The 56,231-nt window shown below is 71.7% G+C and carries 46 protein-coding genes and 5 pseudogenes; 23 read left to right on the top strand and 28 right to left on the bottom strand.

Going from position 1 to position 56,231, the window contains the following annotated elements:
• Positions 1 to 5: 5 nt before the first annotated feature.
• Positions 6 to 431 (bottom strand): annotated as a pseudogene (locus AB0N17_RS34680) (lamin tail domain-containing protein); the annotation flags it as partial.
• A gap of 254 nt (positions 432 to 685) precedes the next feature.
• Here AB0N17_RS34680 and AB0N17_RS34675 point away from each other — a divergent pair.
• Together AB0N17_RS34675 and AB0N17_RS34670 are read left to right on the top strand one after the other, a co-directional pair.
• The gene (locus AB0N17_RS34675) at positions 686 to 3,913 is read left to right on the top strand and encodes a BTAD domain-containing putative transcriptional regulator (protein WP_366015595.1); all 3,228 of its coding nucleotides are present in this window, start codon (positions 686 to 688) and stop codon (positions 3,911 to 3,913) included.
• Positions 3,914 to 3,978: 65 nt separating this feature from the next.
• The gene (locus AB0N17_RS34670) at positions 3,979 to 5,391 is read left to right on the top strand and encodes an FAD-binding oxidoreductase (RefSeq protein ID WP_366015594.1); all 1,413 of its coding nucleotides are present in this window, start codon (positions 3,979 to 3,981) and stop codon (positions 5,389 to 5,391) included.
• A gap of 79 nt (positions 5,392 to 5,470) precedes the next feature.
• Here the strand turns inward: AB0N17_RS34670 and AB0N17_RS34665 are convergent, their stop codons facing one another.
• From AB0N17_RS34665 to AB0N17_RS34655, 3 genes are all read right to left on the bottom strand, one after another.
• Positions 5,471 to 7,546: a SpoIIE family protein phosphatase gene (locus tag AB0N17_RS34665; RefSeq protein ID WP_366015593.1), complete on the bottom strand. Its 2,076-nt coding sequence runs from the start codon at positions 7,544 to 7,546 to the stop codon at positions 5,471 to 5,473.
• Positions 7,547 to 7,921: 375 nt separating this feature from the next.
• Positions 7,922 to 8,641 (bottom strand): FAD binding domain-containing protein, encoded by a 720-nt coding sequence (locus AB0N17_RS34660; RefSeq protein WP_366015592.1) that lies wholly within the window; start codon positions 8,639 to 8,641, stop codon positions 7,922 to 7,924.
• Positions 8,642 to 8,814: 173 nt separating this feature from the next.
• Positions 8,815 to 9,627, bottom strand: a complete 813-nt coding sequence (locus tag AB0N17_RS34655; protein ID WP_366015591.1) for a TetR/AcrR family transcriptional regulator — start codon at positions 9,625 to 9,627, stop codon at positions 8,815 to 8,817.
• Positions 9,628 to 9,882: 255 nt separating this feature from the next.
• Here AB0N17_RS34655 and AB0N17_RS34650 point away from each other — a divergent pair, with 255 nt between their 5' ends.
• Complete coding sequence (locus AB0N17_RS34650; protein WP_366015590.1) at positions 9,883 to 11,595, top strand: MFS transporter; 1,713 nt, start codon at positions 9,883 to 9,885, stop codon at positions 11,593 to 11,595.
• A 139-nt stretch (positions 11,596 to 11,734) separates the two neighbouring features.
• Complete coding sequence (locus tag AB0N17_RS34645) at positions 11,735 to 12,532, top strand: IclR family transcriptional regulator (RefSeq protein WP_366015589.1); 798 nt, start codon at positions 11,735 to 11,737, stop codon at positions 12,530 to 12,532.
• Positions 12,533 to 12,600: 68 nt separating this feature from the next.
• Here AB0N17_RS34645 and AB0N17_RS34640 read toward each other — a convergent pair whose 3' ends face one another.
• The 6 genes from AB0N17_RS34640 to betA all read right to left on the bottom strand — a co-directional run bounded on the left by AB0N17_RS34640 (position 12,601) and on the right by betA (position 22,683).
• Positions 12,601 to 15,039, bottom strand: coding sequence for an FAD-dependent oxidoreductase (locus AB0N17_RS34640; protein WP_366015588.1), 2,439 nt, complete (start codon positions 15,037 to 15,039; stop codon positions 12,601 to 12,603).
• A gap of 215 nt (positions 15,040 to 15,254) precedes the next feature.
• Positions 15,255 to 16,220: an ABC transporter substrate-binding protein gene (locus AB0N17_RS34635; RefSeq protein ID WP_366015587.1), complete on the bottom strand. Its 966-nt coding sequence runs from the start codon at positions 16,218 to 16,220 to the stop codon at positions 15,255 to 15,257.
• Between the two features lie 13 nt (positions 16,221 to 16,233).
• Positions 16,234 to 18,210: an ABC transporter permease subunit gene (locus tag AB0N17_RS34630; RefSeq protein WP_366015586.1), complete on the bottom strand. Its 1,977-nt coding sequence runs from the start codon at positions 18,208 to 18,210 to the stop codon at positions 16,234 to 16,236.
• A complete protein-coding gene (locus tag AB0N17_RS34625) occupies positions 18,210 to 19,301 on the bottom strand; it encodes a glycine betaine/L-proline ABC transporter ATP-binding protein (protein WP_366015585.1) in 1,092 nt (363 codons plus the stop codon). Before AB0N17_RS34625 ends, AB0N17_RS34630 begins: the two co-directional genes overlap by 1 nt.
• Before the next feature lie 20 nt (positions 19,302 to 19,321).
• Positions 19,322 to 20,791 (bottom strand): aldehyde dehydrogenase family protein, encoded by a 1,470-nt coding sequence (locus AB0N17_RS34620; protein ID WP_366015609.1) that lies wholly within the window; start codon positions 20,789 to 20,791, stop codon positions 19,322 to 19,324.
• A 221-nt stretch (positions 20,792 to 21,012) separates the two neighbouring features.
• Positions 21,013 to 22,683, bottom strand: coding sequence for a choline dehydrogenase (gene betA / locus AB0N17_RS34615; protein ID WP_366015584.1), 1,671 nt, complete (start codon positions 22,681 to 22,683; stop codon positions 21,013 to 21,015).
• Positions 22,684 to 22,836: 153 nt separating this feature from the next.
• On the opposite strand from betA, the gene AB0N17_RS34610 reads away from it, so the two are divergent.
• Positions 22,837 to 23,634 carry an IclR family transcriptional regulator gene (locus AB0N17_RS34610; RefSeq protein WP_366015583.1) on the top strand — a complete coding sequence of 266 codons (798 nt, stop codon included), beginning with the start codon at positions 22,837 to 22,839 and terminating at the stop codon, positions 23,632 to 23,634.
• Between the two features lie 20 nt (positions 23,635 to 23,654).
• On the opposite strand, the gene AB0N17_RS34605 is transcribed toward AB0N17_RS34610, so the two are convergent.
• The 5 genes from AB0N17_RS34605 to AB0N17_RS34585 form a co-directional block, all read right to left on the bottom strand.
• Positions 23,655 to 24,788, bottom strand: coding sequence for an aromatic ring-hydroxylating dioxygenase subunit alpha (locus AB0N17_RS34605; RefSeq protein WP_366015582.1), 1,134 nt, complete (start codon positions 24,786 to 24,788; stop codon positions 23,655 to 23,657).
• A gap of 166 nt (positions 24,789 to 24,954) precedes the next feature.
• Positions 24,955 to 26,118: an FAD-dependent oxidoreductase gene (locus AB0N17_RS34600; protein ID WP_366015581.1), complete on the bottom strand. Its 1,164-nt coding sequence runs from the start codon at positions 26,116 to 26,118 to the stop codon at positions 24,955 to 24,957.
• Positions 26,115 to 26,477, bottom strand: a complete 363-nt coding sequence (locus AB0N17_RS34595) for a bifunctional 3-phenylpropionate/cinnamic acid dioxygenase ferredoxin subunit (protein WP_366015580.1) — start codon at positions 26,475 to 26,477, stop codon at positions 26,115 to 26,117. Before AB0N17_RS34595 ends, AB0N17_RS34600 begins: the two co-directional genes overlap by 4 nt.
• Positions 26,478 to 26,786: 309 nt before the next feature.
• Positions 26,787 to 27,419, bottom strand: coding sequence for an MBL fold metallo-hydrolase (locus AB0N17_RS34590; RefSeq protein ID WP_366015579.1), 633 nt, complete (start codon positions 27,417 to 27,419; stop codon positions 26,787 to 26,789).
• On the bottom strand, positions 27,419 to 28,504 hold the full coding sequence (locus tag AB0N17_RS34585) for an S-(hydroxymethyl)mycothiol dehydrogenase (protein ID WP_366015578.1): 1,086 nt from the start codon (positions 28,502 to 28,504) through the stop codon (positions 27,419 to 27,421). Before AB0N17_RS34585 ends, AB0N17_RS34590 begins: the two co-directional genes overlap by 1 nt.
• A 186-nt stretch (positions 28,505 to 28,690) precedes the next feature.
• On the opposite strand from AB0N17_RS34585, the pseudogene AB0N17_RS34580 reads away from it, so the two are divergent.
• Positions 28,691 to 29,188 (top strand): annotated as a pseudogene (locus AB0N17_RS34580) (alpha/beta hydrolase); the annotation flags it as partial.
• On the opposite strand, the gene AB0N17_RS34575 reads toward AB0N17_RS34580, so the two are convergent.
• The 5 genes from AB0N17_RS34575 to AB0N17_RS34555 all read right to left on the bottom strand — a co-directional run bounded on the left by AB0N17_RS34575 (position 29,169) and on the right by AB0N17_RS34555 (position 32,737).
• Positions 29,169 to 29,591 carry a hypothetical protein gene (locus tag AB0N17_RS34575; RefSeq protein ID WP_366015577.1) on the bottom strand — a complete coding sequence of 141 codons (423 nt, stop codon included), beginning with the start codon at positions 29,589 to 29,591 and terminating at the stop codon, positions 29,169 to 29,171. The pseudogene AB0N17_RS34580 and the gene AB0N17_RS34575 sit on opposite strands and share 20 nt — an antisense overlap.
• Before the next feature lie 160 nt (positions 29,592 to 29,751).
• On the bottom strand, positions 29,752 to 30,591 hold the full coding sequence (locus AB0N17_RS34570; protein ID WP_366015576.1) for an alpha/beta hydrolase: 840 nt from the start codon (positions 30,589 to 30,591) through the stop codon (positions 29,752 to 29,754).
• Positions 30,588 to 31,268, bottom strand: coding sequence for a TetR/AcrR family transcriptional regulator C-terminal domain-containing protein (locus AB0N17_RS34565; protein WP_366015575.1), 681 nt, complete (start codon positions 31,266 to 31,268; stop codon positions 30,588 to 30,590). The genes AB0N17_RS34570 and AB0N17_RS34565 overlap by 4 nt, the downstream gene beginning before the upstream one ends.
• A 189-nt stretch (positions 31,269 to 31,457) precedes the next feature.
• Positions 31,458 to 32,069, bottom strand: coding sequence for an SRPBCC domain-containing protein (locus AB0N17_RS34560; RefSeq protein ID WP_366015574.1), 612 nt, complete (start codon positions 32,067 to 32,069; stop codon positions 31,458 to 31,460).
• A 56-nt stretch (positions 32,070 to 32,125) separates the two neighbouring features.
• Positions 32,126 to 32,737, bottom strand: a complete 612-nt coding sequence (locus AB0N17_RS34555; protein ID WP_366015573.1) for a TetR/AcrR family transcriptional regulator — start codon at positions 32,735 to 32,737, stop codon at positions 32,126 to 32,128.
• A gap of 126 nt (positions 32,738 to 32,863) precedes the next feature.
• On the opposite strand from AB0N17_RS34555, the gene AB0N17_RS34550 reads away from it, so the two are divergent.
• The 4 genes from AB0N17_RS34550 to AB0N17_RS34535 all read left to right on the top strand — a co-directional run bounded on the left by AB0N17_RS34550 (position 32,864) and on the right by AB0N17_RS34535 (position 36,780).
• On the top strand, positions 32,864 to 33,481 hold the full coding sequence (locus AB0N17_RS34550) for a TOPRIM nucleotidyl transferase/hydrolase domain-containing protein (RefSeq protein WP_366015572.1): 618 nt from the start codon (positions 32,864 to 32,866) through the stop codon (positions 33,479 to 33,481).
• Positions 33,482 to 34,142: 661 nt separating this feature from the next.
• A complete protein-coding gene (locus AB0N17_RS34545) occupies positions 34,143 to 36,017 on the top strand; it encodes a carbohydrate-binding protein (RefSeq protein WP_366015571.1) in 1,875 nt (624 codons plus the stop codon).
• Positions 36,018 to 36,043: 26 nt separating this feature from the next.
• Positions 36,044 to 36,637 (top strand): GDSL-type esterase/lipase family protein, encoded by a 594-nt coding sequence (locus AB0N17_RS34540; RefSeq protein ID WP_366015569.1) that lies wholly within the window; start codon positions 36,044 to 36,046, stop codon positions 36,635 to 36,637.
• Positions 36,634 to 36,780, top strand: a complete 147-nt coding sequence (locus AB0N17_RS34535) for a hypothetical protein (protein ID WP_366015568.1) — start codon at positions 36,634 to 36,636, stop codon at positions 36,778 to 36,780. The genes AB0N17_RS34540 and AB0N17_RS34535 overlap by 4 nt, the downstream gene beginning before the upstream one ends.
• Before the next feature lie 78 nt (positions 36,781 to 36,858).
• Here AB0N17_RS34535 and AB0N17_RS34530 read toward each other — a convergent pair.
• Positions 36,859 to 37,178 (bottom strand): annotated as a pseudogene (locus AB0N17_RS34530) (hypothetical protein); the annotation flags it as partial.
• A 246-nt stretch (positions 37,179 to 37,424) separates the two neighbouring features.
• Between AB0N17_RS34530 and AB0N17_RS34525 the strand changes: the two are divergent.
• The 3 genes from AB0N17_RS34525 (at position 37,425) to lpdA (ending at position 40,965) form a co-directional block, all read left to right on the top strand.
• Positions 37,425 to 38,483, top strand: a complete 1,059-nt coding sequence (locus tag AB0N17_RS34525) for a sphingomyelin phosphodiesterase (RefSeq protein ID WP_366015566.1) — start codon at positions 37,425 to 37,427, stop codon at positions 38,481 to 38,483.
• Positions 38,484 to 38,650: 167 nt separating this feature from the next.
• On the top strand, positions 38,651 to 39,118 hold the full coding sequence (locus tag AB0N17_RS34520; RefSeq protein ID WP_366015565.1) for a F0F1 ATP synthase subunit B: 468 nt from the start codon (positions 38,651 to 38,653) through the stop codon (positions 39,116 to 39,118).
• 401 nt (positions 39,119 to 39,519) lie between these two features.
• Positions 39,520 to 40,965: a dihydrolipoyl dehydrogenase gene (gene lpdA, locus AB0N17_RS34515; protein ID WP_366015564.1), complete on the top strand. Its 1,446-nt coding sequence runs from the start codon at positions 39,520 to 39,522 to the stop codon at positions 40,963 to 40,965.
• On the opposite strand, the gene AB0N17_RS34510 is transcribed toward lpdA, so the two are convergent.
• Positions 40,955 to 41,422 carry a helix-turn-helix domain-containing protein gene (locus AB0N17_RS34510; RefSeq protein ID WP_366015563.1) on the bottom strand — a complete coding sequence of 156 codons (468 nt, stop codon included), beginning with the start codon at positions 41,420 to 41,422 and terminating at the stop codon, positions 40,955 to 40,957. The two genes, lpdA and AB0N17_RS34510, sit on opposite strands and share 11 nt — an antisense overlap.
• A 90-nt stretch (positions 41,423 to 41,512) precedes the next feature.
• Here AB0N17_RS34510 and AB0N17_RS34505 point away from each other — a divergent pair, with 90 nt between their 5' ends.
• Together AB0N17_RS34505 and AB0N17_RS34500 are read left to right on the top strand one after the other, a co-directional pair.
• The gene (locus tag AB0N17_RS34505) at positions 41,513 to 42,010 is read left to right on the top strand and encodes a PaaI family thioesterase (protein ID WP_366015562.1); all 498 of its coding nucleotides are present in this window, start codon (positions 41,513 to 41,515) and stop codon (positions 42,008 to 42,010) included.
• A 124-nt stretch (positions 42,011 to 42,134) separates the two neighbouring features.
• Positions 42,135 to 42,533 carry a TOBE domain-containing protein gene (locus AB0N17_RS34500; RefSeq protein WP_366015561.1) on the top strand — a complete coding sequence of 133 codons (399 nt, stop codon included), beginning with the start codon at positions 42,135 to 42,137 and terminating at the stop codon, positions 42,531 to 42,533.
• Here AB0N17_RS34500 and AB0N17_RS34495 read toward each other — a convergent pair.
• Positions 42,487 to 44,067 (bottom strand): helix-turn-helix domain-containing protein, encoded by a 1,581-nt coding sequence (locus tag AB0N17_RS34495; protein WP_366015559.1) that lies wholly within the window; start codon positions 44,065 to 44,067, stop codon positions 42,487 to 42,489. The two genes, AB0N17_RS34500 and AB0N17_RS34495, sit on opposite strands and share 47 nt — an antisense overlap.
• A 213-nt stretch (positions 44,068 to 44,280) precedes the next feature.
• Here AB0N17_RS34495 and AB0N17_RS34490 point away from each other — a divergent pair, with 213 nt between their 5' ends.
• The 7 genes and pseudogenes from AB0N17_RS34490 (at position 44,281) to AB0N17_RS34460 (ending at position 51,492) form a co-directional block, all read left to right on the top strand.
• Complete coding sequence (locus AB0N17_RS34490) at positions 44,281 to 45,105, top strand: FAD binding domain-containing protein (protein WP_366015558.1); 825 nt, start codon at positions 44,281 to 44,283, stop codon at positions 45,103 to 45,105.
• Positions 45,102 to 47,852, top strand: coding sequence for a molybdopterin cofactor-binding domain-containing protein (locus AB0N17_RS34485; RefSeq protein WP_366015557.1), 2,751 nt, complete (start codon positions 45,102 to 45,104; stop codon positions 47,850 to 47,852). Before AB0N17_RS34490 ends, AB0N17_RS34485 begins: the two co-directional genes overlap by 4 nt.
• A gap of 76 nt (positions 47,853 to 47,928) precedes the next feature.
• Complete coding sequence (locus AB0N17_RS34480; protein WP_366015556.1) at positions 47,929 to 48,891, top strand: alpha/beta hydrolase; 963 nt, start codon at positions 47,929 to 47,931, stop codon at positions 48,889 to 48,891.
• Positions 48,892 to 49,169: 278 nt separating this feature from the next.
• On the top strand, positions 49,170 to 49,946 hold the full coding sequence (locus AB0N17_RS34475; protein ID WP_366015555.1) for a class I SAM-dependent methyltransferase: 777 nt from the start codon (positions 49,170 to 49,172) through the stop codon (positions 49,944 to 49,946).
• A gap of 38 nt (positions 49,947 to 49,984) precedes the next feature.
• Entirely contained in the window at positions 49,985 to 50,689 is a 705-nt protein-coding gene (locus tag AB0N17_RS34470; RefSeq protein ID WP_366015554.1) for a M24 family metallopeptidase, read from the top strand.
• Between the two features lie 30 nt (positions 50,690 to 50,719).
• Positions 50,720 to 50,929, top strand: a pseudogene (locus tag AB0N17_RS34465) (long-chain fatty acid--CoA ligase); the annotation flags it as partial.
• Between the two features lie 71 nt (positions 50,930 to 51,000).
• Positions 51,001 to 51,492, top strand: a complete 492-nt coding sequence (locus AB0N17_RS34460; protein WP_366015553.1) for a YbaK/EbsC family protein — start codon at positions 51,001 to 51,003, stop codon at positions 51,490 to 51,492.
• A 30-nt stretch (positions 51,493 to 51,522) separates the two neighbouring features.
• Here the strand turns inward: AB0N17_RS34460 and AB0N17_RS34455 are convergent, their stop codons facing one another.
• Positions 51,523 to 52,368 carry an ANTAR domain-containing protein gene (locus tag AB0N17_RS34455; RefSeq protein WP_366015552.1) on the bottom strand — a complete coding sequence of 282 codons (846 nt, stop codon included), beginning with the start codon at positions 52,366 to 52,368 and terminating at the stop codon, positions 51,523 to 51,525.
• A 198-nt stretch (positions 52,369 to 52,566) separates the two neighbouring features.
• Here AB0N17_RS34455 and AB0N17_RS34450 point away from each other — a divergent pair, with 198 nt between their 5' ends.
• Positions 52,567 to 52,935, top strand: coding sequence for a DUF1330 domain-containing protein (locus tag AB0N17_RS34450; RefSeq protein WP_366015551.1), 369 nt, complete (start codon positions 52,567 to 52,569; stop codon positions 52,933 to 52,935).
• Positions 52,936 to 53,025: 90 nt separating this feature from the next.
• Here AB0N17_RS34450 and AB0N17_RS34445 read toward each other — a convergent pair whose 3' ends face one another.
• The 4 genes and pseudogenes from AB0N17_RS34445 to AB0N17_RS34430 all read right to left on the bottom strand — a co-directional run.
• Positions 53,026 to 53,202: a hypothetical protein gene (locus tag AB0N17_RS34445; protein WP_366015550.1), complete on the bottom strand. Its 177-nt coding sequence runs from the start codon at positions 53,200 to 53,202 to the stop codon at positions 53,026 to 53,028.
• A gap of 160 nt (positions 53,203 to 53,362) precedes the next feature.
• Positions 53,363 to 54,577, bottom strand: coding sequence for a transposase (locus AB0N17_RS34440; RefSeq protein ID WP_366015549.1), 1,215 nt, complete (start codon positions 54,575 to 54,577; stop codon positions 53,363 to 53,365).
• A 207-nt stretch (positions 54,578 to 54,784) separates the two neighbouring features.
• Positions 54,785 to 55,753: an asparaginase gene (locus tag AB0N17_RS34435; protein WP_366015548.1), complete on the bottom strand. Its 969-nt coding sequence runs from the start codon at positions 55,751 to 55,753 to the stop codon at positions 54,785 to 54,787.
• A gap of 229 nt (positions 55,754 to 55,982) precedes the next feature.
• Positions 55,983 to 56,138, bottom strand: a pseudogene (locus AB0N17_RS34430) (GNAT family N-acetyltransferase); the annotation flags it as partial.
• Positions 56,139 to 56,231: the final 93 nt, after the last annotated feature.

Genomic DNA, 56,231 nt, shown 5'->3' with positions numbered 1-56,231 from the left:
CCGTCGTCGTCGGCGCGGTGACCGCGGCCCCAGGAGAAGTCGTCGACGAAACGGCCCTGGTCGTCGCGGAGGGTGGCCGTGTCGGAGTCGTTGCGCCACACGTACGCGCGCCGGTCCTGGTACAGGTCGGTTCTGGTGTCCCGGCCCACGCCGGTGTGCACGCGGACGGTGGCACCGCCCTCCAGCCGGACGTGACGGAAGGTGTACGTGTGGCCGTCCTCGTCCGACAGGGTCCAGCCGCCCAGGTTCATCCCCCGGCGCGCGTGGTTGGTGATGTCCACCCACTCGCTGTTCAGCGAGCGGTGGGAGCCGATGCCCCGGCCCGGGAAGGCGTGCTGCACGTCGCTGATGAACACGCCGCTGCGGCCCGGGCGGTGGTGGTCGGCGGCCTGGGCCGGCAGCGCCGCCGCCCCCACCACCGCGGCGGCCACGGCGGCGGCAGCGGTGAGGCGACGGACAGAGGCAGAAACGGATACGGACACGAAGGTCCCCCTTCACAGGGAGTGCGGGTGGCGGCCGGAGTGGCCGCACCCCCACACCGTGCCCGACTCATCCCGTATGTGAGGGAAATGCTCGGGCAGTTACAGATTCCGAACGGTTTCGTGACGGTTGCTTGAAATATGCATTCGGCACCGAAGGTCTCGGTCGTACGTCTCGCAGCGGTAGCCTGCTGATGAGGGCAGCCATGACCGATGAGGTGCGCATCCGGCTCCTCGGCGGGTTCGCCGTGGCGGTCGAGGACCGCCCGGTCGCCGCCGGGGCGTGGCGGCTGCGCAAGGCCCGGGTCCTGCTGAAACTGCTGTGCCTGGCCCCGGGCCACCGCCTGCACCGGGACCGGCTCTACGACGTGCTCTGGCCGGATCTGGACCGGTCGGCCGCATCCAACAACCTGCACCAGGTGCTGCACTCCGTGCGGCGTGCCCTGGCCTCCGCGGGCGCGTCGGGTGACGTCGTCGTACTCCGCGACGACCTGGTGCTGCTCGGGCCCGACGGAGGCGTGCACGTCGACCTCGACGCGTTCCACGAGGCGGCCGGGCGCGCCGCGGACGGCGGCGGCATCGCGGACTATCGGGCCGCGCTCGCCCTGGCCGGTCCCGGTCTGCTGCCGGAAGACCGGTACGAGTCCTGGGCGAGCGAGGCGGCCGAGGCGCTGCAGACGCGCCGTACCGCGCTGCTGCTGGGGCTCGCCGCGGCGTTGGAGGACGCTCACCACACGGCCGACGCCGTCGAGACGCTGCGCGCCCTGATCGCCGAGGACCCGCTGCACGAGCCCGCTCACCGCTCGCTGATGCGGATCCTCGCCGACGCCGGGCGGCGCCGGGACGCCCTGGCCGTCTACGAGCGGCTGCGGGACACCCTCCACCGCGACACCGGCGCCGATCCCGACCCGCAGACCCGCCGCCTGTACCGGGCGCTGCTGGCCGACTCGGTCGAGGCACCGGAGCGGCCCCGGGAGGCCGTACGGCTGCGGCTGCCCGTGCCGGCCACGGCGCTCATCGGCCGGGACCGCGAGATCGCCGAGGTGGAGAAGCTGCTCGGGCGCAGCCGACTGCTGACTCTCACGGGGGCGGGTGGCTGCGGCAAGACCCGGCTCGCGCTGGCCGTGGCGGGGCGCCGGGCCGGTGACTTCCGGGACGGGGCCTGCTTCGTGGACCTGGCCGGGCTCGCGGAGCCCGGCCTGCTGCCCGAGGCGGTCGCCGCGGCCCTGGGGCTGCAGCTGCCGCCGTCCGGCGGGAGCCGGGCAGCGCTGATCGCCCAGCTCGGCGGCCGGGAGCTGCTGCTGGTGCTGGACAACTGCGAGCACCTGATCGACGCGTGCGCCGTCCTGGCCTCGGAGGTCGTCGGCCGCTGCCCGGGCGTCCGTGTGCTCGCGACCAGCCGGGAGCCGCTGCGCAGTTACGGGGAGCGGACCTTCAGGGTGCCCTCGCTCGGGCTGCCGGATCCGCGCCGGCTGCCGTCCGTGGCGGACCTGGGCCGTTTCGCGTCGGTACGGCTGTTCGTGGAGCGTGCCGCCGACGCGGACACCGGATTCCGGCTGTCCGAGGAGAACGCGGCCGCCGTCGCGCAGATCTGCTTCCGGCTCGACGGGATGCCCCTGGCACTGGAGCTGGCGGCCGCCCGGGTGCACGTCCTGGCGCCCCGTCAGATCGCCGAACGCCTCGACGACGCCCTGACCCTGCTCGGCCGCGGCAGCCGGCACGGTGTGACCCGGCAGCAGACGCTGCTGGCGACGCTGGAGTGGAGCCACCGGCTGCTCGACGACGAGGAACGGCGCCTGTTCCGCCGGCTGGCCGTCTTCGTCGGCGGACTCTCCCTCACCGCGGCCGAGGAGGTGTGCGCGGACGGCGGGGACGGCAGCCCGGTGCTGGACCTGCTCGACCGGCTGGCCGACAAGTCCCTGGTCCTCGTGGAGACCCGGCGGGAGGAGGTCCGCTACCGGCTGCTGGAGACGATCCGGCAGTACGCCGGGGACCGGCTGCGGGCCGCCGGGGAACGGGCGGCCACCGAGGCCGGGCACCGGCGCTTCTACCTGGCACTCGCCGAGGCCCGGGACCGTGAGCCGCCCACCGGTGTCTCGGGGGCGACCTCGCTGGAACTGGAGGCCGACTACGGCAATCTGCGCGCCGCCCTGCGCTCCCTGCTGAGCCACGAACCGGACGACGCGCTCCGGCTGGCCGTGGCCCTGCGCTCGTTCTGGCCGGAACGCGGGCACCTCGCCGAGGGCCGGCGGTGGCTGGACGACACCCTGGCCGCCGCACCCGAGCCGTCCCCGCAGCGGGCGAAGGCGCTGATGGGACAGGCCGTGCTGGCGATCCGCCTCGGGGACTGCTCCCCGCTGGAGGACATCGCCGAGCAGATCGTCGGCATCCAGCGGCGGCGGCCCGATCCGCGGGCGGCCGCCCACGCACACGCCCAGCAGGCGGTCCTGCTGTGGATGCGGGGTTCGTGGGACCGCGCCCGCGCCGCCCTCGATCTGGCCCGCGCACTCGCCCGGGACGCGAGCGAGCCCTCGGTCCTCGCCGCCGCCGCGCACCTCGCGAGCGTCTGGGCCGTCTGCCGCGGCGAGGGCCCCGCGGCCCGTGCGGCGTGCGAGGAGAGTCTGCGGATGCTCGATGACGCCGAGGCGGCGGGTGAACCGTTCTTCCCGGTCATGACGCCCGGCTACGCGGTCGAGGAGGACGACGCCGGGCAGGTGTCGCTGTTCTTCGAGGAGACGGTGCTCGCCGGCCGTACCGTCGGCCGGCGCCGGGCACACGGCTACGCCCTCGCGCAGTCGGCGTGGGCGAGCCGCCTCGACGGCGATCCGGGCGCGGCCGCCACGGCGGCGGAACGCGCTGTCGACTGCTTCCGCGGGCTCGACGACCCGCACGGCGAGTCCCTGGCCCTGAACACCCTCGGCAACATCCACCGCAGCCACGGCGCGCACGACGCGGCGCGCACGTATCTGGACGCGGCGCTGGCGATCAGGCGCCGGCTCGGTGACCGCCGGGAGGAGGGCATCAGTCTCGGCTGTCTCGGCCTGCTCCACCTGGCCGACGGCGACACCCACAACGCACGGGCGGCCCTCGCCCGTGTCCTCGCGGGCTTCGAGGAGACCGACGACTTCCCGGGCATCACCAACAGCCTGCTGCACCTCGGTCTCGTCGCCCGGGCCGGTGGGGACCCGGCACGCGCCCGTGCGCTGATGACCCGCGCCCAGCGCCTGGAGGACGTCGCCGGATCGCGCTCCGCCGCCGCCTGGGTCGCGCTCGTGCTGGCGCAGCTGCTGTGGCAGGCGGACGAGCGCGAGGCCGCCGCGGCGACGGCGGCCCGGGCCGGTGACCTCTTCGCCCGGCTCGGCGGCGCACGGGGGCCGGCCGCCCTGAGGCGCGCGACGCCATGGGCGGCCACCGGCAAAGCCGCTGCTGAGTGAGTGCTAAGAGGCGCTCCCTACGGTCGTGGGCGTCAGCGAGAAGCACTCACACCAAGGAGCCGACCATGTCGATCGACACGGCACGGGGCATCCTGGGGGACGCCACCATCGCCGAGCTGGAGGCGGGCCTGCGCGGCAGCGTCGTCCGCCCCGACGACGCGGAGTACGACCGGGCCCGCGCGGTCTGGAACGGGGCCCACGACAAGCATCCGGCCATGATCGTGCGGTGTGCCGGGACGGCGGACGTGATCCGCGCCGTCGAGTTCGCGCGCAGCCAGGACCTCGAGGTCGCGGTGCGCGGCGGTGCGCACAGCATCGCGGGGTTCTCGACCTGCGACGACGGGATCGTCATCGACCTGTCGCCCATGAAGGGTGCCGTCGTCGATCCCGTGCGGCGCCGGGTGGTCGCCCAGGCCGGCATGACCTGGGGCGATCTCGACCGCGAGACGCAGGCCTTCGGGCTCGCCGTCACCGGCGGCCTGGTGTCCACCACCGGCATCTCCGGATTCACGCTCGGGGGCGGAGTGGGCTGGCTGCTGCGCCGCCACGGGCTGGCCTCCGACAACCTGACGGCGGCCGAGGTCGTCACGGCGGACGGCCGCGTGGTCCGCGCCGACCCGCACCAGCACCCCGAGCTGTTCTGGGCCCTGCGGGGCGGCGGCGGCAACTTCGGTGTCGTGACGTCCCTCGAGTACCAGCTGCACCCGGTCGGGCCGCAGGTCCTGGCCGGCCTGATCGTCTATCCGCTCGCGGAGGCCCGCAAGGTCGTCACCGGCTGGCGCGAGCTGATCGCGGACGCTCCCGACGAGCTGACGACACTGGTCAACCTGACGACGGCACCTCCCCTGCCGTTCCTGCCCGAGGAGGTCCACGGCACCCGCGTCGTGGTCGTGCTCGGCATGTACGCGGGCGACCCCGCGGCGGGTGAGCCGGCCGTCGGCCCGCTGCGGACGCTGGGCACGCCCCTCGCCGACCTGATGGGCCCGATGCCGTACACCGCGATGCAGTCCATGCTCGACCCGCTGTGGGAGGCCGGTGCCCACAACTACTTCACGTCGGCGTTCATCGAGCCGTCCGACGCCGCGGTCGACGCCCTGCTGCGCCGGCACCTGGCGTCGCCGGCGTCCTCCGGCGAACTGCACCTGCATCAACTGGGCGGTGCCTTCGCCCGGGTGCCCGCCGACGCCACGGCCTTCAGCCAGCGGGACGCGAGCGTGTTGTGCAACGTGATCGCGCGGTCCCCCGACGCGTCGGGTTTCGACACCGCGGTCGCGTGGGCCCGCGGGGCCCGCGAGGAGATCGCGCGGCACGGGCACGGGACGATGTACGTCAACTTCACCGGCGACTCGGCCCGGGACCGGGTGCGTGCCTCGTACCCCGACGCGGTCCACGAGCGGCTGGTGCGGGTCAAGGACGCCTACGATCCGACCAACCTCTTCCACCTCAACCAGAACATCCGGCCGTCGTCCGCCGCGTGAACGGGCCGCCCTGCCGGCCCGCCGGTCCGGCAGGGCCGGCGGCCCGGCAGCCGGCCGTCGTGGATCACAGCCGTGCGGCTCACGACAGGGGCCGCACGAGGGCGATGAGGAGGGCGACGTCGTCGTGGTCTGCGGGGTGCCGGAGCTGCCGGAGGAGCCGCTCGCAGCCTTCCTCCACCGTGCTGTACGGCGGTGTCAGCAGACGCAGAAGGTCTGCCAGGCGCTCGTCGATGGGGTCGTTGCGGGTCTCGACCAGCCCGTCGGTGTAGAGGACCAGTTGGTCACCGGGTTCCAGGTCGAGGGTGGTGGTCTCGAAGGGCACGCCGCCGACGCCGAGCGGTGTGCCCGTGGGCAGGTCGAGCAGTTCCGGTGACTTGCCGGCCCGCACCAGCACCGGGGGCAGGTGACCGGCGGACGCCAGGTGCAGTCGGGCGCGGTGGGGGTCGTAGACCGCGTACACGCACGTCGCGATGTAGGGGTCCAGCCCGCGGGTGATCTTGTCGAGGTGAGTGAGGATCCGGGCCGGGTCGAGGTCGAGGTCGGCGAGGGTCGAGGTGGCGGTGCGCAGCCGGCCCATCGCGGTCGCGGCCGGAATGCCGCTGCCCATGACGTCGCCCACCGTGAGGGCGGTGCGGTCGCCGTCCAGGGGGATCACGTCGTACCAGTCGCCGCCGACCTCGCTGAAGGCCTGCGCGGGCCGGTACCGGGCGGCGACCTCCAGCCCGGGGTGGCGGGGCGGAAGCTTCGGCAGCAGGCTGCGCTGGAGGGTCTCGGCGGCGCTGCGGATGTGGTGGTGCAGGACGGCGTTGTCGATGCTCAGCGCGGCGGACGAGGCCAGCTCGCAGGCGAGGGTGAGGTCGTCCTCGTCGAACGGCGCGGGGTTGCGGGCGCGGGCCAGGCCCATGACGCCGATGATCTGTTCACGGGCGATGAGCGGGACCGCCAGATCGGTGTGGACTCCGGCCCGGGCGAGCAGGCGGGCGGCTTCCGGGTCGGCGGCGATGCGCTCGTGGTCGCCGCTGTCCAGGTGGGTGATCAGGTGGGGCTTGCGGGTGCGGATGCAGTGGGCCGCCGGGTGGTCGGCGTGGTAGGTGGTGAGCCGGCCGGGCGGCACGATCGCCCGGGCGGCGTCCGTGGGGTACGCGGTCTTCACCGCCAGGGCGCGGAACAGCGCGGGGCCCTCGCCGAGCTCCGGGCGGCCCTTCTGCAGGACGGAGTCGAGGAGGTCCACCGCGACCATGTCGGCCAGGTCGGGCACGATGACGTCGGCCAGTTCCTGCGCGGTCCGCTCCACCTCGAGGGTGGTGCCGATCCTGGCCGAGCCGGTGGCCATCAGACGCAGGCGCTGTTGTGCCTGGTCGGCCTTCTTGGCAGCCCGGTAACGGTCGGTGACGTCGACCACCACGTTGGCGATGCCCAGCACGCTCCCGTGGTGGTCCTCCAGACGGTAGATCGACACCGCCCAGGCGTGCTCGTTGTCGGGGTCGGCGCTGGTGCGGCCGACGACCTGCAGATCCACCACGGGGGCGCCCGAGGCCAGGACCTTGCGCATCACGGTCTCCGCGTCCCGGAACGACCCACCGGGCAGGATCTCGCGGAAGCCGCGGCCCACGTGGTCGGCCTCGGGGATGCCGTGCATGCCCGCCAGGGCCGGGTTGATGGCCAGATAGCGCAGGTCGGTGTCCAGGACGGACAGCCCGATCGGCGCCTGGGTGACCAGCCGGGTGGACAGGGCCAGACCGCGCTCCATCTCCTGCAGCGTGGAACGGTCCGCGGCCAGCCCGAGCGCGTAGTGATCACCCAGGTTGTCCGTCAGCCGCATGTTGCGGAACTCGACCAGCCGGCTGCTGCCGTCCTTGTGCCGGATGGGGAACGCCCCGGCCCAGCCCCGGCCGGTCTCCATCACCTCGGCGAACAGCATGATCGCCGCGTCCCGGTGGTCGGGATGCAGCAGCAGCGGTGCCGCGTACTGGCCGACCGCCTCGCCGCGGGCGTAACCGAACAGCTCCTCGGCCTGCGGGCTCCACATGTCGATGCGGCCGTCGGCCTCCAGCAGCACCGCGGCGACGCCCAGCAGATCCATCAGCGCACTGGGGTCCGCCGCGGCGTTCCGCGCACGGCCCGACCGCTCCGGGCGCCGCTCCGCTCGGCTCATCGCGCTCGCTCCTTCCGGCTGCCGCTCGCACCGGCCGGCAGGCACCTCACCCCCAGATCAGGTGGGACGGTCTTCCCGCAGGTCAGCAGTCTCATCCACGATGCTGCACGGTCTCCGGGGCGGCCAGGGGACGCGCCGGGGAGAGTGCCCCGACCGAAGTCGATCCCCGCGTCCCGGGCCATCAGCCACCTGATCCATGGTGTGCTCACCTCGCTCGTCCGGCCATCCCTTCACGACTACCCCTCGACTACCCCTCCCCGGCGCAGACGGTCCTAGGTAACCGCATCACCCGGTCGGGCGCATGCCCCGGCCGGACGGTCGGCGAGGTGGTGAAGCCGGTGGCCACGGCGTCGGCCCGGGTGGGCGGGATCGCCTTCAGTCCGTGGTGCGAGCGTCCAGCAGGCCGGTGACCTGCGAGCGGACGACGTCCCATGCCGGGGCCGGGAGATCGCCGAGGGCCGTGCCGGTCAGTGCGTGCAGGGTCTCCTCGGCGTCGGTGCCCCGGGCGGCGCTGCCGCCGAGCACGTCGTAGCCGTCCCGCACGGCGACCCGCAGGCGGTGGCCGCCGGCGTCTGCGTGCAGCGCCGAGGCGACCACGAGGGGCGGCGGGCCGCCCGCCTCACCGGCCAGTTTCCGGTAGGCGCAGGCCACCGGCTCGCGCCAGCGCAGGCTGAGCAGCAGGGGACGCTTGGCCACGAGCTCGGCCAGGTCCGTCTCATGGACGCCGTCGGACTCCAGCACCGTCGCCCGGGCGTCGAGGACGAGCGCCGCGGGCAGCAGGCAGCGCAGTGTGCTGCCGACGAGGTTGCCCCCGACCGTAGCCGTCCGCCGCACGGCGCCGGTGCCGATCGTGGCGGCGGCCTGCCGGAGCACGTCCGGTGCCCGGCCGTCGATGCGCTGCAGCACCACCGCGGCGCCCACGGTCTCCCGCCCCAGGAGGTTGGCCTCGGGCAACTGGCGCAGGGACATGGCCAGTTCAGGGAATCCGTCCCGCTGCCAGGTGGCCCACACGAGCGTCGCTCCGCCGATCGGCACGGCCCCCTCGGCCAGACACTCCCGCGCTTCGGAGACGGATGTGGGCAGACGCAACAGCACGGCGACCGACCTGCCTTCCTGAGAAGTCGGAGAAGGGCGGCGGGTGATGCTTTGGCCACCGGCCCGTCGGCAGGCAGTCTTCTCGTCGGGGCGGGGGCGCGTACAGGGCTCACACGGGCACGCGCGTCCGAGGAAGCCCGCCGCGTACGGCGCGCTCGCGGAGGGAGCGCGGATCAGGTGACGCCGGGGGCCCCGCCGGCGTCCTGATCGGCGCGGTCCGCCGCGTCCGGCAGGTAACTCGCCAGGCCGCGCAGTATGATCTCCAGCCCGATGTCGAACCTCTGGTCGGAGGAGTCCGACACCATCAGCCCGGCCAGGGCGCGAAGGTGGGGGAAGTCGCCCGCGGGCAGCGACGCGAAGTAGTTCTGCATCTCGTCGGCCATCTCGCGCCAGTCGGGGCGGGCCAGGGATGAGCCGTCACCGCCGTGCTGGGCGGCCCGGTCCTGCCACATGCCCTCCTCCAGGACGAACCCGTCGATGTACGTGGAGATGAGGTCGCCGGCCTCCGCCGCGATGCGGTCGGGCAGTCCCGCGGTACGGAAGACGGCGAGCAACGCCTCGACGTGCGGCAGCAGTTCGGCGGTGAAGGGGACATGGGCCATGGAGATCCTGGCCATGTCCCGGTGGGACAGCAGGCGCCGCCGCCCGGAGCGGGCGTAGTCGCGCACCTGCTCCTGCCACCGCCCGGGGTCCGGCTCGGGCATCTCGAAGCCGTCGAAGAGCCGGGTGTACATCAGCTCCAATAGGTCATCCTTGGAGCTGACGTGCGCGTAGAGGGCGGAGACCGTGACCCCCAGTTCGGCCGCCACCTGGCGCATCGAGAGCCCGTCGAGCCCCTGGCGGTCGAGCACGGTGAAGGCGGCCTCGACGACCCGCTCCCGGGACAGGGGTGTTCGCGCCGGGGCCACACGGGCGCGCCCGGGGCGCTCGCGCTCCCAGGGGGACGGCGGAGGGGATGCCGGGGTGTCGGGGGCCGCGTCGTTCATGGGAACAGTCTAGGTGCTGGGAGAACAGTGTTCTCCCTGGGTGAGCGCCGTTCAGGCTCCCCTTTTCCACAGAACGCGATATATCTTGTCTGCTCTCGCTTGAATGCGCTATATCTTAATGAACGCCGTTCTCTCGGTGAGCACTGTTCTGCTAAGGTGAACAGCGTTCACCCGATCCAGTACGTGTCCTTGAGTCATCCGTCCACCGCGCCCACGGGTCACCCCCGCGGCGCGGCCTCCGTACGAGGAGTTCCGATGTCCACCACCGGTGTCGCGTCCACCGAGACGCCCACCGACTCGCCAGCGCCCTACCGGTGGCGCTGGGCTGCGCTCTTCGTGATCCTCGCGGCCGAGGTGATGGATCTCCTCGACGCCGTCGTCACGAACATCGCCGGCCCCTCCATGCGGGCCGACCTCGGAGGCGGCGCCTCCACCCTGCAGTGGCTCGCCGCCGCGTACACCCTGTCGATGGCCGTCGGCCTCGTCACCGGCGGGCGGCTCGGGGACATCCACGGGCGCCGCCGGATGTTCCTGGTGGGGGCCGCCGGCTTCACCGTGGGTTCGCTGCTGTGCGCGATATCCGTCTCCCCCGAGATGCTGATCACCGCACGTGTCGTCCAGGGGCTCTTCGGCGCGGTGATGCTGCCGCAGGGCCTCGGCATGATCAAGGAGATGTTCCCGCCGCAGGAGTCGCAGAAGGCCTTCGGCATGTTCGGCCCGGTCATGGGTCTGTCCGCGGTCTGCGGACCGATCCTGGCGGGCTGGCTCGTCGACGCCGACTACTTCGGCACCGGCTGGCGGATGATCTTCCTGATCAACCTGCCCCTGGGTGCCGCCGCCATCCTCGGTGCCCTGCGCTATCTGCCGAAGGGTCTGTCCGGCAGCAAACCGCGCCTCGACATCCCCGGAATGATCCTGGTCTCACTGGCCGCGCTGCTCATCATCTTCCCGCTGGTCCAGGGCCGTGAGTACGACTGGCCCGCATGGACGTTCGCGATGATGGCCGCCTCGGTGATCGTCTTCGTCACCTTCGCCCGGTACGAGTCGCGCCGCAGCAGGGCCGGCCAGGACCCGCTGGTCGTCCCCAGCCTCTTCCGCAAGCGGGGATTCAGCGGCGGCATGACCCTCGGGCTGGTCTTCTTCTCGACCATGCAGGGCTTCATGCTGGTCTTCAACCTCTACACCCAGATCGGCCTCGGCTATTCGCCGCTCAAGGCGGGCCTGGTGATGGTGCCCTGGTCGGGCGGCATGATCGTCGGCTTCGGGATCGCTCAGGGTGTCGCCCGGTTCGGACGGGCGGTGCTGCAGGCGGGCACGCTGGTCATGGCGGTCGGCGTCTTCGGTGTGTGGCTGACCCTCGACATGGCGGGAGCCGGCGTCGGCCCCTGGCAGCTCGTGCCGTCCCTGCTCGTCACCGGCATCGGCATGGGCCTGCTCATGGCACCGTTCTTCGACATCGTGCTCGCCAGTGTCGAGCAGCACGAGACGGGCTCGGCGTCGGGCACGATGACCGCGATACAGCAGCTCGGCGGCGCCTTCGGCGTGGCCCTCCTCGGCACCGTGTTCTTCGGCCTGCTGGGCGGCGGGATCGCCACCGCCGTCGACCACCACGCGGGCGGCCTGCGGGAGCAGTTGACCGCCGCGCACGTCCCACCCGCCGCTCAGGACCGCGTCGTGGCGGACCTGCGGAAGTGCACCTCGGACCGCGCCGTCGCCAAGGATCCCGCCGCGACCCCGGCGTCCTGCACGCGCCTGGAGAAGGACACCCGGTCCGTGGTGACCTCGCCCCAGGCCGGTGCCCGGATACCCGGCGCGCTGCAGGCCACCGCGTCGTCGGCCTTCCAGAGCGGTTTCGGCTCCGTCATGAAGATGGTGCTGTGGATCGTCGACGGCATGCTCGGCCTGACCTTCCTGCTGTCCTTCCTCCTGCCGCGCCACGCCCGCCCCGAGGGGTCCGCCGGACACTGAGGACCAGCCGCACGGACACCGCGGGACGGGACGGCCGGGCAGCCCCGAAGAGGGGGTGCCCGGCCGTCCCGTTCCCCACGCGGCCGTGGTATACCGGCCTCTGACCGCCCGTCGGCCGCCGAATCCGTATAGTTGCGCCATGAGCAACTACACCGCAGACGGCGAAACAGCGGCGCCCGCGGTGGGCGGTGTGCAGTCCGTCGACCGTGCCGTGAGCGTCCTCGAGATCCTCGCCCGGCGCGGTGAGGCGGGTGTCAGCGAGGTCGCCGCCGAGATCGACGTCCACAAGTCGACCGCGTTCCGCCTGCTCGGCGCTCTGGAGGCGCGGGGTCTGGTCGAGCAGGCGGGCGACCGGGGCAAGTACCGGCTCGGCTTCGGCATCGTCCGCCTGGCCGGCGCGGTCACGGGCCGGCTCGACGTCACGCAGCAGGGCCGGGCGGTGTGCGAGCGGCTCAGCGAGGAGATCGGCGAGACGGTCAACATCGCCGTCCTGCAGGAGCATTACGCCGTCAACCTCCACCAGGTGCGCGGCCCGGGCGCGGTCGGCACGCACAACTGGGTCGGACAGCTCACCCCGGTGCACGCCACGTCCAGCGGCAAGATCCTGCTGGCCCACCTGCCGGCGAAGGAGCGCGCCGGGGTGCTCGCGGCGTCCGGGCTGCGGAAGCTGACGCCGCACACGCTGACCGCGAGGGCCGGGCTGGAGAAGGACCTCACCGAGGCGCGGGAGCGCGGGTACGCGGTGACGCTGGAGGAACTCGAGATCGGGCTGCACGCGATGGCGGCTCCGATCCGTTCCCGTGACGGCGAGGTCATCGCCGCGATCAGCGCCTCCGGCCCCGCGTACCGCTTCACCGAGGAGCGCATCCACGAACTCGCTCCCCTGCTGCTCAAGGGGGCGGAGGAGATCAGCCACCGGATGGGTTACCTGGGCTGAGCCCCGCCCGGTCGGTCACCGGCGTGCGCACCGGCCGGCGACCGGCATCCCCTCGCGCCCCCGCGACCTCACCCGCGCAGCCGGGACATCGCCGGGTCGAACAGCGGCTCCTCCGCCACGACCGCCTCGACGCGCCGGTCGAAGTAGCCGATGTGCACGGTGGTGCCGGGGACGGCCAGCTCCGCCGGCAGCCAGGCGTAGGCGATGCCCTTGCCGATCGTGTAGCCGTACGCGGCGCTGGTGACGTAGCCGACGGCACGATCGCCGTCGTACACCGGCTCCTTGCCCATGACCACCGACCGGGGGTCGTCGATGGTGAGGCAGGTCAGCCTGCGCCGTACGGCGGCCTTGCGCCGCTCCAGCGCGGCCTTGCCGATGAAGTCGGCCTTGTCGAGCCTGACGGCGAAGCCGACGCCGGCCTCGTAGGGGTCGTGCTCGTAGGTCATGTCGGTGCCGAAGGAGCGGTAGCCCTTCTCCAGGCGGAGGCTGTTGAAGGCGCCGCGGCCGGCGATGATGCCGCCCAGCGGCTCGGCGGCGGCCCAGAGGGTGTCCCAGAGCTTCTGGCCCAGGTCGGCGGTGGTGTACAGCTCCCAGCCGAGTTCGCCGACGTACGACAGGCGCATCGCGGTGACCGGGACGGAGCCGATGTGGGCGCGCCTGGCGCGGAAGTACTTCAGGCCGTCGGCCGAGAAGTCGTCGTCCGTGAGGGGCTGCAGGACCTCGCGGGCGAGCGGGCCCCACAGGCCGATGCAGCAGGTGCCGGGCGTGACGTCACGGACCTGCACACGGCCGTCGGCGGGCAGGTGGCGGATGAACCAGTCGAGGTCCAGGTTGCCGTTGGCGCCGACCTGGAAGTGGTCGCGGGCGAGGCGGGCGACGGTGATGTCGCTGCGGATGCCGCCGTCGTGGTCCAGGAGCAGCGTGTACGTCACCGAGCCGACGGACTTGGCGACCTTGCCGGTGACGAGGCCCTCCAGGAAGTCGGCGGCACCGGGGCCGGTCACCTCCAGGCGCTTGAGGGCCGTCATGTCGTACATCGCGACGGTCTCGCGGGTGACCTGGGCCTCGGCGCCGACGACGGGCGACCAGTACCGTGCGGCCCAGTCGTTCGGGGTGGGGATGGTGCGGCCCTCGACGAGCGGCGCGTTGGCCTCGTACCACTGGGGGCGCTCCCAGCCGTTCGCCTCCAGGAAGAACGCGCCGTGTCGCTGCTGACGGGCGTGGAAGGGGCTGGTGCGGATCGGGCGGGGCTCACCCGAGGGCTGGAGGGGGTGGAGGATGTCGTAGACCTCGGCGAAGTTGCGGCAGTCGCGGGCCAGGACGTACTCCGGGGCGAGTTGGTGCGGCTCGAAGCGGTTGACGTCGCACTCGTGCAGGTCGAACGAGGTGCAGTGGCCGTCGACCAGCCATTCGGCGACGGCCCTGCCGACGCCCGCGGAGTGGGTGACCCACACGGCCTCCGCGACCCAGAAGCCCTTGACGTCCGGGGACTCGCCCAGCAGGGGGTAGCCGTCGGTGGTGAAGGAGAACAGGCCGTTGATGCCCTCCTCGACCTTGGCCTCGCGGGTCGCCGGGAGCAGGGCCTGGGTCTCGGTCCAGGCCTCCTCGAAGTCCTCCTCGGTGAACTTCAGGACCGAGGGCATTCCCTCCGCCTCGTCCACCGCGAGGATGTCGTCGGCGGAGACGGGCATGGGACGGTGGCCGTAGGAGCCGATGCCGAGGCCGTCGTAGCGGTCGCGGTAGTACAGGTCGGCGTCCTGGTGGCGCAGGATCGGGCGGACCGCCTCCTCGGTCTGGCCGGCGAGGGCGGGGACCGGGCCGGTCCAGGCGAGCTGGTGGGCGAGCGGGGTGAGCGGCAGGTTCATGCCGACCATGCGGGCGATCCTCGGGCCCCAGATGCCGGCGCAGCACACGACGATGTCGGCGGGGATCTCGCCCCGGTCGGTCAGGACGCCGGTCACCCGGCCCTCGCTCTGCCGGACGTCGAGGACTTCGTGGCGGGCCAGGAAGCGCACGCCGCGCCCGGTGGCCCGGCGGATCTGCGCCTCGACGGCGAGGACGGCCTTGGCGAGGCCGTCGGTGGGCACGTGGAGCCCGCCGAGGACCTTGTCGCGGTCGACCAGCGGGTGCCGCTGCACGCACTCGTCGGGGGTCAGCAGGCGCGACTCGATGCCCCAGGCGGTGATCCAGCCGTGGCGGCGGTGCAGTTCGTCGAGGCGTTCGGGGGTCGTCGCCACCTCCAGGCCTCCGACCTGGAGGAAGCAGGGCTCGCCGTCGACGTCGAGGGAGCAGAACTTCTCGACGGTGTAGCGGGCCAGCTCGGTCATGGTCTTGGAGTGGTTCGTCTGGAAGACCAGGCCCGGGGCGTGCGAGGAGGATCCCCCGGTGGCCGGGAGGGGGCCCTGGTCGACCACGGTCACTTCGGTCCAGCCGCGTGCGGAGATCTCGTCCGCGAGGGCCGCTCCCACGACGCCCGCTCCGATGATGACCACTCGGGGTCCCGCCATCGCCCAACCTCCGAACTTCGCACGGTCACGTTGCCCGTTGCGCAACTTGATTCGGGTTGCGCAACTCAATGTGCCCCCCGTGGGAGGGGGTGTCAAGGGGGGCCGTGACGTCGGAGAACGCCCCGGAAAACCTGCCTGGGGACGGCAACGCCCGGCGGGCGGCGCGCACCTGGAACGCACCGCCCGCCGGGCGTGTTCGGCCTGCTGGGGCCCGGTTACTTCAGCCAGGCCTCGACCTGGTCGCGGTGGGCGTCGACCCACTTCTTCGCGGCCGCGTCGTCGGACATCTTGTCCACCGCGATGTACCTGGCCACGGTGTTCTGGTCGTCGTTGGTCCAGTGGAAGTTCTTCACCAGCCGGTACGCCGGGCTGCCCGACTTGGCGAACCGCGCGCTGACGATCTTGTCCAGGTCGTAGACGGGATAGTCACAGGCGATCTTGGCCGCGTCGGCGTCGCAGCCCGTCCTGTACGCCGGCAGGCCGACCTTGACCAGCGGCACCTCCGACATGAACCACTGCGGCTCGTAGAAGTAGCCGATCACCCACTGCTTGTTCTTCTCGGCGGTCCGGTACGCCTGGATGAGCGCGGTCTCGCTGCCCGCGTACACCACCTTGAAGTCCAGCTTCAGATTCTTCACCAGGGCCGCGTCGTTGGTGACGTAGGACGGGTCGCCGTCGAGCAGTTGGCCCTTGCCGCCCGACTCGGACGTCTTGAACTTGTCCGCGTACTTGTTGAGGTTCTTCCAGTCGGTGATGTCGGGATGGGCCTTGGCCAGCCACGGCGGCACGAACCATCCGATGACGCCCTTGTTGCCGGTGGAGCCCGCCTCCACGGCGGTCTTCTGTCCGGTGATGTACTTCTTCTTCAGATCGTCGTGGCCCCAGTTCTCCAGGACGGCGTCGACCTCACCGGTGCCGAAGCCCTGCCAGGCGATCTCCTCCTTCAGGTCCTTCTTGCTCACCGTGCAGCCGAGGTCGTGCTGGGCGACGTACGCGACCACCGCCGCGTCCGCCTGGTAGCCCACCCACGGGTTGACGGCCAGATTGAAGGTTCCGCACTTGCCGCTCGAGCCCTTGGAGCCCGCCGACGAGGTGTCGCCGACCTTCGCCCCCGCGCACGCCGTGAGGGTGAGGCCGAGAGCGGCCAGGCCGGCCGCGCCGGCTCGCCAGTGTCTTGCCATGGTGTCGTGCTCCTTATGCCCTGGTGCGTCGGGCCGCAGCCTGAGTGATCCGGTCGAACATGACTCCGAGCAGTACGATGGCGAGTCCCGCCGCCAGCCCCTTGCCGTACAACTCTCCCTGCGAGAACCCGGCCACGACGTCGTAGCCGAGGGCGCCGGCCCCTACCAGGCCGCCCACCACAACCATCGACAGCACGTAGATCAGACCCTGGTTGGTCGCGAGCGTCAGGGCGCCGCGTGCCATCGGCAGCTGGACCTTGGTGATGATCTGCCAGGTGTTGCACCCGGCCGAGGTGGCCGCCTCCACGGTGGTCTCGGGCACGGTCCGCACCCCGTCCGCGATGATCTTGATCGCGACGGGGGCGGCGTAGACGACGGCCGCGACGATCGCGGTGAAGCGCGTGGCGCCGAAGAGGGCCAGGAACGGCACGAGATAGACGAACGGCGGCATGACCTGGGCCGCGTCCAGGGTGGGGCGCACCAGCCGGTCGACGAGCGCGCTGCGTCCCATCCACACGCCGAAGACCACGCCGAGCAGCATCACCAGCACCGTCGCCACGGCGGTGGAGGCGAGGGTCGTCATGCTGTCCGACCACAGGCCCGTGCCGACGAGCAGGCCGACGCACACCGCTGCCGTCACCGCGGCCCACCGGCCGCCGAGCACCGCGCCGAGCGCGACCAGGGTGACGCCGACGAGCCACCACGGGGATTCGGTGAGCAGCGTCTGGAACGGGTTGAGCAGACCGTTGGTGAGGGCGTCCCGCAGGGCGTTGGTCAGGCCCGAGAGGTGGTCCTGCAGCCAGGTGGTCGTGGTGTCGGCGGCGCTCGCGATGTGGCTGCCGGTGCTGCCGTTGCCGGGGAACTCGGCCGCCCAGACGTAGGTGTGGGACAGGTAGACCAGGACGGCGGCGCCGATCCCGCCCGCCACCACCAGCGGGCGGCGCCATGTGCGGAGCCGGCCGCCCGTGCGGCGGGCGCTCTCGGTGCGTACGGCCGCGGCCGTGGTGACCCGGTCGAGCACGATGGCCATGACGACGATGGCGAGGCCCGCGTTGAAGGCGGTACCGACGTCGAGCGACTGCAGGGCCTGTACGACGGTCTTGCCGAGGCCGGGCGCGTCGATCAGGGCGGCGATGGTCACCATGGCCAGGGCGGCCATGATGGTCTGGTTGACGCCCATGACCACCGTCCGCCTGGACATCGGCAGCAGCACCTTCAGCAGTTGCTGCGACCGTGTCGCGCCGAGCGAGTCCGCCGCCTCGACGGTGGTCCCGGGGACGGAGCGGATGGCGTGCGCGGTGATGCGGATGGCGGGCGGTGCCGCGTAGATGACCGTGGTGATCACGGCGGAGGCGCCGCCGATGAGGAAGATCAGGGTCAGCGGGGCGAGGTAGACGAAGGTCGGCATCGTCTGCATGAAGTCCAGCAAGGGCGTCATGAACCGGTTGAACCGGTCGGAGAGACCGGCCCACACGCCGAGCGGGATGCCGATGAGCAGTGCCACGGCGACGGCCGACAGGGTCAGCGCCAGCGTGTCCATGCTCTCCTGCCACAGGCCCTGCAGCCCGAAGAAGGTGAAGCCGGCCACGGCCAGCAGGGCGACGCGCCAGTTGCCCACGGCCCAGGAGACGTACCCGGTGAGTCCGACGACGCCGAGCCAGCCGATCTGTGGGACCGGACGGCTGCCGGCGGGCTGGGAGATCAGGGACTGGACGAACGCGACCAGGTTGTCGATCGCCAGGCGGATCTCGTTGAAGAAGTACAGGAAGAGCGGGTTGGAGTTGCGGCCCGCTCCGATGCTGTCGTTGAGGTCGTTCAGCCGGTGGTGCAGTCCGGTGAGGTCGGCCGCCGCGAGGGTCAGCGTCTGCCGGCCGCGCAGCACGGCGAAGAGCACCAGCCAGGCGAGCAGGACGCCCGCCACCGCCATGGGGCGGCTGATCCGCTCGCGCAGGGGTGCGACCGGTGCGGTCGCGTCGGCGGCGACGGCCATCACGCACCGCCTTCCCGCCCGGCGACCACGGAGAGGATCTCCTCGTCGCCGACGATGCCCAGCAGCTTGCCGTTCTCGACGACCTTGACCGGCTTCTCTGCGGCCAGCACGGCGCGCGTGGCCTCCCGCACCACGACGTCCGGGCCGAGTTCGGGGCCGTCGAGCGCGTCACCGGGCGCGGCGGGGCGCATGATCCAGCGCAGGGTGAGGACGTCTCCGCGCGGCACGTCCTTCACGAAGTCCCGTACGTAGTCGTCGGCGGGGGCGCCGACCAGTTCGTCGCCGGTGCCGCACTGGACCGTCCTGCCGTCCCGCATGATCAGGATGCGGTCGCCCAGCTTCAGCGCCTCGGAGAGGTCGTGGGTGATGAACACCATGGTCTTGCCGACCTCGTGGTGCAGGCGGACGACCTCGCTCTGCATGTCACGGCGGATCAGCGGGTCGAGCGCGGAGAACGGCTCGTCGAAGAAGAGAACGTCGGGGTCGCCGGCCAGGGCGCGGGCGAGGCCGACGCGCTGCTGCATGCCGCCGGAGAGCTGGTCGGGGTAGGAGTTCTCGTACCCGGCGAGTCCCACCAGTTCGACGATCTCCAGGGCCTTCCTGGTCCGTTCGGCCTTGCCCAGGCCCCGTATCTCCAGGCCGAAGGCGACATTGTCGACGACCTTTCGGTGCGGCAGCAGGCCGAAGTGCTGGAAGACCATGGAGAACTTGCTGCGCCGCAGCTCGCGCAGCCGCCTGGGGTCGGCGCCGCGGATGTCCTCGCCCTCGAACACGACTTCTCCGGCGGTGGGTTCGATCAGCCGGGTCAGACATCGCACCAGGGTGGACTTGCCGGAGCCGGACAGACCCATGACGACGAAGACCTCGCCGGGCGACACGTCGAAGCTCACGTCGCGGACGGCGGCGGTGCAGCCGGTGCGGTCCATGAGCTCGCGGCGGGTCAGCCCGCACAGTTCCTCGGATTCCGGCACCTGGTCCGCCTTCGGCCCGAACACCTTCCACAGCCGGCGCACGGAGATGACCGGGGTGCGTCGCTCGGGGTCCTTGGACGTGTCGCGCCGCTGCGACACCTCGGTCTGTGCTGGGGTCACCGTCGACCTCTTTTCGGCGTTCAGCCGCGGAACCAGCGCTGCGGCCGGGGTTGGATGTTCTGCCAGACATGCTTGGGCTCGCGGTACTCGTCGAGGCCGGCCGGCCCCAGCTCGCGGCCCACGCCCGAGTGTCCGAAGCCACCCCATTCCGCCTGCGGCACATAGGGGTGGTAGTCGTTGATCCAGACGGTGCCGTGGCGCAGCCCGCGCGCGACCCGCTGGGCCTTGCCGGCGTCCTGGGTCCAGACGGCTCCGGCGAGTCCGTACTCCGTGTCGTTGGCGATGCGGATCGCGTCGGCCTCGTCGCGAAAGCGCTCGACGGTGAGCACGGGCCCGAAGGACTCCTCGTGCACCACGCGCATGTCCTGCCGGCACTCGTCGAGGACGGTGGGCGGGTAGTAGAAGCCGCCGGCCAGCGCGGGGTCGTCGGGACGGGCGCCGCCGCAGCGCAGTACGGCGCCCTCGGCGAGGCCCGCCGCGACGTACGCCTCGACCTTCTCCCGGTGCTGAGCGGAGATCAGCGCCCCGGTCTCGGCCTCGGGGTCGAAGGGGCCGCCGAGCCGGATGAGCCGGGCGCGGCGTACGACCTCGTCCACGAAGGCGTCGTGCAGCCGGTCCTCCACGATCAGCCGGGCGCCGGCCGAGCAGACCTGCCCCGAGTGCAGGAAGACCGCGGTGAGCGCGAAGTCCACGGCGGTCTCGAAGTCGGCGTCGGCGAAGACGACGTTGGGGTTCTTGCCGCCGAGTTCCAGGGCGACCTTCTTCACCGTCGCGGCGGCGGACGCCATGATGCGCCGGCCGGTGTCCAGGCCTCCGGTGAACGACACCATGTCGACGGCCGGGTCCTGTGCCAGCGGGGCGCCCGCCTCGGCCCCGGCGCCCAGGACGAGGTTGGCGGCGCCTGCCGGGAGTCCCGCCTCCTCCAGGGCCTTCATCAGCAGGATCGAGGTGGAGGGCGTCAGCTCGCTGGGCTTGAGGACCACGGTGTTCCCCGCGAGCAGAGCCGGGGCGACCTTCCAGGAGGCTTGCAGGAGCGGGTAGTTCCAGGGGGTGATCAGACCGCAGACGCCGACGGGTTCGTAGGTGACCCGGCTGAGGGCGTCGTCACGGCCGGTGTCGATCACGCGCCCGGCGCTGGTGCCGGCGATGCCGCCGTAGTAGCGGAAGCAGGAGACGACGTCGGCGATGTCGTACTCGCTCTCGACCAGCCGCTTGCCGGTGTCCAGCGACTCGGCGCGGGCGAACTCCTTGGCGTCGCGCTCGATGAGGCCGGCGGTGCGCAGCAGCAGGGCACCGCGCTCGCGCTCGGGGGTGTGCGGCCAGGGGCCCTCGTCGAAGGCGCGCCGGGCGGCGGCGATCGCCGCCTCGGTGTCGGCCCGGGTCCCTTCGGACACGGTCGCCACCGTGGTGCCGTCGGCGGGGCAGCGGATCTCGCGGTGGCCTCCGGCCACCGCCTCGCGCCATTCACCGTCGATGTACAGGTCTGCCACGGCGGAGCCCTTCGCCTCTTCGTTGCGCATTGCGCATCGAATTGCTTGTGGGGGAACCCTGGCCGAAGGGCCGACGTCCGTCAAGGGGTCCCGCGCTTTTCACACGGGGCGAGCGTTCCGCTCTTGACCGTCGGCCACCACGGGCCCATCGGGTTGCACATTGCTCATACGGTTGCGTCACACACATCGGCGGCCGCCCTCACCACGGCCGCTCCGCGGGCCTACCCGGCCTGCTTCTGGGCGTCGCGGTGCCGGTAGTACGCGGCCTTGGAGGGCGCGAGCGGTTCCCTGCCGAGGATGAGGTCGGCCGCCTTCTCGGCGATCATCATCACGGGCGCGTAGATGTTGCCGTTGGTGACGTACGGCATCACCGACGCGTCCACCACGCGCAGCCCGTCCAGCCCGTGCACCCGCAGGGTCAGCGGATCCACGACGGCCGTCTCGTCCGTGCCCATCTTGCAGGTGCACGACGGGTGCAGGGCGGTCTCGCCCTCCTTGGCCACCCAGGCGAGGATCTCCTCGTCGGTCTCGACGGAGGGGCCGGGCGAGGTCTCGCCGCCGTTGTAGGCGCCGAGCGCGGGCTGAGCGAGGATCCGCCGGGCCACCCGGATCGCCTCGACCCACTCGCGGCGGTCCTGCTGCGTGGAGAGGTAGTTGAAGCGCAGGGCGGGGTGCACCCGCGGATCCCTGCTCTTGATCTTCACCGAGCCGAGGGCGTCCGAGTACATGGGCCCCACGTGCACCTGGTAGCCGTGGCCGCCGGCCGGCGAGGAGCCGTCGTAGCGGACCGCGACCGGCAGGAAGTGGAACATCAGGTTGGGGTACTCCACGTCGTCGTTGCTGCGCGCGAAGCCGCCCGCCTCGAAGTGGTTGGTGGCCGCGGGCCCCTTCCTGAACAGCCACTGCAGCCCGATGAAGGGAGCACGCCACTTCGCCATGTACGGCTGCATGGAGACGGGCTGCTTGCAGGCGTACTGGACGTAGACCTCCAGATGGTCCTGCATGTTCTCACCGACGCCCGGCAGGTCGTGGACGACGTCCACGCCCAGGGCGGACAGCTCGGCGGCGTTGCCGACGCCGGAGAGCTGGAGCAGCTGCGGGGAGTTGATCGCGCCGCCGCACAGGATGACCTCACCGGCGCGGACCTGCTGGGGTGCGCCGTTGCCGCGCCGGTACTCGACGCCGACGGCCCGCTTGCCCTCGAAGAGCACCCGCGTGACGAGGGCACGCGTCCTCACCGTGAGGTTCGGCCGCTTCATCGCGGGCTTGAGGTAGGCCTTGGCGGCCGACAGCCGGCGCCCGCGGTGGACGTTGCGGTCGAACTTGGCGAAGCCTTCCTGCCGGTAGCCGTTGACGTCGTCCGTGGGGGCGTAGCCCGCCTCCTGCGTGGCCTTGAGGAAGGCGTCGAAGAGCGGGTTGGTGGCCGGGCCGCGTTCCAGGACGAGCGGTCCGTCGTGGCCGCGGAACTCGTCGTCGGGGTCGGCCGCGAGACAGTTCTCCATGCGCCGGAAGTACGGCAGGCAGTGGGCGTAGTCCCAGGTCTCCATGCCGGGGTCGGCGGCCCAGCGCTCGTAGTCCATGGGGTTGCCGCGCTGGAAGATCATGCCGTTGATGCTGCTGGAGCCGCCGAGCACCTTGCCGCGGGCGTGGTAGACGCGCCGGCCGCCCATGTGGGGCTCGGGCTCGGACTCGTACTTCCAGTCGTAGAAGCGGTTCCCGATGGGATAGGTCAGCGCCGCGGGCATGTGGATGAACACGTCCCAGGGGTAGTCGGAGCGGCCCGCCTCCAGCACGAGCACCCGGTTGCCGGGGTCGGCCGAGAGCCGGTTCGCCAGTGCGCTGCCGGCTGATCCACCGCCGACGATGACGAAGTCGTACTGCTGGGAAGCCATGGTGCCTCGTCTCAGCTCGCGCCGTCGAAGTGCGACGCATGCTAGTACGGGTATCGCTATGCGCACCAGGTTGCGAGCAACGCAACTTGGAGGCTCTTTGGTCTCCGTCACACTACTTGCAGCCGTGTTGTTTACCGCGCGTATAGTTTCGTTATGAGCAACTACAGTCCGGATACCGAAACGACCGGCTCCCACTCCGGCGGGGTGCAGTCCGTCGACCGGGCCATCAGCGTCCTCGAGATCCTGGCCCAGCGCGGCGAGGCGGGCGTGAGCGAGGTGGCCGCCGAGATCGACGTGCACAAGTCGACCGCGTTCCGACTGCTCGGCGCCCTGGAGGCGCGTGGCCTGGTGGAGCAGTCGGGCGAGCGGGGGAAGTACCGGCTCGGATTCGGCATCGTGCGCCTGGCGGGCGCCGTCACGGGCCGCATCGACATCACCCAGCAGGGGCGCCCGGTGTGCGAGCGGCTGGCCGAGGAGATCGGCGAGACGGTCAACATCGCCGTGATGCAGGAGCACTACGCGATCAACCTCTACCAGGTGCGCGGCCCCGGCGCGATCACCGCGCACAACTGGGTCGGCCAGCTGACCCCGCTGCACGCCACCTCCAGCGGCAAGATCCTGCTGGCCCACCTGCCCACCAAGGAGCGCTCCGCGCTGCTGACGGAGACGGGCCTGAAGAAGGTGACCCCCCGCACGATCGCCTCGAAGGCGAAGCTGGAGAAGAACCTCGCCGAGGCCCGGGAGCGCGGCTACTCCTGGACCCTGGAGGAGCTGGAGATCGGGCTGCACGCCATGGCCGCACCGATCCGGGACCGGGACGGCCGGGTCGTCGCGTCGATCAGCGCCTCCGGGCCCTCGTACCGGTTCACCGAGGAGCGCATGCACGAGCTGGCTCCGGTGCTCGTCAAGGGCGCGGAGGAGATCAGCCACCGCATGGGACACCTGGGCTGATCCGACGAAGCGCCCGGGTGTTACCGCGGCTGCCGCGCCCCGAGGCGCTCGTGCACCCAGTCGTGGAAGGCTCCGATGTGGTGCTCGCTGGGGACGAGGACCCCGCCCTTGGCGTACAGCCGGGAACCCATGCCGGGCTGCGTGCGCTCGCAGGCGTCGAAGTCCTGGCGGTTGACCCGGTCGAACAGCTCAACGGACCGGCTGACGTCCTTGCCGCCGGCCACGACGTGCGGCAGATAGAGCCAGTCGCACTCGACGACCGTGCGGTCGGCGGCGACCGGGTACATCCGGTGGAAGATCACGTGGTCGGGCACCAGGTTGATGAAGACCTGCGGCTTGACGGTGATCGCGTAGTAGCGGCGGTCCTGGCCCTCGGAGACTCCCGGGATCCGGTCCAGGCCCTCGGAGCCGTCCACGGTGAAGCCCTGGACCTGCGCACCGAACTCGGCGCCGTGGCCGACGTAGTACTGGGCCGCGTAGCCGTCGGCGAACTCCGGCAGCACTTCGGTGAGTTCGGGGTGGATCGTAGCGCAGTGGTAGCACTCCATGAAGTTCTCGATGATGAGCTTCCAGTTCGCCCTGACGTCGTAGACGATGCGCCGGCCCACCGAGAGGTTGTCGATGCCGTAGCGCTCGATCGACTCCACGTCGCCGAGGCGCTCCACCACCGCGCCGATGACGTCCTCCTCGAAGGAGGGCGGGTGCTCCGCCAGGCACACCCAGACATAACCGAGCCACTCACGGACGGCCACGCTCACCAGGCCGTACTCGGTGCGGCCGACGTCGGGCATCCTGGTGAGGTTGGGGGCCGCGACCAGCTTGCCGTCGAGGTCGTAGGTCCAGGCGTGGTACGGGCACTGGAAGGCGCGCCTGACCTCGCCGCTCCCGGCGGTGCAGAGCCTGGCACCGCGGTGCCGGCAGACGTTGAAGTACGCGCGGATCGAGTGGTCGCGGGCGCGGGTGACGAGGATGCTCTCGCGGCCCACGTCCACGGTGCGGAAGGCGCCTGGCTTGGGCAGGTCCGCGGCGCGCGCGACACAGAACCACATCGCCTCGAAGATGCGCTCCTGCTCCTGGGCGAACAGGCCGGGGTCCGTGTAGGCGGAGCCGGGGAGGGTGGCGATCAGGCTGTCCGGCAGGCTGGTCGAGGTCACGGGTGCACTCCTCGGGAAACGTCGTGGATCAACAGGTCACGCGCCGGGAAGAGCGACTTCGGACGGCGTTGTTCGATGCTCGGGTGTGCGGATGTCCGGGTGCCCGGGTGTCCGGATGCTCGGGTGTCCGGATGCTCGGGTGTCCGGATGCTCGGATGCGCGGCTCTCAGGACGCGGCGGCGGCGAACTCCTTGCGCCGGCGTGTGAACAGCCGCGGCTGGTTCATCCCGAGCACCGCGACCGGACGGCCGGCCCGCCGGTAGACGGCCAGGAAGCTGCGGTCGTCGGTGGAGCCTTCCTCGACCGTCACGCTGTCGGCGCCGGCCGCGTGGCCGACGAACTGGATCTTCACTCCGTACTGGTCGGACCAGAAGTAGGGAGGCCGGGGCGCGGCCGGTTCCGTCGCGCCGTACGCGAGCAGCGTGGCCACGGCGAGGTCGGGCCGTTCCAGCGCGCCGGTCCAGTGCTCCACCCGGCGGTGGCGTCCGATGCGGGGGTCGTACCAGTTGGCGCAGTCGCCGACGGCGACCACCCCGGTCACCCCGGTACGGCCGTCGGAGCCGCACTTCACGCCGTCGTCGAGCGCGACGCCGGACCCCTCCAGCCACTCGACACAGGGGCGCGCCCCGACGCCGACCACGACGATGTCGGCGGGAAGGCTGCGGCCGTCCTCCAGCAGGACGGCGTCCACCCGGCGCTCCCCGCTCAGCCCCTTCACCCCCACTCCGCACCGCAGCCGTACCCCGTGGTCGGCGTGGAGGGCGGAGACGATCCCGCCCATGGTCTCGCCGAGCGGTCCGGCCAGCGGGGTCGGTGCCGCCTCGACCACGGTGACGTCGAGACCGAGGGCGTACGCCGTGGAGGCGACCTCGGCGCCGATGAACCCACCGCCGATCACCACCAGCCGTCCGCCCCGGGCGAGTTCGTCGCGCAGGGCTCGCGCGTCGTCCAGGGTGCGCAGCACGTGGAGTCCCGCCAGGCCCTCGGTGCCGGGCAGCGTGCGGGGCGTGGCTCCGGTCGCGACGACCACGCCGTCGGCGCGGACCTCCCGCCCGTCGGAGAGCCGGATCGCCCGCCGGCCGCGGTCGAGTCCGGTGGCGCGGACGCCGAGCACCCACTCCGCCCGCAGCTCCTCGTCGTCCCGCTCCAGCGCAAGGTCCGCTTCGCCGATGGCACCGGCCAGGAACTCCTTGGACAACGGCGGCCGGTCGTAAGGGCGGTGGTGCTCGTCGCCGATGACGACCAGCCGGCCGTCGTACCCCCGCTGCCGCAGCGAGCGCGCGGCCGACAGACCGGCCAGCGACGCGCCCACCACGGCGACGGTCCTCACGCGGGGCCTCCGGCCAGGCGGGCGGCGACGCACGGCGGCAGGTTGGGCGCCTCGGTGGACGGGCGCACGTAGATCATGCCGTCCTCCACGACGACCTCGTGGGTGCGGACCGGGAGCCTGGCCGGCGGTGCGTCCACGGCTCCGGTCCTCAGGGAGAACTTCGAGGCGTGGAGCGGGCATTCGACCTCGCAGCCCTCCAGCCAGCCGTCCGCGAGCGAGGCGTCCTGGTGGGTGCAGGTGTCGTCGATCGCGAAGAGCTCGCCGTCATCGGTGTGGAAGACCGAGACCGGCGGGTCGATGTCGAGCCGATGGGCCTCGCCTCGCGGCAGATCCGCGAGACGGCACGCGGGAATCATCATGACACCTCGGTGCGTATAGCGAAACGGATTGCGATGAACGCAACGCCAGTCTGCGGGCCGCTCTGAACCGCTGTCAAGGCGTGCGGAGGGCGGGTTGCGCGGGGTGCGACCGCGGATTTCCGGGCACGCCGAGGCGGCTGTGAAAACGCAGGTCAGCTGGTGGAACGGGAGGGGCTCGGGGGGCGACGACGGCCCTGCCGCCGATGCCGTCCAGGGGTACGTCGACGGGGCAGGGCCGCTTCGCGCGCGAGGTGCCTTCATGGGGCCGCTTCACACGGGCTGCTGTGCGCGGGGCCGTCCGCCGTGCGGTCAGAAGCCGCGGTCGATCCACTCCTGGAGGTGCGGCGCCTCCGCGCCGATGGTGGTGGTCTCGCCGTGGCCGGTGTGTACGACGGTGCCGGCCGGCAGGGCGAGGAGGCGGTCCCGGATGGAGGCGATGAGGGTGGGGAAGTCGCTGTACGACCGTCCCGTCGCCCCCGGTCCGCCGGAGAACAGGGTGTCGCCGCTGAAGAGGGCGCCGAGGCCGGGGGCGTGCAGACAGACCGCTCCGGGCGCGTGCCCCGGGGTGTGCAGCACGGTCAGCTCGGTGCCCGCGACCGGGATGCGCTGTCCGTCGGTCAGTTCGCCGTCGGGCGCCCTGCCGGGATGGGTCTGTTTCCACAGCGGCAGATCGCCGGGGTGCAGCAGGACCGGGGCGCCGGTCCGGGCGGCGAGCTCGGGCGCGGCGTCGATGTGGTCGTTGTGCGCGTGGGTGCACACGATCGCGCGCAGGGTGCGTCCGCCGAGGGCCCGGTGGATCGCGTCGGCGTCGTGGGCGGCGTCGACGACGACCGCCTCGTCGTCGTCCCCCACGATCCACACGTTGTTGTCGACGGCCCAGGTGCCGCCGTCGAGGGTGAACTCACCGGAGGTGACGAGGTGGTCGATGCGCGCGCCGGCCATCAGAAGACCACCACCGAGCGCAGCACATCACCGTGGTGCATGCGCTCGAAGGCCTTCTCCACCTCGGCGGGCGCTATGGTCTCGGTGACGAAGGCGTCCAGGTCGAGGCGGCCCTGCAGATAGAGGTCGACGAGCATCGGGAAGTCGCGGGAGGGCAGGCAGTCCCCGTACCAGGACGACTTCAGCGCGCCGCCCCGGCCGAAGACGTCCAGCAGCGGCAGCTCCAGCTTCATCTCCGGGGTCGGTACGCCGACCAGCACCACGGTCCCGGCGAGATCGCGGGCGTAGAAGGCCTGCCGGTAGGTCTCCGGACGGCCGACCGCCTCGATGACCACGTCGGCGCCGAAACCGCCGGTCAGCTCGCGCACGGCGTCGACCGCGTCCGTCTCCCGGGAGTTGACCGTGTGCGTCGCGCCCAGCCGCGCCGCGGTGGCCAGTTTGCGGTCGTCGATGTCGACGGCGATGACCTTCGCCGCGCCCGCCAGCTTCGCACCGACGATCGCCGCGTCCCCCACACCGCCGCAGCCGATCACGGCCACACTGTCCCCGCGCCCGACGTCGCCGGTGTTGATCGCCGCGCCGATCCCCGCCATCACGCCGCACCCCAGCAGTCCGGCGGCGGCCGGCGACGCGGCCCGGTCCACCTTGGTGCACTGCCCGGCCGCCACCAGCGTCTTCTCGGCGAAGGCACCGATGCCCAGGGCCGGCGAGAGCTCCGTGCCGTCGGTCAGGGTCATCCGCTGCGTGGCGTTGTGCGTGGCGAAGCAGTACCAGGGCCGTCCCCGCAGACAGGCCCGGCACTGCCCGCACACCGCGCGCCAGTTCAGGATCACGAAGTCACCGGGTGCCACGTCGGTGACCCCGTCGCCCACCGCCTCGACCACACCGGCCGCCTCGTGCCCCAGCAGGAAGGGGAAGTCGTCGCTGATGCCGCCCTCGCGGTAGTGCAGATCGGTGTGGCAGACGCCGCAGGCCTCGATCTTGACCAGCGCCTCGCCCGGACCGGGGTCGGGCACGACGATGGTCTCCAGACTGACGGGGGCGCCCTTGCTCCGCGCGACGACAGCACTGACCTGCTGGGACATGGCCACTCCTCGGCTGACAGCGGGACGAGATGTTGCCTAATGCGGCACGCATCTCATGTTTCGCAACACAGCATCGCGGAGCGCGCAGCGGCGGTCAAGGATCCGTCAGGCCATCCGATTTCCGTATGTCGACGGGGGTGACTCCCCTGTCGGCGCTGGTGCTGCCCCCACCAACGCACCGCCTGCCCGGGCCGCGTCGACCGGGTGGTCCTGGACGAAGTGGTGGATCCCGGCCGTTACGGGCCGAGGCTGTTGCGGAGCGCCGAGGAGGCCAACCGGCACGCTCTGCGCGACTGGGCCGCCGCCCACCACGCGGCCTACGGTCTCGGCCGCACCCGTGGCGCGGTACTGGCGACCGTGAACGCACTCCAGGCGGCCGCGGCACACGCACCTCTGTGGACCCGCCGCGCGAGCGGCCGACAAGGATCTGCGGCGACCTGCCGGCCCTGCTCGTGAACGCCACCGGTGATCCGCGCACCGTCTACGGCGGCGCCGCAGCGGTCCGCCGCCACTGGCCCAGTTCCCGCCTGGTCACCCTGCGCGGCGCGGACCAGCATGCGGTGGACGGCGTCTTCGGCAACTCCTGCGTGGATTGCCGCCGTCAACGCCTGCCTCGCCGGCGGGCGCCCACCGGCGAGGGACGTCACCTGCTCGGCGGGGCGGTTCAGTGAACCGTCACGTTGAACACCGGGGAGGCCGTCGCGCTGCTGACGACGCGCAGGTCGTTCTTGCCCTTCAGCCCGAGCTTGACGCCGAGCGAGTACGAGCCGTCGCGCTTGACGGGCGTGGACGCGGGCAGGGTGACCCACTTGCCGTGCTGCTTCTGCTGCAGGGTCACGGTGCTGCCCGCCTTGAGGCCGGTGGTCCTGCCCGTGACCCGGAACAGCTGCCAGGCGCGGACCGAGGTCACCGACGGCGTGGCGGTGATGCCGGCCTTGGCGGGCTGGGCCCGGTGCGCGGCCCCGACGTGGGACGCGGTGTGCGCGGCCGGGGTGGCGGCCATCGCGGTGCCCGCGAGGGCGAGGGAGGTGGCGCCGAGGACACCGACGACGGCGGTGCGCAGGGAACGCCGCTTCAAGACCATCATTGATATGCCCCTTTCCATGGTGAGAGCTGCCGTTCGAGCCGTAAGAGAGCTACATGCCGATTGGTGTGGTCACTAGAGGTGACGGCACCGCGGTGGCGGGCGTTCATCGGCGCTGTGTCGCTGTCTTGTAACAGCCGCGGCGGCCCCGTTCGGGGCCGGGCTAGCCCGCCAGGAAGGCGGCCAGCGCCGCCGCTGTCTCCTCGGGCGCTTCGACCTGCGGGTAGTGCCCCACGCCGGCCAGCACGGTGAAGGTGGCCCCGGGGCGCCGCTGCCGGAGGCGCGTGAGGACGTGGGCCCCGCTGACGGGGTCTTCGGGGCCCCAGACGAACAGGAGCGGGCCCTCGTACCGTTCGAGGGCGCCGGTCCAGCGCTGGAAGTGGGTACGGCGATCGTCGATGTAGCGGAGCAGGCGGGGCGCCAGATGGTGGCCCTTCTCGCGGGCCATGGACGTCCACATGTCGTGCAGCAGCTCGTCGGGGACGGGTCGGGCCAGGACGCTGCGCAGGTTCGCGGTGAACCTCTTCTCGTCGGTGAGACGGGCCAGGAGCGGACCGAGCCGGCTGTGCAGGAGCCGCTGCGCCGGGATCGGGCGGTGCAGGTCGGCGTAGAGGCCGCCGTTCAGCCAGGCGGCGCGGGTGATCCGGCCCGGTTCCCGGGCGAGCAGTTCCTGGGCGACCGAGACGCCGTAGTCGTGGGCGACCAGCGCGGTGGGGCCGGTGCCCTGATGTTTCCAGAGGGCCTCGACCAGGTCGGCCTGCTCGTGGATGGAGTAGCGGTGGTGGCGCGGCTTGTCGCTCTGTCCGAACCCGAGCAGGTCGAGGGTGGTCACCTGGCATCCGGCGTCGACCAGGCGCGGGACGGTCGTCGCCCAGTCGTGGGAGGAGGTGGGGAAGCCGTGCAGCAGTGTCACGGGACTGCCCGCACCGTCCCGGCGGACGAACAGGCGATGCCCGTTCAACTCCACCGTGGCACCGCCGGCGATCCAGTCGGCACGTTTCATCGGGGGTCTCCTATACCGTTGAGCAGGGCGGTCAGGCCGAAGTGGAACTCCTGGTCGCCGTCGGGGAGGTTGAGCGGCTCGGCCAGTTCCCGTACCAGCGGGAACTGCGGCAGCCCGGCGAACAGCTCTCGCATCGCGGTCCGCTCCTCGGTGCCGCGCGCGGCGCCCCCGGTGTCCAGCAGGGCGGTGCCGATGACGAAATGCGCGACCGTCAGGTAGATCTGGACGGCCTGCGACGGTGTCCAGCCGGCCCGGATCAGCAGGCCGAGCCCGATCTCCCGTCCCCGCAGGGCGTGGGGCCCGAGCAGCTGCCCCATCGTCAGCAGCGGGACGATCGCCGGATGCGCGAGCAGCACCCGCCGGAACTCCCAGGCGACCTGCTCCAGATCGGCCCGCCACCCGTGGCCGGTCTCCGGTGGTCGCACCGCGCCCAGCACATGGTCGAGGAGTTCCACCAGCAGTTCGTCCCTGCTGGCCACGTGCCGGTACAGCGAGGTGTGCCGCACCCCCATCTCCTGGGCGACTCTGCGCATGGTGAGTGCCGGGAGCCCTTCGGCGTCCACGATCTCCAGCGCCACCTGGGTGATCCGCGTCAGCTCGAGTCCACCGGCCCGCGGCCGCTGCCGTTCCCGTGCCGCGTACCGCTCCCGCCACCACGCCGCCGATCCCGCTTTCATGCGGCCACTATGCGTCCACTGGACGCATTAAGCAAGGACGCAGTCCTGCGGTCGGCGGCCTGGCCGGCGGTCCTGCCGCTCGGTTCAGGGCAGGTGGCGACGTACCGAGGTCCACCTCCCATGAACCGTCACCGTGGAATTCCTGTTCGCCGCGAGGGACGGCCAGCGGGCCAGCGCCGCCCCGGCCGGTCAGCCGCTCAGTGCCTCCGCCCGGCGGGCGAGTGCCGCGTTCATCGCGCCGAACTGCGGGAGCGTGTCGGACTTCAGCATGCCCTGGACGAAGGGGACGGCGACTCCGGTGAAGCGCTCGCTCTGCGTCAGACGGACGCGGCCGGGGCCGATCCGCTCGATGACGAAACGATGCTGTCCGTCGGCTATCCAGCCGGGTCCCATCTTCCCGAGCCAGCGCAGTTCCCTGCCCGGGACGGCCGCCTGCACCCGGGGGGTGAAGGTGGTGTCGCCGTGCGCGTCGTGCATGACGATGCGCAGGTGCGCGCCGTCGGTGAGGCGGCCACCGGACGACGTCACCCGCGCCGACGTCATGAACGGGTTCCACCGCGGATAGTCGGCGAAGTCCGTCAGGACCTGCCAGACCTCCTCGGGCGTCGCATCGATCTCGGCCGAGGCGGTCAGCCGGACCTGGTGCACATTGGCCCACACCGTGTATCCGGCGAGGAGTGCGGCCAGCGCGGACAGAGCCGTGAGCACCCGGCGGCGGCGCCGTCGGCCGGAGGACGGCCGCGGTGTCGTGGGCGCCGCGGGGGCGTCGGACGGGACGGTCGAGGTCGGCGTGCGTGTCATCGTGGGCCCTCTTTCGCTTCGGTGGTGCGAACAGGTGGCTGAGCGCGTGCGGCCGGTCAGGCGGTGACGCCGTCCAGGGCGCCGGCGACGAGGCGGTCGACGTAGGCGGCGTCGAGGGGACGGCCGGTGACGAGCAGCCGGTAGTACAGCGCGCCGGCGAGCTGGTCGAACAGCACCTCCGGGTCGGCGTCGGCACGCAACTCGCCCCGCTCCCTGGCCTGTTCGAGAAGCGTCAGCACCAGGGCGTTGCGGCGGTCGAACATGGCCTGGACGGCGGCGCCGACGTCGGCGTGCCGGGCGGCCGCGGCGGCGACTTCCGCGACCAGACCCGCGGACCTGTCCCCCGACGCGACCGGGCGGCCGACCTGGCGCATCCGGTTGAGTCCGTCGGTGATCGCGTTGAGGTAGTCCGTGAGATCCGCGCGTACGTCACCGCTGTACTCCACCGGCACGCTGTCCTGGATCCGCGCGACCACGGCGACGATCAGATGGCCCTTGGTGGGCCATCGCCGGTACAGCGTGGTCTTGGCCACCCCCGCGCGGGCCGCCACCTCGTCGACGGCGAACTGGTCGTATCCGCGGTCGAGCAGCAGTTCCAGGGCCGCGTCGATGATGCGCGTGTCCGCCTGCTCGTCGCGAGGACGGCCCCGCCGGGCTGCCGGTTCCATGACTCCCCTTTTCGCTACGACTGTTTCGTAAAGAGAGTAGGGCGGAGTCCCCTATTAACGCAACAGCAGTAGCGTTAATCGGTAAATCCCCTGGCGCGGCGGGCGGGAGGGGCGGAGACTCTTCCCATGGCGGACATGGGGGCGTTCCGGGACGCGGTCATCTCGTGGGCCACGGGCGGCCCCGGTGACCCCGCGCGCGAACTGGCCGCGCGGCTGCCCGTCCGGGCAGCGGTCCTGCTCGAAGGGCCGAGCGACGTCGCGGCGGTCGAAGCGCTGGCCGCGAGCCGCGGCCGGAACCTGGCGGCCGAGGGGGTGTGCGTCCTGCCGATCGGCGGAGCGATGAACATCGGGCGCTTCGCCCGTCTCCTCGGCCCGACCGGCCTGGACCTGCGCCTGACGGGACTGTGTGACGAGCGGGAGCGTCGGTACTACGCCCGCGGCCTGGACCGGGCAGGCGCGACTCAGCAGGGGTTCTTCGTCTGCGCGGCCGATTTGGAGGACGAGCTCATCCGCGCGCTGGGCGTCGCACGGGTGGAGGAACTGGTCCGGGCCGAGGGCGACCTGCGTGCCCTGCGGACCTTCCTGCGCCAGCCCGCACAACAGGGCCGCCCGTCCCCACAGCAGCTGCGGCGCTTCCTCGGCACGAAGAAGGGGCGCAAGATCCATTACGGCCGTGTCCTCGTCGAGGGACTCGACCCCGACCGCGTGCCCGCCCCGCTCGACGGCCTGCTGACAGGTCTCTGAACAGCTCTGACACGCCGCACTGGGCCGTACGGCCGAGTACCGGACGCCGCCCTGTCCGCCGTCGGACGGAAACGGCTGCACCGTCCGAGGGGACATCCCTGGCCACCCCGTAACCGCCGCGCCGACGGGGGCAACCTCTACACCGCTCCCCGCGCCACGGCGCCGCTGCCTTGGGCGCCGGGAGCATCCTGCGGACCCGGGACCTTCGAAGGAGCCATCACTTCATGTTCAGCCGCAAGTCGTCGGCACTCGTTGCGCAGGCACTGTGTGCCGGAGCCCTCGCGACGGTCGTCGCCACCGCCACTCCCGCATCGGCGCAGACCATCGTCCCGTGCAGCGCGAGCGCCCTGTCCACCGCCATCACCAACGCCAACATCGCCGGGGGTGGAACCCTGGTGCTGTCGCCGGGCTGCACCTACGGGCTCTCCGCCCCGTTGCCGGCCATCATCCGCCCGATCATCATCGACGCCCGGCACAGCACCATCCCCCACCGCCCCAACAGGCCTGTCCCACAGTATCGTTCCGCCCGGCACTCCCCGATCGTCCCCTGCCGCGGCACAACGCCCGCAACCCTCTCGCCCGGTGTCACCGCACGACCCCCACCCCCCCACTCCCCCCACTCCCCCCGCTCCCCCGCTCCCCTCATCCCAGGAGGCGACCCATGCGGCCATCCCCGTACAGAGCCCTGCGCGCAGCCCTTCCCGGCTTCCCGCGTCGAACCATCAGAGCGACGCTGGTCCTGGCCGTCACGGCCGGGCTCGCCACGGCGGTCCCAGCCGCCGCCTCCCAGGCCGCCGCCGCCAAGTCCACGAGCACGTACGTCACTTCGGCCGCGGCCGGTGCGGATCCCACGCCGGCCGGTACGGCGGCCAAGCCATACATGGGCTGGTCCAGCTGGAGCATGCAGTCGTCCCAGTATCCGGGCCTCAACCCGGACGGCAACTACAGCTACCTCACCGAGGCGAACGTCCTGAAGCAGACGGACGCCCTCGCCGCCAAGCTGAAGAACTACGGCTACGACCACGTCAACATCGACGCCGGATGGTGGATGGACAAGGACTGGACGTCCGAGTTCGACCAGTACGGCCGGCAGACGCCCGATCCCGTCCGCTTCCCCCACGGCATGAAGTCGGTCGCCGACCACATCCACGCCAAGGGCCTGAAGGCCGGCATCTATCTGCCCGTCGGGCTGGAGAAGGGGGCGTACGGCGGAGGCGGGACACCGATATCGGACGCACCCGGCTGCACCACCGCGGACATCGTCTACCCGGACCTGCGCACCACCAACGGCTGGGACAGCGCCTACAAGATCGACTTCGGCAACCCGTGCGCCCAGAAGTACATCGACTCACAGGCGCAGTTGCTCGCGGACTGGGGCTACGACTTCCTGAAGCTGGACGGCGTGGGTCCGGGCTCGTTCAAGTCCGGTGACAACTACGACAACGTCCCGGACGTGGCCGCATGGCACCGGGCCATCGCCGCCACGGGGCGTCCGATCCACCTCGAACTGTCCTGGTCGCTCGACATCGGGCACGCCGCCGACTGGAAGAAGTACTCCAACGGATGGCGCATCGACACGGACGTCGAGTGCTACTGCAACACGCTGGTCACCTGGGAGAACTCGGTCAACGACCGCTGGAACGACGCCCCCGCGTGGAGCCACGAGGCGGGCCCGGGCGGCTGGAACGACCTCGACGCCATCGATGTCGGCAACGGCGCGATGGACGGCCTCACCCCCGCCGAGCGGCAGAGCTACATGACCCTGTGGGCCATCAGCAAGTCGCCCCTGTTCACCGGTGACGACCTCACCCGACTGGACGGCTACGGCGTCTCCCTGCTGACCAACCGGGACGTCATCGCCGTCGACCAGAGCACTTCGCCCGTCGCACGCCCGGTCACCCCGCTGGGCGATCAGCAGGTCTGGGGAACCGGGAACTCCGACGGCACCTACACGGTCGCCCTGTTCAACCTCGGCGACGCGTCGGCCTCCGTCACCGCCGAGTGGGCTTCCTTCGGGTTCACCGGGGCCGCCTCGGTGCGCGACCTGTGGAACCACGAGGACCTCGGAACGCACAAGAACAGGATCACCGCGACGCTGCCCGCCCACGGCTCCCGGCTGTTCACCGTCAAGCCCGGTGGGACCCGGCTCGCGACCGCCCGCTACGAGGCCGAGTCCGCGGACAACACCCTGACCGGCAACGCCTCGGTCGCCGCCTGTGACTCCTGCTCCGGGGGCAAGAAGGTCGGCAACCTCTACCTCGACGGCAAGCTGCAGTTCAACGACGTCACGGTGAAGAAGGACGGCATCTACACGGTCGACGTCGCCTACGTCAGCGGCGATCCCCGCCAGGTCACCGTCTACTCCGGCAGCGGCCACGGCACCAGCCTCAAGTTCCCCTCCACGGGCGACTGGAACACGGTCGACACCGTCAGCGTCCAGCTGGCCCTGAAGTCGGGCTCCAACACCATCACGTTCGACAGCGGCTGGGACTACGCACCGGACATCGACGCGATCGACGTACCGAAGTCCGCCTGACCCGCCGTCGTATCCGTCGTCCCCGCATGCGCCGCGACCACACCGGGGACGACGACGCCGCGTTCGGCACCACCACGACCTCCTGGTACTACCTGGCGGGGCTGGACGTCGTGTCGCCGACCGCACGGGGCACCGTCGTCGCCTTCGGCGACTCCATCACGGACGGCTACCACTCCTCGACCGGCGCCTACACCCGGTGGCCCGACTTCCTCGGGCGCCGGCTGGGCGCCGGGCCCGGCCCGCAGAAGCTGAGCGTCGTCGACGCCGGTATCGGCGGCAACCGGGTCCTCACCGACGTACCGAACCTCTGGCAGGGGGTCAGCGCCCTGAAGCGCTTCGGGCACGACGCCCTCGGCCTCGCGGGCGTGAAGGACGTGATCCTCTTCGAGGGGATCAACGACATAGGCAACGACGCCGGGCCCGAGGGCCGGACCCTGACCGCGCAGGACCTCGCCGACGGCTACCGCACCCTGATCGCCGAGGCCCACGCGGCTCACGTCGACGTCATCGGCGCGCCCCTGATGCCCGTCCAGGGCAACGGCTACTACTCGCCCGCCGCCGAAGCCATCCGCCGGGACGTCACCGGTGGATCCGCACCAGCGGCGCCTTCGACGGCGTGATCGACTTCGACCGCACCATGCACGACCCCGCCCACCCGGCCGCCCTCGACCCGGCGTACGACTCGGGCGACCACATCCACCCCAACGACGCCGGGATGAAGGCGATGGCCGACGCGATCGACCTGCGGCTGCTGCGTACGTGAGGTTCCGGGGCGGGCCGGCCGGCTCGGGGCGACCGCGTTCCGGCCGGTCCGCGCCGGCCTCCGTCGGCTTTCCGCACGTCAGTTGGGGTTGTCCGCGTCGGTCAAGGTCTCCCCAGGCGACGAAGAGGTTGTCGGTGCCGGCCGGGCGGTTCCGCTCGGTCAGTGTCCGGGCGCCCCTGGATCCGGCTCGTCTCGGCGACGTGGGAGATGGCGGAGATGCCGTATCCCGTGTGCACGAAGTCGCGGCAGGTCTCCTGGGTGAGGCCGGTCACGAAGGTGGACTGGCCCTGCCAGTAGGAGAAGATCTTGTCCCGGGTGTTCAGGCTCTGGCTCGGTACGGTCCTCGGCAGGTCGCCGTCGGAGGAGAGGTAGACGTAGACGGCGGTGCGGGTGCGGAAATGCGGACTGTGCGCACCGAGATGCTCAACACGCGGCGCCGAACGGTCCACCCGGCTCGCGAAGTGCCGAACTTGTCCAGACACCTTTTCTCCACGAGCGGATCGATCGATGTTCGCCCGGACGGCACCGACGACCCCCTAAGGTCTGGCTGTCATGTACGCGTCCCGGCCGTCGCTCGCCCTCGCTCACCGCCACTCACCACCACTCTGCGGTCGGGAACCACCCCACTTCCACCAGGAGCGCACATGCTCTCGCGCCGTACGGCTACCGCCCTCACCTCCGCAGCGGCAACCCTGCTGCTCGGCCTCAACGGCTACGCGGCCCCCGCCGCGAGCGCGGGCACCGGCACCGGCACCGGCACCGGCACCGGCACCGATCTCACCGTCTTCGCCTGGAACGTCGATCTCGGCACCCCGATCGTCGACAGCACCCAGAACGAGAAGGCGGCCCAGCGCACCCCCACCATCGAGTCCGTCATCCGCAAGCACAGCGCGGACGTCGTGGTCCTGGACGAGGACTTCAACAACACCTCGACCGCCGACATCACCAGCAAGCTCGCCGACCTCTACCCGTACCGCACCCCGGTCGTCGGCCAGACCTGCTCCGGGGGCGCCTGGACCGGCATCAGCGGCGACTGTTCCAACTCGTGGTTCGTCATCAACGGCGGCACCATGATCCTCTCCAAGTATCCGATCACGGCCCAGTACGCCCACGTCTTCAGCAACTCCACCTACGGCACCTGGGACTACCACGCCAACAAGGGCGCGGCGCTGGTGCAGATCGACAAGGACGGCGTGCACAGCTGGGTCGTCGGCACCCATCTGCAGGCCGACGAGTCCGACACGTCCACGGACACCACGCAGTCCACCCGGCTCGCCCAGCTCGGGGAGATCCGCACCTGGGTGGACGGCATCGTCGGCTCGAACGGTCCGGTGCTGATCGGCGGAGACCTCAACGTCGAGTACTACGGCGGCCGGTCACGCGGCGACCTCGCCCACGCCCAGAGCGCGGTGAACGGCGTGCTCGGCAGCCCGGCCGACGACCCCGGCCAGACCCTGCGGACCATGGACTGCCCGGTGTCCGCGTGGTGCCAGTACATGTCCGGCGTCGAGACCTTCCCGAAGGACTACCGCGACGACCTCGACTACCTCGGCCACCTGAACGCGCCGGGCCGTCCCGTGCCGGCCGCGATGTCGGCCGTCAAGGTCGACTTCGACCCCCAGTCCGGGTGGACCACCGGCCAGATCGACACCAACGCTCCCAGCGACCACTACCCGGTCGAGGCGACGTTCCAGCTCAACTGATCGGGCCGTCGGCCTGACAGAACGTCAACTAACGTGCTGCGGGCGGAAGTCGAGCGCCTCCGCCCGTGAGCCGACTCTTACCCGAATCCCATAGTAATGTTCACGTAAAGCGATACGATCTTGGCATGGGCATTCTGATACCAGGATTCGCAGAGACAGTTGTCGGCGTGGTGACCTTCGCCGTGGTCTTCGCCTGCATGGCCAGGGTTCTCCTCCCGCGTATCAACAACGTCCTCGACGAACGGAGGGACGCCACCGAGGGCCAGGTGGAACGTGCCGAACAGTTGAGCAGGGAAGCCGGTGAAGTCCTGGCCAGGTATCGCGAGGAGATCGCCGCGGCCCGGCACGAGGCGGCCCGCCTGCGGCAGGAGGCTTTGGAGCAGGGCACGGAACTGATCGCCGGGATTCGCGCCGAGGGTCTCCGGGAGCGCGAGGCGATGGTGGTGGAGGCACAGGCACGGCTCGCGGCCGATCGGGCGATCGCGGAGACGGAACTGCGGGGAGACATCGTCTCGTTGGCCACGGAACTCGCCGGCCGGCTGGTCGGCGAACCCCTCGAAGGCGTCGCCGACAGCGAGGTCGTGGACCGCTTCTTCGCAGACCTCGATGCCCGGAGTGCGGCAGGCTCGCACTAGGGCCCGCGCGGGGCGAGTACGTACGCGGCACCGCCGTCGGCCGCACCGGAATCCATGCCCGCTGCCGGGCCGCCTGTCCGAACCCGGCCCGTCGGTCCGGTTGAGCCCCCGCGGCGTGCGTCGTCATGGCTTTCCCCCTGCCGGCAGGACAACGCAAGGTGAGGGCGGCCCGCCCAGGCGTCGCCTCCCGGCTTCGGCGCTCCTAAGGTGGAAGTCGCGGAGGTGACCGCGAGAACCAGGGACGCGGAGCGCCACGACGGGCCCGAGGCGCTTGCCGACGAGAACGCACGGCGGGTGCGCACCGCGTCACCGGGGCCTGTAGGCCCTCGGCCCGCCCTCCGACGAGGCGCGCGGCATGGCGGCGACCGGCCGCATCCGAGATGCGATCGTGAGGTGGAGCGATGAGCACGCACACGGACACGCACACGGACACGCAGACGGACACGCGCACGGAGACGGACTTCGACGTCGTGGTGCTGGGAGCGGGCCCCGGCGGCTACGTGGCGGCCATCCGCTGCGCACAGCTGGGACTGCGCACGGCCATCGTCGAGGCCCGGTTCTGGGGCGGTGTCTGCCTGAACATCGGGTGCATCCCGGCGAAGTCCCTGCTGCGCAACGCCGAGGTCGCCCAGTTGTTCCTGCACGACGCGGAGAAGTTCGGGGTGAAGATCAGCGGGGACGTCACCCTGGACTACCGGGCCGCCTACGAGCGGAGCCGGGCGGTGGCCGACGGACGCTCGAAGGGCGTCTCGTACCTCATGCGCAAGAACGAGATCACCCAGTTCGACGGCCAGGGCACCTTCCTCGATCCGCACACGCTGCACGTACGGAGGAGCCACGGGGAGGTCACGCTCTCCTTCCGCTCCTGCGTCATCGCGACCGGTGCGACCGTGAAACTGCTGCCCGGGACGACACTGGGCCGGCGCGTGGTCACCTACGAGGAGCAGATCCTCGCCGACAGCCTTCCGGGCAGCCTGATCATCGCCGGGGCCGGGGCCATCGGCGTCGAGTTCGCCTACCTGCTGCGGTCCTACGGCGTGGAGGTCACGCTGGTCGAGTTCCTCGACCGGATCGCGCCCCTGGAGGACGAGGAGGTCTCGGCCGAGCTCACCAAGCGCTTCAAGCGGCAGGGCATCCGCGTGCTGACCTCGGCGCGCGTGCGCTCCGTCGAGGAGACCGGGGACAGCGTCCGCGTTGTCGTCGAGCAGGGGGGCGGACAGCAGGTCCTGGAGGCGGAGAAGGTGCTGCAGGCGACGGGCTTCCAGCCACGGACCGGCGGCTACGGGCTGGCCAGTACCGGCGTCCGGCTCACCGAACGGGGCGCCATCGACGTGGACGGGCACTGCCGCACCAGCCGGCCGCACATCTACGCGATCGGCGACGTCACGGCCAAGCTGATGCTGGCCCACGCCGCCGAGGCGATGGGCGTCGTCGCGGCCGAGAGCATCGCCGGGGTGGAGACGATGGAGCTGGACTACCGCATGATCGCGCGCGCCACGTTCTGCCGGCCTCAGATCGCGAGCTTCGGCTGGACCGAGGCCGAGGCCCGCGCCCAGGGCTTCGACGTCCGCGTGGCGAAGTTCCCCTTCACGGCCAACGCCAAGGCCCACGGCCTCGGTGACACCGTCGGGTTCGTGAAGCTCGTCGGCGACGGCCGCCACGGCGAACTGCTGGGCGCCCACCTGATCGGTCCGGACGTCACCGAGCTGCTGCCGGAGCTGACGCTGGCGCAGCAGTGGGACCTGACGGTGAACGAGCTGAGCAGGAACGTGCACGCGCATCCGACGCTCAGCGAGGCGGTGCAGGACGCGCTGCACGGCCTCGCCGGCCACATGATCAATCTCTGACGCGCGCCGAGGCACCGGGGCGGGTGTAGGCCTGTCCCGGCACGAGCGACCCGTGCTCGCCCGTGCAGACGACGACGGCCTCCACCGGTGCGCCGCAGTCGCGGTGACGCACCTCCAGGGGCGGTCCCTCGGGGTCCGCGGTGTACCGGTCGCCCCACTGTTTGAGCGCGATCATCACGGGCCACAGGTCCCAGCCCTTGCGGGTGAGCCGGTACTCGTGGCGCGTGCGGTGGCCCGGCTCGCGGTACGGGACGGTCTCCAGGACCTCGGCGGCGACGAGTTTGCGCAGCCGGTCCGCCAGCACCGCCTCGGACAGGCCCACGTGCCCGCGGAAGTCGTCGAAGCGGCGCACGCCGTTCATGGCGTCCCGCAACACCAGCAGCGACCACTTCTCGCCGATGAGCTCGAGGGTGCGCTGCACCGTGCAGTTCTCGGTGCTGGTCTCCAGCCACGTCATGCGGCCATCGTAGGCTGGCTTCGGCATTGACAGCCAGAGGCGCGCCGGGCTAGCTTCAATTTCAGAAGCCAGTGAAGGGAAGAGAAGCCGATGACGAGGTCACGCACGGTCGAGTGGCAGGATCCGGGCATCTCCGCGGCCGCCGTCGGCCAGGAGAGCGGTCTGGACTTCCTGCGGAGCGTGCTGAGCGGGCGCCTGCCCGCCGCGCCGATCGCCGCGACCCTCGGCTTCACCCTGGAGCAGGTCGAGTTCGGCCGCGCGGTCTTCGTCCTGGAGCCGGGAGAGCAGCACTACAACCCCATCGGCAGCGTCCACGGCGGCGTCTACGCCACCCTCCTCGACTCGGCCGCGGGCTGCGCCGTGCAGTCCGTGCTGCCGGCGGGGACGGGGTACACCTCGCTCGACCTGAGCGTGAAGTTCCTGCGCCCGGTCACCGTCGACACCGGCAAGGTCCGTGCCGTCGGCAGCGTCCTCAGCCAGGGCCGCCGCACCGCCCTGGCCGAGGCGCACCTGCTCGACTCCGAGGAGCGCCTGCTCGCCCACGCCACCAGCAGCTGCATGCTCTTCCCGGTTCCGGCGAGCCAGTAGTGCTTCGTTAGGTTCTGTTTCTGCTGGTCGGCAGGGGGCGGCCACGAAACCGCGGTGCGCGGCCCGGTCCGGCGCGGTGCTCGGTGCGGGCTTCGCGAGGAGTCGGGACGGCTAGGGTTCTACGGTGCCGACGTACAGCATTGGCCAGGCCGCGCGCCTGTTGCGAGTGAGTCCGGAGACCGCGCGCCGGTGGGCGGACGCGGGCCGGCTGCCGATGGGGCGGGACGGCTCGGGGAACCGGGTGATCGACGGTGCGGGACTGGCGCGGTTCGTGCGCGAGCGGGCCGTCGAGGGTGAGCGGGGCGGGGCGGCCGGGCCGCCGACCTCCGTGCGCAACGCCCTCACCGGAATCGTCACGGACCTGACGATGGACGAGGTCGTGGCCCGGGTGGAGGTCCAGGCCGGTCCGCACCGGGTCGTGTCCCTGGTGACCCGGGAGGCGGTGGACGCACTCGCCCTGGCGGTCGGGGTCACGGTCATCGCGCGGGTGAAGTCGACGAGCGTGGACGTCGAGCGGCCGTGACCGCCTGGGGGCCGTCGGCGCCGCTCGGGCCGCTCGGATCGGTCCGGCACAGCACGGCCGCCCACAGGTCGAGGCGGTCCCGCAGGCGGGACAGGTCGCGGCCGGTGAAGTGCTCGATCCGCTGGATCCGGTAGTGCACCGTGTTGACGTGCAGATGCAGTGCCTCGGCCGTGCGGGCCCAGGAGCCGTCGTGGGCGAGGAAGACCTCCAGGGTGTTCAGCAGCGCGGCGTGGGAGGCGTTCGCCGTGTCGAACAGCGGCCCGAGGACGGTGCGGCTGAAGACGGTGCGGACCTCGGCCGGGATGCCGGTGAGCAGCGTGTCCAGAGTGGTCAGGTGCGCGGCGTCCGTCAGGGACGAGGTGTCCGGCCAGGTGTCCCGTGCGGAGGTCAGGGCGTAGCGGGCCTCGGCCAGGGCTCCGGGGAGCCCGTTCGTCCCGGTGGCCGGTGAGGCGAGTCCGGCGTGCAGCAGGACGTCCGGCCGGCAGGCGGCCACCAGGGGCCAGGTCTGCGCCAGCGCGGCGGCGGCGCCCTCGGGGACCACCGCGAACGCGGTTCCGTCGGGCAGGCGCCCCACGGCGGAGAACGCCGGGGTGGTGTGCGCGACCGCTTCCGTCAGCGCTCCCACGGCCAGGCCGTCATGCCGTGCGCCGGTGTCCGCCACGGCCACGCGGTACGGCCCCTCGGCCGGCAGACCGCAGGCCCGCACCGCGGTGGCCAGGTCACCGGCATCGGGGGCGGTGAGCAGTCTGCCGAGTTCGCCCGCCGTCCGGTGGGCGGCCGCCCGGCGGCGGGTCAGTGCCTCCTGGCAGCGGCCGAGGACCGTGGTGATCTCGTGCAGCAGGCGCGGCGGGGCGGCAGCGGCGTCCGGCAGGTGCAGCCACCAGCGTTCGTAGGGGGTGACCGCGTCGGCCTCCACGGCCACGGTCGCGCCGCTGTCACCCCCGGTCAGGGCCGCGGCCTCGCGTGCCGTGAGCGGGTCGGCGCCCGGCGTGGCCGCGACGGTCCGGCCGGCGGGGGTCAGGACGTAGGCGCGGGCCGCGTCGAGGTGCGCGAACGCCGCGGCGAGGACCGGGGCCGGGTCGGCGTCCTGCGCGACGAGCCGGTTCAGCCGGCCGCGCACGTGCTCGGGCAGCGCGTGGTGGCGGCTGAGGTCGCCCCACTGCCGCAGGTACACGGTGTCCGTGATGGCGCGGAACATCACGTGGGCGGGCACGCCGGCGACCGGGACCGCGTGCCGTACGCACGCCTCGACCAGGTCCTCGGGCACCGATCCGTGGGTCTCCTCACCGGCGAGCAGTGCGGCGGCGCCCGCGTGCCTCAGCCCGGCGACGAAGCGTTCGGCCTTGTCCCGGCCCCCGTCCGCGCTCCACCAGACGAGTCCGCTGAGCACGACCTCGCCGGGCCGGACGAAGCGGGCGGGGTCCTCCAAGTCGGTGACGGTCACACCACTGATCTCGCGCCTGAGCAGCGCGTCCTCGGCCCAGAGCAGACGCAGGCCGAGGGACTCGTCCTGAAGAAGATGTTCGACGTGCATGGGTTCAGGCTCCTCTTACGGCTGCCGGGTCACGGTGCCTGACACCCGGCATCTCACATTCACCAGGTGCCTGCGAGTGATCGCATCGTAAGTGCCAGAGCAGAGGAGCGGTATGCCTCTTGGTTGATTCACCAAGTACCGGCGTCGGCCGGCCGTTGTTTCCGTGCTGTGAACCAGTCGTCCTGGCCGGTTCTCGTTGCTTCACTGACGGTCATGGACCTGAAAACGGTGGTGGAGATCCGGGACGCACGGGACCCGGCGCCCTGGCGGCCGGGCGACGGCTGGCTCGGCGGCGGCACGTATCTGTTCTCGGAGCCACAGCCGCATCTGCGCCGCCTGGTGGACCTGAGCCGTACGGGCTGGACCCCTGTGCAGCGGCACCCGGACGGCTCGCTGGAGATCGCGGCCACCTGCACCATCGCCGAGCTGTCCGCGTTCGCGAAGGAGCTGGCGGCCGAGGCGGCGCCGCTGTTCGAGCAGTGCTGCCGGGCGTTCCTCGCCTCGTTCAAGATCTGGAACATGGCCACGGTCGGCGGGAATCTGGGCAACGGTCTGCCGGCCGGCCCCATGATCTCCCTCACGGCCGGTCTCGACGGGGAGTGCCTGCTGATCGCCCAGAACGGCGCCCGGCGCCGGGTCCGGGTCGTCGACTTCATCACCGGGGCGGGCCGCAAGGTCCTGGCCGACGGCGAGTTGATCCGGTCGGTGTACCTTCCGGCCCGCGCTCTGAACTGCCGTACGGCGTTCCGGCAGGCCTCGCTGTACGGCCTCGGCCGGTCCGGTGTGCTGGTCATCGGGACCCTGGACCCGTTGGACGGCTCCCTCGCCCTCACCATCACCGCCTCGACGGTCCGGCCGTTCCGGCTCTGGTTCCCCCTGCCGCCCACCGCCGAGGCGCTGCGGTCGGCGATCGGGGCGGCCGTCGCCGACGACGAGTGGTTCGACGACATCCACGGGCTGCCCGAATGGCGGCGGCACATGACGTTCCGTTACGCGGAGGAGATCCGCCGGGAGCTGGCTCAGCAGGAGGCACGATGAGGGTCGAGGTCAACGGACGGTCCCACGAGGAGGAGCCCCGCTCCGGCCAGTGTCTGCGCACCTACCTGCGCGAACGCGGCTGGTTCGGCGTGAAGAAGGGCTGTGACCAGGGCGACTGCGGCGCCTGCACCGTCCACGTCGACGGCAGGCCGGTCCACAGCTGCATCTACCCGGCCTTCCGCGCCGACGGCCACCGCGTCACCACGGTCGAGGGCCTGGCCTCGCCGGAGGGCGACCTCCATCCCGTCCAGCAGAAGTTCCTCGACGCACAGGGCTTCCAGTGCGGCTTCTGCACGGCCGGGTTCCTGATGACCACGGCCGCCCTGGACGAGGACAAGCTGGGCGACCTGCCCCGCGCGTTCAAGGGCAACCTGTGCCGGTGCACCGGCTACCGGGCCATCGAGGACGCCGTACGCGGGGTGAAGAACACCGAGGAGCCGGCGCCCGGCGAGTCCGTGGGCCGCAGCCTGCCCGCCCCGGCCGGACCGCAGGTGGTCACCGGCACCGCCCGCTACACCTTCGACGTCGAGGTGGAGGGCATGCTGCACATGAAGCTGCTGCGCTCCCCGCACCCCCATGCCCGGATCGTCGCGATCGACACCTCCGCCGCCCTGCGCGTGCCCGGCGTCCACGCCGTGTTCACCCACCACGACGCTCCGGAGCGGCACTTCTCCACGGCCCGCCACGAGCATCCCGAGGAGGACCCGGACGACACCCGCGTCCTGGACGACACGGTCCGCCACATCGGCCAGCGCGTCGCTGCCGTCGTCGCCGACAGTGAGGGCGCCGCCGAGGAGGGCTGCCGGCGGATCGAGGTGACGTACGAGGTGCTGCCCGCCGTCCTCGACCCCGAGGAGGCCATGCGGCCGGGCGCGCCCGTCGTCCACGACAAGGACGCGAAGACCCACCGGATCTCCCGCCCCGAGAACAACGTGGTCGGTGAGGCGCACGGCGAGATCGGCGACATCGAGGCCGGCTTCGCCGAGGCCGACGCCGTCTACGAGGACACGTACCGCACCCAGCGGGGGCAGCACGCCAGCCTGGAGACGCACGGAGCCGTCGCCTGGTTCGACGAGGACGGCCGGCTCACCGTGCGCACCAGCTCCCAGACGCCGTTCCTCACCCGTCGCGCCCTGTGCGCGCTGTACGACCTGCCGCTGGAGCAGGTGCGGGTGGTGGCGGGCCGGGTCGGCGGCGGGTTCGGCGGCAAGCAGGAGATGCTCGTCGAGGACATCGTCGCCCTCGCCGTGCTGAAGCTGCGCCGCCCGGTGAAGCTGGAGTACACGCGCGCCGAGCAGTTCTACGGCGCCACCACCCGGCACCCGTTCACCATCCATGTGAAGGCGGGCGCCCGCCGCGACGGCGTCCTCACCGCGCTCCAGCTGCGGGTCGTCGCCAACACGGGCGCGTACGGCAATCACGGACCGGCTGTGATGTTCCACAGCGTCGGCGAGTCCATGGCGATCTACCGCGCCCCGAACAAGAAGGTCGACGCCTACTCGGTGTACACGCACACCGTCCCGGCGGGCGCCTTCCGCGGCTACGGCCTGGGCCAGGTGATGTTCGCCGTCGAGTCCGCCTTCGACGAACTGGCCCGGCAACTGGACCTGGACCCGCTGGAGTTCAAGGCCCGCAACGTCATCGGCGCCGACGAGCCGATGGTCACCCCGGGCGGTCACGAGGAGGACCTGCACATCGCGAGCTACGGCCTCGACCAGTGCATCGGCATCGTCCGCCGGGCCCAGGCGGAGACCGGTGCCGGCCTGCCCGCCCCGGATGGCTGGCTGGTCGGGGAGGGAGCCGCCCTCGCGATGATCGCCACCGGCCCGCCGGGTGGCCACATCGCCGACGCCAAGGCCACCCTGCTGCCCGACGGCACCTACGATCTGGCCGTCGGCACCGCGGAGTTCGGCAACGGCACCACCACCGTGCACCGCCAGATCGCCGCCGGTGAACTCGCCACCACCGTCGACCGGATCACCATCCGCCAGTCCGACACCGACGTCGTGCGCCACGACACCGGCGCCTTCGCCTCCACCGGCACCGTCGTCGCGGGCAAGGCCACCCTGCGCGCCTCCCGCGCCCTCGCCGACCTGCTCCTCGACTTCGCCGCCGCCCACTTGCGCGTCCCGCGCGCGGACTGCCGGCTCGCCGAGGAGGCCGTGCTGCATCCCGGTGGGCGCCTGACGCTCAAGGACCTGTACGCGGCCGCCCGTGCGGTCGGAGTGGAGGCCACCGCGGACGGCACCTTCGGCGGCACCCCGCGCTCGGTCGCCTTCAACGCCCAGTGGTTCAAGGTGGCGGTCGATCCGGGCACAGGCGAGATCCGCATCCTGCGCAGCGTGCACGCCGCCGACGCGGGCAAGGTGATGAACCCGATGCAGTGCCGTGGCCAGGTCGAGGGCGGGGTCGCCCAGGCCCTCGGCTCCACGCTCTTCGAGAACGTCCGCATCGACGCGCGCGGTGAGGTCGAGACGGCCGCCTTCCGCCGCTACCGGCTCCCGCAGTACGCCGACGTCCCCCGCACCGAGGTCCACTTCATGGAGACCGCGGACGCCATCGGCCCCCTGGGCGCCAAGTCGATGAGCGAGAGCCCCTTCAACCCGGTCGCCCCCGCCTTCGCCAACGCCCTGCGCGACGCGACCGGCATCCGCTTCACCGAACTGCCCTTCACGCGCGACCGGGTCTGGCTGGCGCTGCACGAAGCGGGCGTCACCGATCGCAGTGCCGGCGGCTCCGCGTGCTGAGGCGAACGGGGGACGCTCGCGGCAGGCCCAGGACGTGCGCCGCCGGCCGGTGATCACGGCGCGTACGCTCCTGCGCATGGTCGAGCATCGGATGGTGGACACGGGCGGCGTTCGGCTGCACATCGCCGAGCAGGGCACGGGCCCGCTCGTCGTCCTCCTGCACGGTTTCCCCGAGTCATGGCACTCCTGGCAGCGCCAGTTCGGCCCGCTGGCCGAGGCGGGCTTCCGGGTGGTCGCCCCCGACCAGCGGGGGTACGGACGCAGCGACCATCCCGAAGCCGTCGACGCGTACACCATCTTCCACCTGGTCGGCGATGTCGTCGGACTGATCCGGGCCCTGGGCGAGGAGAGGGCGTACGTCGTCGGGCACGACTGGGGCGCGCCGGTCGCCTGGCACACCGCCCTGCTGCGTCCGGACCTGGTGCTCGGGGTGGCCGGTCTGAGCGTGCCGCCCCCGTTCCGGGGTGCACAGCCGCCGCTGATCGCCATGCAGGAGCGGTTCGGCGGCCGCTTCTACTGGAACTACTTCAACCGCCCCGGTGTCGCCGACGCCGAGTTCGCGCGGGACACCCGCACCGCACTGCGCAAGTTCTTCTACTGGGCTTCCGGTGACGCTCCCGACGCCGGCGAGGACAGGCAGCCCCTGGTCGACCCCGAGCGCGGCTGGGTCTCGGCGATGCCGGATCCCGGGGTGCTGCCGGAGTGGTTCGGCGAGGACGACCTGGACGCGCTCACCGAGAGCTTCTCCCAGGGTTTCACCGGGGCTCTCAACTGGTACCGCAACCTCGACCGCAACTGGGAACTGACCGCGCCGTGGCACGGCGCCGTCGTCACCTCGCCCGCGCTCTACATCTACGGCGACCGCGACCTGGTCCCGGCCTTCCCCGGCACACCCGAACTCATCGAGAAGCTGCCCGCCCTGATGCCGGGCCTGCGGCGCGCACCTCTCAAGCTGCCGGGCTGCGGGCACTGGACCCAGCAGGAGCGCCCGGACGAGGTGAACGCGGCGCTCATCGAGTTCTTCCGGACCTGTCCCTGAAGCGGCCCCGGTCCGTGAGGCGGCCCCGGTCCGTGAGGCGGCCCCGGTCCGTGAGGCGGCCCCGGTCCGTGAGGCGGCCCCGGTTCCTGAGGCAGCGCCGAAAGCCCATTGTCGCCACCTCCAACATCACATGCCGCACTCACCAAGCGATTTGTGGTTTCTGCTGAGCATCTGCCAGGAGATTGTCGAAGAACCGCCGCAGATGCAGGATGGTCATGACGGTGAGGGGCCGACGGGCGTCCCTCGCCCTGTTCCTGCTCACGAGGCGAGGCGAGCCCATGACCACACGCACCCGGGACGGCAGCGCCGGCGACGTCGACTACGGTGCCGTCGGCTCCGGCTACTCCTCCTACCGCCGGCCGGACGAACGGATCGCCCGGTTCGTCGCCGAGGCGCTGGGCGACGCCCCGAGCGTGCTCAACGTCGGCGCGGGCTCCGGGTCGTACGAGAGCGCGGCGGGTGCGGTGACGGCGGTCGAGCCCTCGGAGTCGATGCGCGCCCGGCGGCCGGCGCGGCTCGCCCGCGCGATCGACGCCGTGGCCGAGGATCTGCCCTTCGACGACGGCGAGTTCGACGCCGCGATGACGCTGTTCAGCGTGCACCAGTGGTCCGACGTCCGGGCCGGGCTGCGCGAGATGCGGCGCGTGACCCGGGGGCCCGTGGTCATCCTGACCTGCGATCCCGCCCTCGTACGGGACTTCTGGCTGTACCGGTACGCGCCCGAGGCACTGGACATCGAGTCCCGCCGCTACCCGCCCGTCGAGGCGCTGGCCGCGGCCCTGGGCGGCAGCTGCACCGTCCGGACCGTGCCCATCCCCCAGGACTGCACGGACGGGTTCAACGAGGCGTACTACGGCCGCCCCGAGATGCTGCTCGACCCGGCCGCCCGCCAGGCGTGTTCGGCCTGGAGCTTCGTCGACGACCAGGTCCGCGAGCGCTTCGACCGGACCCTGCGTCACGACCTGCGGACCGGGTCCTGGGACGCGGAGTTCGGCCACCTGCGCGCACAGCCGACGTACGAGGGCTCGCTGGTGATCGTGCGCGCCACCCCATGAGTGAGCCCGCAGAAGCAGCAGAAGAAGGGGAACGCACGATGGCGGCACCCGACCGCATGGACGAGCGGCTGAGGTCCTTGGGGCTGGCGGAGGCACAGCGGACGGCCCAGGCCCTGTTCGCCGAAGCCGTCGCGCACGGCCTGCTCGCACCGGGCGGCACCGACCGCGAGGCCGGCGACCGGATCGGGGACCTGGCACGGCGGGTGTTCGCCGCGGCTCCGCGGCGCCCCGGGCGGATCGTCCGCTCCGGGCCCCACACGCTGCTCCCGTGCGGACAGGAGCCACCGGACCGCGTGATCGGCGGAAACGACCTCGTGGTCGCCGACTTCGGCCCGCTGCTCGCCGGGTACGAGACGGACTTCGCCCGCACCCTCGCGCTCGGCGACGACCCGGACAAGCACCGTCTCGTCGCGGACCTGCCGAAGCTGTGCGCCGCCGCCCGCGAGGCGTTCCACGCCGACCCCGGCCTCACGGGCGGCCGACTGCACGCCGAGACCCAGGCCCTCGCCGCGAAGGCGGGCTGGACGCTGGGCGGCCGGCACGTCGGCCGGCTGGCCGGTGCGGCACCGGCCGCCGACCCGTCCGGCGCCCGGGCGGATTCGTTCCTCTGCCCGGACAACGACCAGCCGCTGCGGCGCACCGTGCGAGGAGGGTGGCGGGCCCACTGGATCCTGGAGGTCCACCTGGTCGACGAGCACCGGGGCTTCGCCGGTTCGCACAAGGAGCTGCTGAACCCGGCGTGAGGCCCGGTGGCATCCGCACCCCGGTGCCGTGAGATCCAGGCGCGCGGCCCGATGACACCCCTGTGCTACGTAGCGGCCCCCGACCTCGACGCGCGCTACCGCACCCCGGACGGCTGGGTCCGCACCGGCGACCGCTGCCGCCTGGACGCACAGGGTCGGCTCCATGTGCTCGGGCGCCTCAGGCAGATCGTCGTGCGCGGCGGCTACAACATCAGCCCCGCCGAGGTGGAACAGGCGCTCACCGCCCGGCGTCGCGGGCCGTTAGGGTCAACTCAGGCACCGCAGGTACCAGTTGCAACGGGAGGACTCTCATGGCTGCCGCCGACGACACCCATGGAAAGCTGATCGCCCTGCTCGACGAGCACGGGGCCGCCTACCGGGTGATCGAGCACGCCCCCGAGGGCGGCACCGAGGCCGTCAGTGCGCTTCGCGGCCACGAACCGGCGCAGGCGGCCAAGTGCATCGTCGTGATGGTGAAGATCGGCAAGAAGGAGAAGCGCTTCGCGCTGGTGGTCGTACCCGGGGACAAGCGGGTCGACCTCGCGGCCGTGAAGGCGCTGTACGGCGGCACCTACGCCTCGTTCGCCTCCCCCGACACCGCCGAGGAGCTGGCGGGCTCCGCGAGCGGCACCATTTTGCCCTTCTCCTTCGACGAGCGCCTGGAGCTGTTCGTGGACCCGGGCCTCCTCGTCCATCCCGAGTTCTACTTCAACGCGGCCCGGCTCGACCGCTCGATCGCCCTGGCCGTCGAGGACTACCGGAGCATCGCCGAGCCGCGTGTCGAGCGAGTGGCGTCCGGCTGACGGCGTCGGGGGCACGACGGTGCCGGCGGCTCAGCGGACGCCCGTCCTCGCGACGGTGTGCAGTTGCTCCAGGGCGTCCATCACCAGGGTGCGGCGATGCCAGCCCAGCCAGCTGCCCGCCGCCCGGCCCGTCTCCTCCGCGGCCTTCCGCTGGGCCTGGGTGAGGCCCTTCAGCGGGCGAGAGTGGTGGGTGGAGATCATGCCGGCCAGTCCGCCGCTCGCGGTCAGCAGCGGCACGCTGTGACAGGCGCGGCTGCCCGCCTCGAGGATCGCTCGCCGCGACTCCTCGTCGAAGACCGGCGCGGACTCCACGTCCGCGACGGTTACCTGGCTGCGGTGCACGGCGGCCTGGGCGCAGGCAGTGGTCGACTGGTCGACGAAGGCGAAGAAGTCCGTGAAACCGCGGTTCAGCCCCACGTGTCCGTCCATGCGCAGCAGCCCGCCCTCCGCGAGCTGGACGTCGCCCATGTCCGTGCCGGTGATGGTCAGCATCCGGTGGAGTGCGGCCTTGATCACAGCCCCCTGCTGACCGCGGCCGTGCGCGGTCAGGTCGAGGCCGTCGAGGCGGGGCGGTGCGTGCCGGGCTCGGCCGGGGAACCAGGAGGCGGCGCCGGGAGCGGGGGGCGCGCTGCGGACCACCGCGTCGGCCAGCGTGTGCAACTTGATGTTGCGGGACTGCGACACCTGCCGCAGCAGCGTGAACGCTTCCTCCGCCGACGCGAGGGAGTACCGCTTGCGCAGTACCGTCTGCGCCGCGGTGACCGTCCCCCGCGCGATGCGGCGGTTGCGCGCCCCGACCGTTTCCGGCTCGCCCGCGCCCCCGTCGGACGTGGCGCGGCCGTCGCTTACGGACGTCTGGACATCGTGGGCTTCCATGTGCACCTGCTCCTCACCCGGACACCCTCCACAGATCTTGCGGGCAGTCGTCCTCGCTCTCATGGCGCCCCTACCCAGGGCCCCTGTGCCCACACCGAACGTGATCCGCCCGACACGCTTACCTCTTATGTAGTCGCGCCCTGGGCGCCCCGGCGGCAGAATCATGGTCATCTAGAGCCGACCCGCCGGAAGGATGCCATGTCCGCCTACGTCATAGGCCACTTGAAGGAAGCCGCTCCGCACCCGGAGATCGCCGAGTACATCGCACGCGTCACCTCGACCTTCGAGCCGTACGGCGGGCGGTTCCTCGTGCACGCCGCGCAGCACGAGGTGAAGGAGGGCAGCTGGCCGGGGCACGTCGTCGTCATCGGCTTCCCCTCGGTCGCCCAGGCGCGGGCCTGGTGGGACTCGGACGTCTACCAGGAGCTCGCGCCCCTGCGTTCGCGTCACATCGAGGGCGACATCATCCTGGTGCCGGGAGTGAGCGAGGACTACGACGCGACGGCGACCGCGAAGGCGATGCAGGAGGCCCTCCAGGCGGACGCCGGGCACGACCGGACGCCGTAGCGCCGGGCGCGGTCACGGGCCGCCTTCCCTGGCATGGTCGCGCCCCGCTCCCGATGATCCCGGGGCGGGGCGCTGTCGTGCGGGGCGGGTTCACCGGACGGCGATGACGTTGGTGGCCTTCGCTCCGACGACCTCGAAGACGACCCGCTCACCCTCGCGGACGGTCTGCGTCTCCATGCCGGAGAACGGGCGCCTCTCGCCGTCCTCGTCGGCGATGATGCCCACGCCGTCCACCCTGTTGTAGAAGGCGATCCTTCCGAGAGGCATCGTCATTCCCTCCGTGGGTTGGTCATGCAGCCGCTGATCTCCCCCGGTGAGCAGAGCATCACGCAAAGTGTTCGGCGGACGGAAGGGCGTGTCAGCGCGTCGGCCAGGGTTTGACCGGATTTGACTTCCTCCCCGCCCTGAAGGACGGGGATTCCCCTCGTTAGGGGTTTCGGCCGGTTGCCCGGCTTACGGGTTCCTGCTTCACGGACTGGCTGGCGCCGAGGTCTCCACAGGCTGAGGCGGTCTGCCCGGCCGCCTTGATGTTCTTCGCCGCGTTCAGGTCCGCGTGATCGGTGTTGCCGCATCCGGGGTTCTTGCACACGAAGACCGATTGGCTCTCTCGGTTTCCTTCGGCGACGAACCCGCAGGCGTGGCAGCGCTGCGACGTGTACGCGGGGTTGACCTTCACCACACGCGTGCCCGTGTACCGGGCCGTACTGGTGAGGGCGAGTTCTAGCCGGTGCCATCCCTTGTCGAGGATCGACCGGTTCAGGCCCCGTTTCTGCGCGACGTTCCGGCCGGGCTCGGTAAGAGTGCCGGCGGAAGACGCGGACATGTTCTTGGTCTTGAGGTCTTCGAGGACGACCAGGGCGTTCTTACTCACCAGGTGCGCGGCGGTCTGGGCACAGAAGTCTGCACGCCGGTCCGTGGCCCGGCGCGTGATCCGGGTCATGGCATCACGGGTCTTGCGCTGGTTGGCGCTCCCCTTCTGCTGCCGTGACAGCTTCTGCTGCAAGCGCCGGTAGCGGGCGGCCTCGCCGGGGCGGATGAACTCGCGGTCGAAGAACTCGCCGTCGGAGGTGACGGCCGCGGCCTTCACGCCCCGGTCGATACCGACCGCTGTGGACGGCGTGGCGTGCTGCTCGGGCGTGGCGGCCTGGTCGTCCACCAGGAACGACACCAACCACCGGCCCTTCTTGCGGGACACGGTGGCCGATCGGATCTCACCACCGAGCGGGCGGGACCAGCGGAAGCGGACCCAGCCCAGCTTCGGGAGTTTCACCCGCCCCCACTTGCGGCCCAGACGCTCCACCTCGATTTGCTTGGCGTCGGGGAACCGGAACGACGGAGACCAACGCGCCTTGGACCGCCACCGCACCTTGGATGTGCCATGCTCCCGGCACGCCCGGTCCAGGTCCTTGAGCGTCTGCTGAAGGATGTGTGACGGGGCGGCCTTCAACCACTCGTGCTCGCGCTTGGCGTCGGCCAGCTCGGCGCACTGCGGGGCATAGTTTATCCACCCACCACGCCGCCGGTACTGCCTGCGCTGATCGAGGCCGGTGTTCCACACGGACCGGCAGATGTTCCCGAACTCCTGGCATTGTTCGGCCTGCATATCGTTCAACTCCAGCCGATACCTGCGGCCTGACAACACGGGCACACCCCCTTCCGACCTTGCGGTGAACCTAGCGCACGCCACTGACAGCCAAGCGAACTCCGCCGGTGCGCGGCTCCGGCCCGAGGATGAGTTAACCCCACCCTGAAGGACGGGGCTTGCGCTCAAGAGATCCGGTCAGTGGGGTTTCCGGCGGCGGGAAGCGTCCACGGGACCGGCCCGCCCGGCCGTCCGGGCGGCGCCGCCTCAGAACACCGCCCGCACCTCTCCCACCTCAAGTCCCCCGCCCAGCACCGGCGTACGGCCGATCCGGTCCACCACCGGCTCCGTCACGCCGAGCAGGCGCAGTGCCCGGGACAGGACCGGTCCGACTGCGCGGACGGCGCCGTCGTCGACTTTGAGGGCCAGGGCGCGGCCGTCGGGCAGGGCGAGGGCCTGGACCGCTTCGGCGCCCACCTTCGACAAGGCGCCCGGGATCTCCCGCATGAGCCAGGTGTCGTGCCGGCGGGTGCCGGCGACGTACTCGGGGTGGGCGCGCATGGCGTCGGCGACGCGGCGCTGGGGCGTGCCGGGCGCGGCGAGGACGAAGGCACGGTAGGCGCGGGCGAGTCCGGTCAGGCTGATCGCCATCAGCGGCGCGCCGCAGCCGTCGGTGCCGACGGCGGTCACCGGCTCTCCCGCGGTCTCCTCCACCACCGTGCGGATGAGCCGCTGCAGCGGATGGTCGGGGTCGAGGTAGGTCTCCAGCGGCCAGTCCCGGCGTGCGGCGGCGGCCAGCATCGCCGTGTGCTTGCCCGAGCAGTTCATCGCCACCCGGTCGCGCCGCCCGCCGGCCGCCAGGTAGGCCTCCTGCTCCTCCTGGTCCAGCGGGAGGGCGGGCGGGCACCGCAGGTGGTCCGGGCGCAGTCCGTGCTCGTCGAGCATCGCGCGCACGAGGTCGCGGTGGAAGGGCTCGCCGGAGTGGCTCGCCGCCGCCAGGGCCAGCCGTTGGCCCGCCAGGTCGAGACCGGCCCGCAGCATGCCGGCCGCCTGCATCGGCTTGTTGGAGGAGCGCGGGAAGACAGGTGACGTCACGTCACCGACGGCCAGCTCCACCGAACCGTCCGCGGCGAGCAGCACCACCCCGCCCCGGTGCCGCCCCTCGACGAATCCGGACCGGACCACCTCGGCGAGGACCGGGTTGACGGCGGTGGCGGCGGTTCGGGGCTCGGGCATCGGCGGTGACCTCACGGCGACGAGGGACGGGTTTCCCCGCCACGCTATCGGGAGCGGTTTCCGCAGGAACGCGCGGGGCTGCCGTCCCCGCGCCACCGCTCACATCATGTCCGGCCGCCCGAAGTCCGTTCCCGTGGAGTGGGATTCGGCGCGTGCGCCGCTGCCCCCATCAGGGGGCCTGACTCCATTCCCCCGCACCACACTTGCTCGGCATCGGCGTGACCTCACGTCACAGAGCGAGCGGACCCGCGTTCGTCTCCCTGAAGCCGCAGGCGTCGAGGGAGAAGGGCCGCAGGTGTTCCTCGGAGTCGACATGCACCCATGCGCACGCCACGGCGCGGGCGTTCTCGGCCGCGGCGACGACGAGCCCGGCGCCGCCGCCCCGGCCGAATCCCGAGGCGTGGAGGACGGCGAAATCAAACACTGGTCCTGAGGTACGCCTCCGGGTCGTCCAGCGAGGCGAGCCGGTGCCCGTGCC

Origin of the sequence: Streptomyces sp. NPDC051133 (assembly GCF_040682635.1) — a bacterium.
In the GTDB taxonomy this organism is placed as follows: Bacteria; Actinomycetota; Actinomycetes; order Streptomycetales; family Streptomycetaceae; genus Streptomyces.
The sequence above is the reverse complement of the archived record's forward strand: the minus strand, read 5'-3'. Positions and strand labels throughout refer to the sequence as shown.

Coding starts and splice junctions, on each gene's coding strand:
- AB0N17_RS34650 (WP_366015590.1), top strand. CDS start 9,883: ATGTCCACCACCGGTGTCGCGTCCACCGAGACGCCCACCGACTCGCCA.
- AB0N17_RS34670 (WP_366015594.1), top strand. CDS start 3,979: ATGTCGATCGACACGGCACGGGGCATCCTGGGGGACGCCACCATCGCC.
- AB0N17_RS34480 (WP_366015556.1), top strand. CDS start 47,929: ATGGTCGAGCATCGGATGGTGGACACGGGCGGCGTTCGGCTGCACATC.
- AB0N17_RS34560 (WP_366015574.1), bottom strand. CDS start 32,069: ATGACACGCACGCCGACCTCGACCGTCCCGTCCGACGCCCCCGCGGCG.
- AB0N17_RS34470 (WP_366015554.1), top strand. CDS start 49,985: ATGGCGGCACCCGACCGCATGGACGAGCGGCTGAGGTCCTTGGGGCTG.
- AB0N17_RS34525 (WP_366015566.1), top strand. CDS start 37,425: ATGCTCTCGCGCCGTACGGCTACCGCCCTCACCTCCGCAGCGGCAACC.
- AB0N17_RS34445 (WP_366015550.1), bottom strand. CDS start 53,202: ATGCCTCTCGGAAGGATCGCCTTCTACAACAGGGTGGACGGCGTGGGC.
- AB0N17_RS34585 (WP_366015578.1), bottom strand. CDS start 28,504: ATGTCCCAGCAGGTCAGTGCTGTCGTCGCGCGGAGCAAGGGCGCCCCC.
- AB0N17_RS34540 (WP_366015569.1), top strand. CDS start 36,044: ATGCGCCGCGACCACACCGGGGACGACGACGCCGCGTTCGGCACCACC.
- AB0N17_RS34675 (WP_366015595.1), top strand. CDS start 686: ATGACCGATGAGGTGCGCATCCGGCTCCTCGGCGGGTTCGCCGTGGCG.
- AB0N17_RS34665 (WP_366015593.1), bottom strand. CDS start 7,546: ATGAGCCGAGCGGAGCGGCGCCCGGAGCGGTCGGGCCGTGCGCGGAAC.
- AB0N17_RS34510 (WP_366015563.1), bottom strand. CDS start 41,422: ATGACGTGGCTGGAGACCAGCACCGAGAACTGCACGGTGCAGCGCACC.
- AB0N17_RS34655 (WP_366015591.1), bottom strand. CDS start 9,627: ATGAACGACGCGGCCCCCGACACCCCGGCATCCCCTCCGCCGTCCCCC.
- AB0N17_RS34635 (WP_366015587.1), bottom strand. CDS start 16,220: ATGGCAAGACACTGGCGAGCCGGCGCGGCCGGCCTGGCCGCTCTCGGC.
- AB0N17_RS34545 (WP_366015571.1), top strand. CDS start 34,143: ATGCGGCCATCCCCGTACAGAGCCCTGCGCGCAGCCCTTCCCGGCTTC.
- AB0N17_RS34640 (WP_366015588.1), bottom strand. CDS start 15,039: ATGGCGGGACCCCGAGTGGTCATCATCGGAGCGGGCGTCGTGGGAGCG.
- AB0N17_RS34590 (WP_366015579.1), bottom strand. CDS start 27,419: ATGGCCGGCGCGCGCATCGACCACCTCGTCACCTCCGGTGAGTTCACC.
- AB0N17_RS34475 (WP_366015555.1), top strand. CDS start 49,170: ATGACCACACGCACCCGGGACGGCAGCGCCGGCGACGTCGACTACGGT.
- AB0N17_RS34495 (WP_366015559.1), bottom strand. CDS start 44,067: ATGCACGTCGAACATCTTCTTCAGGACGAGTCCCTCGGCCTGCGTCTG.
- AB0N17_RS34610 (WP_366015583.1), top strand. CDS start 22,837: ATGAGCAACTACAGTCCGGATACCGAAACGACCGGCTCCCACTCCGGC.
- AB0N17_RS34505 (WP_366015562.1), top strand. CDS start 41,513: ATGACGAGGTCACGCACGGTCGAGTGGCAGGATCCGGGCATCTCCGCG.
- AB0N17_RS34595 (WP_366015580.1), bottom strand. CDS start 26,477: ATGATGATTCCCGCGTGCCGTCTCGCGGATCTGCCGCGAGGCGAGGCC.
- AB0N17_RS34565 (WP_366015575.1), bottom strand. CDS start 31,268: ATGAAAGCGGGATCGGCGGCGTGGTGGCGGGAGCGGTACGCGGCACGG.
- AB0N17_RS34490 (WP_366015558.1), top strand. CDS start 44,281: ATGGACCTGAAAACGGTGGTGGAGATCCGGGACGCACGGGACCCGGCG.
- AB0N17_RS34575 (WP_366015577.1), bottom strand. CDS start 29,591: ATGATGGTCTTGAAGCGGCGTTCCCTGCGCACCGCCGTCGTCGGTGTC.
- betA (WP_366015584.1), bottom strand. CDS start 22,683: ATGGCTTCCCAGCAGTACGACTTCGTCATCGTCGGCGGTGGATCAGCC.
- AB0N17_RS34460 (WP_366015553.1), top strand. CDS start 51,001: ATGGCTGCCGCCGACGACACCCATGGAAAGCTGATCGCCCTGCTCGAC.
- AB0N17_RS34455 (WP_366015552.1), bottom strand. CDS start 52,368: ATGGAAGCCCACGATGTCCAGACGTCCGTAAGCGACGGCCGCGCCACG.
- AB0N17_RS34645 (WP_366015589.1), top strand. CDS start 11,735: ATGAGCAACTACACCGCAGACGGCGAAACAGCGGCGCCCGCGGTGGGC.
- AB0N17_RS34435 (WP_366015548.1), bottom strand. CDS start 55,753: ATGCCCGAGCCCCGAACCGCCGCCACCGCCGTCAACCCGGTCCTCGCC.
- AB0N17_RS34555 (WP_366015573.1), bottom strand. CDS start 32,737: ATGGAACCGGCAGCCCGGCGGGGCCGTCCTCGCGACGAGCAGGCGGAC.
- AB0N17_RS34550 (WP_366015572.1), top strand. CDS start 32,864: ATGGCGGACATGGGGGCGTTCCGGGACGCGGTCATCTCGTGGGCCACG.
- AB0N17_RS34630 (WP_366015586.1), bottom strand. CDS start 18,210: ATGGCCGTCGCCGCCGACGCGACCGCACCGGTCGCACCCCTGCGCGAG.
- AB0N17_RS34450 (WP_366015551.1), top strand. CDS start 52,567: ATGTCCGCCTACGTCATAGGCCACTTGAAGGAAGCCGCTCCGCACCCG.
- lpdA (WP_366015564.1), top strand. CDS start 39,520: ATGAGCACGCACACGGACACGCACACGGACACGCAGACGGACACGCGC.
- AB0N17_RS34485 (WP_366015557.1), top strand. CDS start 45,102: ATGAGGGTCGAGGTCAACGGACGGTCCCACGAGGAGGAGCCCCGCTCC.
- AB0N17_RS34570 (WP_366015576.1), bottom strand. CDS start 30,591: ATGAAACGTGCCGACTGGATCGCCGGCGGTGCCACGGTGGAGTTGAAC.